This window comes from Polyangium jinanense (genome assembly GCF_028435265.1).
Lineage (GTDB): Bacteria > Myxococcota_A > Polyangia > Polyangiales > Polyangiaceae > Polyangium > Polyangium jinanense.
Genome location: NZ_JAGTJK010000048.1, coordinates 1 through 56,544 on the forward strand (window position 1 = coordinate 1; position 56,544 = coordinate 56,544).

42 protein-coding genes and 28 tRNA genes (1 of these 70 only partly in view) are annotated in these 56,544 nt (G+C 68.4%); 14 read left to right on the forward strand and 56 right to left on the reverse strand.

The window, feature by feature from the left end; all coding sequences use genetic code 11:
* Positions 1-136 precede the first annotated feature (136 nt).
* From KEG38_RS43705 to KEG38_RS43725, 5 genes are read right to left on the reverse strand one after another with little or no spacing between them, the layout of a single operon-like run.
* Positions 137-1,690, reverse strand: coding sequence for a vWA domain-containing protein (locus KEG38_RS43705; protein WP_272426706.1), 1,554 nt, complete (start codon positions 1,688-1,690; stop codon positions 137-139).
* Positions 1,691-1,748: 58 nt separating this feature from the next.
* Positions 1,749-4,004 carry an NAD(P)-binding domain-containing protein gene (locus tag KEG38_RS43710; protein WP_272426707.1) on the reverse strand — a complete coding sequence of 752 codons (2,256 nt, stop codon included), beginning with the start codon at positions 4,002-4,004 and terminating at the stop codon, positions 1,749-1,751.
* Positions 4,005-4,021: 17 nt separating this feature from the next.
* Positions 4,022-6,328 carry a cyclic nucleotide-binding domain-containing protein gene (locus KEG38_RS43715; protein WP_272426708.1) on the reverse strand — a complete coding sequence of 769 codons (2,307 nt, stop codon included), beginning with the start codon at positions 6,326-6,328 and terminating at the stop codon, positions 4,022-4,024.
* A complete protein-coding gene (locus KEG38_RS43720; protein ID WP_272426709.1) occupies positions 6,325-9,399 on the reverse strand; it encodes a serine/threonine-protein kinase in 3,075 nt (1,024 codons plus the stop codon). Before KEG38_RS43720 ends, KEG38_RS43715 begins: the two co-directional genes overlap by 4 nt.
* Positions 9,396-10,643 carry a serine/threonine protein kinase gene (locus KEG38_RS43725; protein WP_272426710.1) on the reverse strand — a complete coding sequence of 416 codons (1,248 nt, stop codon included), beginning with the start codon at positions 10,641-10,643 and terminating at the stop codon, positions 9,396-9,398. Before KEG38_RS43725 ends, KEG38_RS43720 begins: the two co-directional genes overlap by 4 nt.
* Before the next feature lie 117 nt (positions 10,644-10,760).
* Between KEG38_RS43725 and KEG38_RS43730 the strand changes: the two genes are divergently transcribed.
* Positions 10,761-11,342 (forward strand): hypothetical protein, encoded by a 582-nt coding sequence (locus KEG38_RS43730; protein WP_272426711.1) that lies wholly within the window; start codon positions 10,761-10,763, stop codon positions 11,340-11,342.
* A 1-nt stretch (position 11,343) separates the two neighbouring features.
* Here KEG38_RS43730 and KEG38_RS43735 read toward each other — a convergent pair whose 3' ends face one another.
* From KEG38_RS43735 to KEG38_RS43745, 3 genes are read right to left on the reverse strand one after another with little or no spacing between them, the layout of a single operon-like run.
* Positions 11,344-12,546 carry a hypothetical protein gene (locus KEG38_RS43735; protein WP_272426712.1) on the reverse strand — a complete coding sequence of 401 codons (1,203 nt, stop codon included), beginning with the start codon at positions 12,544-12,546 and terminating at the stop codon, positions 11,344-11,346.
* Between the two features lie 43 nt (positions 12,547-12,589).
* Positions 12,590-12,919 carry a hypothetical protein gene (locus KEG38_RS43740; protein WP_272426713.1) on the reverse strand — a complete coding sequence of 110 codons (330 nt, stop codon included), beginning with the start codon at positions 12,917-12,919 and terminating at the stop codon, positions 12,590-12,592.
* Between the two features lie 7 nt (positions 12,920-12,926).
* Positions 12,927-14,120, reverse strand: coding sequence for an acyl-CoA dehydrogenase family protein (locus tag KEG38_RS43745; RefSeq protein ID WP_272426714.1), 1,194 nt, complete (start codon positions 14,118-14,120; stop codon positions 12,927-12,929).
* A gap of 74 nt (positions 14,121-14,194) precedes the next feature.
* Here KEG38_RS43745 and KEG38_RS43750 point away from each other — a divergent pair, with 74 nt between their 5' ends.
* Complete coding sequence (locus KEG38_RS43750; RefSeq protein ID WP_272426715.1) at positions 14,195-14,959, forward strand: crotonase/enoyl-CoA hydratase family protein; 765 nt, start codon at positions 14,195-14,197, stop codon at positions 14,957-14,959.
* 6 nt (positions 14,960-14,965) lie between these two features.
* Here KEG38_RS43750 and tssD read toward each other — a convergent pair whose 3' ends face one another.
* The 6 genes from tssD to KEG38_RS43780 all read right to left on the reverse strand — a co-directional run bounded on the left by tssD (position 14,966) and on the right by KEG38_RS43780 (position 19,861).
* Positions 14,966-15,451, reverse strand: coding sequence for a type VI secretion system tube protein TssD (gene tssD / locus KEG38_RS43755; protein WP_272426716.1), 486 nt, complete (start codon positions 15,449-15,451; stop codon positions 14,966-14,968).
* A 123-nt stretch (positions 15,452-15,574) separates the two neighbouring features.
* A complete protein-coding gene (locus KEG38_RS43760; RefSeq protein WP_272426717.1) occupies positions 15,575-16,078 on the reverse strand; it encodes an Hcp family type VI secretion system effector in 504 nt (167 codons plus the stop codon).
* Positions 16,079-16,513: 435 nt separating this feature from the next.
* A complete protein-coding gene (locus KEG38_RS43765; RefSeq protein ID WP_272426718.1) occupies positions 16,514-17,428 on the reverse strand; it encodes an isoaspartyl peptidase/L-asparaginase family protein in 915 nt (304 codons plus the stop codon).
* A complete protein-coding gene (locus KEG38_RS43770) occupies positions 17,425-18,147 on the reverse strand; it encodes a hypothetical protein (protein ID WP_272426719.1) in 723 nt (240 codons plus the stop codon). Before KEG38_RS43770 ends, KEG38_RS43765 begins: the two co-directional genes overlap by 4 nt.
* Complete coding sequence (locus tag KEG38_RS43775; RefSeq protein WP_272426720.1) at positions 18,147-18,692, reverse strand: hypothetical protein; 546 nt, start codon at positions 18,690-18,692, stop codon at positions 18,147-18,149. The genes KEG38_RS43770 and KEG38_RS43775 overlap by 1 nt, the downstream gene beginning before the upstream one ends.
* Positions 18,693-19,285: 593 nt before the next feature.
* Positions 19,286-19,861 carry a hypothetical protein gene (locus tag KEG38_RS43780; RefSeq protein WP_272426721.1) on the reverse strand — a complete coding sequence of 192 codons (576 nt, stop codon included), beginning with the start codon at positions 19,859-19,861 and terminating at the stop codon, positions 19,286-19,288.
* A gap of 353 nt (positions 19,862-20,214) precedes the next feature.
* Between KEG38_RS43780 and KEG38_RS43785 the strand changes: the two genes are divergently transcribed.
* Entirely contained in the window at positions 20,215-22,155 is a 1,941-nt protein-coding gene (locus tag KEG38_RS43785; protein ID WP_272426722.1) for a hypothetical protein, read from the forward strand.
* Positions 22,156-22,168: 13 nt separating this feature from the next.
* Complete coding sequence (locus KEG38_RS43790) at positions 22,169-23,533, forward strand: pyridoxal phosphate-dependent aminotransferase (protein WP_276074466.1); 1,365 nt, start codon at positions 22,169-22,171, stop codon at positions 23,531-23,533.
* Here KEG38_RS43790 and KEG38_RS43795 read toward each other — a convergent pair.
* On the reverse strand, positions 23,517-24,782 hold the full coding sequence (locus KEG38_RS43795; RefSeq protein WP_272426723.1) for a hypothetical protein: 1,266 nt from the start codon (positions 24,780-24,782) through the stop codon (positions 23,517-23,519). The genes KEG38_RS43790 and KEG38_RS43795 overlap by 17 nt on opposite strands.
* A gap of 14 nt (positions 24,783-24,796) precedes the next feature.
* Positions 24,797-25,861, reverse strand: coding sequence for an alpha/beta hydrolase family protein (locus KEG38_RS43800; RefSeq protein WP_272426724.1), 1,065 nt, complete (start codon positions 25,859-25,861; stop codon positions 24,797-24,799).
* A gap of 95 nt (positions 25,862-25,956) precedes the next feature.
* On the opposite strand from KEG38_RS43800, the gene KEG38_RS43805 reads away from it, so the two are divergent.
* Complete coding sequence (locus KEG38_RS43805) at positions 25,957-26,886, forward strand: hypothetical protein (RefSeq protein WP_272426725.1); 930 nt, start codon at positions 25,957-25,959, stop codon at positions 26,884-26,886.
* An 82-nt stretch (positions 26,887-26,968) separates the two neighbouring features.
* Here KEG38_RS43805 and KEG38_RS43810 read toward each other — a convergent pair.
* From KEG38_RS43810 to KEG38_RS43970, 33 genes are all read right to left on the reverse strand, one after another.
* Positions 26,969-27,051 (reverse strand) — tRNA-Ser (locus tag KEG38_RS43810).
* Positions 27,052-27,145: 94 nt separating this feature from the next.
* A tRNA-Ser gene (locus tag KEG38_RS43815) sits at positions 27,146-27,230 on the reverse strand.
* Between the two features lie 432 nt (positions 27,231-27,662).
* On the reverse strand, positions 27,663-28,178 hold the full coding sequence (locus KEG38_RS43820) for an HNH endonuclease (protein WP_272426726.1): 516 nt from the start codon (positions 28,176-28,178) through the stop codon (positions 27,663-27,665).
* Between the two features lie 59 nt (positions 28,179-28,237).
* Positions 28,238-28,310 (reverse strand) — tRNA-Leu (locus tag KEG38_RS43825).
* Between the two features lie 10 nt (positions 28,311-28,320).
* Positions 28,321-28,405 (reverse strand) — tRNA-Leu (locus KEG38_RS43830).
* A gap of 5 nt (positions 28,406-28,410) precedes the next feature.
* A tRNA-Leu gene (locus KEG38_RS43835) sits at positions 28,411-28,492 on the reverse strand.
* Positions 28,493-28,494: 2 nt separating this feature from the next.
* A tRNA-Pro gene (locus tag KEG38_RS43840) sits at positions 28,495-28,572 on the reverse strand.
* A 16-nt stretch (positions 28,573-28,588) separates the two neighbouring features.
* Positions 28,589-28,662: transfer RNA gene (locus tag KEG38_RS43845), tRNA-Pro, on the reverse strand.
* Positions 28,663-28,679: 17 nt separating this feature from the next.
* Positions 28,680-28,761: transfer RNA gene (locus tag KEG38_RS43850), tRNA-Leu, on the reverse strand.
* 5 nt (positions 28,762-28,766) lie between these two features.
* Positions 28,767-28,840 (reverse strand) — tRNA-Leu (locus KEG38_RS43855).
* A gap of 1 nt (position 28,841) precedes the next feature.
* Positions 28,842-28,918: transfer RNA gene (locus KEG38_RS43860), tRNA-Pro, on the reverse strand.
* A gap of 87 nt (positions 28,919-29,005) precedes the next feature.
* Positions 29,006-29,077: transfer RNA gene (locus KEG38_RS43865), tRNA-Arg, on the reverse strand.
* Between the two features lie 45 nt (positions 29,078-29,122).
* Positions 29,123-29,196: transfer RNA gene (locus KEG38_RS43870), tRNA-Glu, on the reverse strand.
* Positions 29,197-29,201: 5 nt separating this feature from the next.
* A tRNA-Gly gene (locus KEG38_RS43875) sits at positions 29,202-29,272 on the reverse strand.
* A gap of 6 nt (positions 29,273-29,278) precedes the next feature.
* Positions 29,279-29,352, reverse strand: a tRNA-Ala gene (locus KEG38_RS43880).
* Between the two features lie 9 nt (positions 29,353-29,361).
* A tRNA-Asp gene (locus KEG38_RS43885) sits at positions 29,362-29,433 on the reverse strand.
* A gap of 10 nt (positions 29,434-29,443) precedes the next feature.
* Positions 29,444-29,516 (reverse strand) — tRNA-Ala (locus KEG38_RS43890).
* A 77-nt stretch (positions 29,517-29,593) separates the two neighbouring features.
* Positions 29,594-29,664, reverse strand: a tRNA-Ala gene (locus KEG38_RS43895).
* A 15-nt stretch (positions 29,665-29,679) separates the two neighbouring features.
* Positions 29,680-29,804: transfer RNA gene (locus KEG38_RS43900), tRNA-OTHER, on the reverse strand.
* A gap of 90 nt (positions 29,805-29,894) precedes the next feature.
* A tRNA-Asp gene (locus KEG38_RS43905) sits at positions 29,895-29,968 on the reverse strand.
* 59 nt (positions 29,969-30,027) lie between these two features.
* The gene (locus KEG38_RS43910; protein ID WP_272426727.1) at positions 30,028-31,686 is read right to left on the reverse strand and encodes a TROVE domain-containing protein; all 1,659 of its coding nucleotides are present in this window, start codon (positions 31,684-31,686) and stop codon (positions 30,028-30,030) included.
* Between the two features lie 138 nt (positions 31,687-31,824).
* Positions 31,825-31,897, reverse strand: a tRNA-His gene (locus KEG38_RS43915).
* 8 nt (positions 31,898-31,905) lie between these two features.
* Positions 31,906-31,978, reverse strand: a tRNA-Glu gene (locus KEG38_RS43920).
* An 82-nt stretch (positions 31,979-32,060) separates the two neighbouring features.
* A tRNA-Thr gene (locus tag KEG38_RS43925) sits at positions 32,061-32,133 on the reverse strand.
* Between the two features lie 9 nt (positions 32,134-32,142).
* A tRNA-Asn gene (locus KEG38_RS43930) sits at positions 32,143-32,215 on the reverse strand.
* A gap of 95 nt (positions 32,216-32,310) precedes the next feature.
* Positions 32,311-32,381: transfer RNA gene (locus KEG38_RS43935), tRNA-Lys, on the reverse strand.
* 58 nt (positions 32,382-32,439) lie between these two features.
* Positions 32,440-32,518 (reverse strand) — tRNA-Tyr (locus tag KEG38_RS43940).
* A gap of 118 nt (positions 32,519-32,636) precedes the next feature.
* On the reverse strand, positions 32,637-32,795 hold the full coding sequence (locus tag KEG38_RS43945; RefSeq protein ID WP_272426728.1) for a hypothetical protein: 159 nt from the start codon (positions 32,793-32,795) through the stop codon (positions 32,637-32,639).
* Positions 32,796-32,908: 113 nt separating this feature from the next.
* A tRNA-Gln gene (locus tag KEG38_RS43950) sits at positions 32,909-32,984 on the reverse strand.
* A 107-nt stretch (positions 32,985-33,091) separates the two neighbouring features.
* On the reverse strand, positions 33,092-33,262 hold the full coding sequence (locus KEG38_RS43955; protein WP_272426729.1) for a hypothetical protein: 171 nt from the start codon (positions 33,260-33,262) through the stop codon (positions 33,092-33,094).
* A gap of 117 nt (positions 33,263-33,379) precedes the next feature.
* A tRNA-Gln gene (locus KEG38_RS43960) sits at positions 33,380-33,452 on the reverse strand.
* 319 nt (positions 33,453-33,771) lie between these two features.
* A tRNA-Lys gene (locus KEG38_RS43965) sits at positions 33,772-33,845 on the reverse strand.
* A gap of 410 nt (positions 33,846-34,255) precedes the next feature.
* Positions 34,256-34,447, reverse strand: a complete 192-nt coding sequence (locus KEG38_RS43970) for a hypothetical protein (protein WP_272426730.1) — start codon at positions 34,445-34,447, stop codon at positions 34,256-34,258.
* 316 nt (positions 34,448-34,763) lie between these two features.
* On the opposite strand from KEG38_RS43970, the gene KEG38_RS43975 reads away from it, so the two are divergent.
* From KEG38_RS43975 to KEG38_RS43990, 4 genes are all read left to right on the forward strand, one after another.
* A complete protein-coding gene (locus tag KEG38_RS43975) occupies positions 34,764-35,264 on the forward strand; it encodes a DUF2505 domain-containing protein (RefSeq protein ID WP_272426731.1) in 501 nt (166 codons plus the stop codon).
* 76 nt (positions 35,265-35,340) lie between these two features.
* The gene (locus KEG38_RS43980; RefSeq protein ID WP_272426732.1) at positions 35,341-36,759 is read left to right on the forward strand and encodes an NAD(P)/FAD-dependent oxidoreductase; all 1,419 of its coding nucleotides are present in this window, start codon (positions 35,341-35,343) and stop codon (positions 36,757-36,759) included.
* 168 nt (positions 36,760-36,927) lie between these two features.
* Positions 36,928-37,758, forward strand: coding sequence for a hypothetical protein (locus KEG38_RS43985; protein WP_272426733.1), 831 nt, complete (start codon positions 36,928-36,930; stop codon positions 37,756-37,758).
* A 252-nt stretch (positions 37,759-38,010) separates the two neighbouring features.
* On the forward strand, positions 38,011-38,490 hold the full coding sequence (locus KEG38_RS43990) for a hypothetical protein (protein WP_272426734.1): 480 nt from the start codon (positions 38,011-38,013) through the stop codon (positions 38,488-38,490).
* 81 nt (positions 38,491-38,571) lie between these two features.
* Here the strand turns inward: KEG38_RS43990 and KEG38_RS43995 are convergent, their stop codons facing one another.
* The 3 genes from KEG38_RS43995 to KEG38_RS44005 form a co-directional block, all read right to left on the reverse strand.
* Positions 38,572-40,095, reverse strand: coding sequence for a tetratricopeptide repeat protein (locus tag KEG38_RS43995; protein ID WP_272426735.1), 1,524 nt, complete (start codon positions 40,093-40,095; stop codon positions 38,572-38,574).
* A gap of 64 nt (positions 40,096-40,159) precedes the next feature.
* A complete protein-coding gene (locus tag KEG38_RS44000) occupies positions 40,160-42,466 on the reverse strand; it encodes a serine/threonine-protein kinase (protein ID WP_272426736.1) in 2,307 nt (768 codons plus the stop codon).
* A gap of 15 nt (positions 42,467-42,481) precedes the next feature.
* Positions 42,482-43,141 carry a hypothetical protein gene (locus tag KEG38_RS44005; RefSeq protein WP_272426737.1) on the reverse strand — a complete coding sequence of 220 codons (660 nt, stop codon included), beginning with the start codon at positions 43,139-43,141 and terminating at the stop codon, positions 42,482-42,484.
* Positions 43,142-43,272: 131 nt separating this feature from the next.
* Here KEG38_RS44005 and KEG38_RS44010 point away from each other — a divergent pair, with 131 nt between their 5' ends.
* Positions 43,273-44,403: an LNS2 domain-containing protein gene (locus KEG38_RS44010; protein WP_272426738.1), complete on the forward strand. Its 1,131-nt coding sequence runs from the start codon at positions 43,273-43,275 to the stop codon at positions 44,401-44,403.
* Between the two features lie 110 nt (positions 44,404-44,513).
* The gene (locus KEG38_RS55840; RefSeq protein WP_272426739.1) at positions 44,514-49,406 is read left to right on the forward strand and encodes a translocation/assembly module TamB domain-containing protein; all 4,893 of its coding nucleotides are present in this window, start codon (positions 44,514-44,516) and stop codon (positions 49,404-49,406) included.
* On the opposite strand, the gene KEG38_RS44020 is transcribed toward KEG38_RS55840, so the two are convergent.
* Positions 49,400-49,900, reverse strand: a complete 501-nt coding sequence (locus KEG38_RS44020) for a hypothetical protein (protein WP_272426740.1) — start codon at positions 49,898-49,900, stop codon at positions 49,400-49,402. The genes KEG38_RS55840 and KEG38_RS44020 overlap by 7 nt on opposite strands.
* 127 nt (positions 49,901-50,027) lie before the next feature.
* Here KEG38_RS44020 and KEG38_RS44025 point away from each other — a divergent pair, with 127 nt between their 5' ends.
* Positions 50,028-50,789: a class I SAM-dependent methyltransferase gene (locus KEG38_RS44025; RefSeq protein ID WP_272426741.1), complete on the forward strand. Its 762-nt coding sequence runs from the start codon at positions 50,028-50,030 to the stop codon at positions 50,787-50,789.
* A 195-nt stretch (positions 50,790-50,984) separates the two neighbouring features.
* Positions 50,985-51,617, forward strand: coding sequence for a hypothetical protein (locus KEG38_RS44030; RefSeq protein ID WP_272426742.1), 633 nt, complete (start codon positions 50,985-50,987; stop codon positions 51,615-51,617).
* 136 nt (positions 51,618-51,753) lie between these two features.
* On the opposite strand, the gene KEG38_RS44035 is transcribed toward KEG38_RS44030, so the two are convergent.
* From KEG38_RS44035 to pyk, 3 genes are all read right to left on the reverse strand, one after another.
* Entirely contained in the window at positions 51,754-52,800 is a 1,047-nt protein-coding gene (locus KEG38_RS44035) for a hypothetical protein (RefSeq protein ID WP_272426743.1), read from the reverse strand.
* 86 nt (positions 52,801-52,886) lie between these two features.
* Positions 52,887-54,839: a serine/threonine-protein kinase gene (locus KEG38_RS44040; RefSeq protein ID WP_272426744.1), complete on the reverse strand. Its 1,953-nt coding sequence runs from the start codon at positions 54,837-54,839 to the stop codon at positions 52,887-52,889.
* Positions 54,836-56,257, reverse strand: coding sequence for a pyruvate kinase (pyk, locus tag KEG38_RS44045; protein WP_272426745.1), 1,422 nt, complete (start codon positions 56,255-56,257; stop codon positions 54,836-54,838). Before pyk ends, KEG38_RS44040 begins: the two co-directional genes overlap by 4 nt.
* 172 nt (positions 56,258-56,429) lie before the next feature.
* Here pyk and lysA point away from each other — a divergent pair, with 172 nt between their 5' ends.
* Positions 56,430-56,544 carry the beginning of a diaminopimelate decarboxylase gene (lysA, locus tag KEG38_RS44050; protein ID WP_272426746.1) on the forward strand. 1,190 nt of this gene lie beyond the right edge of the window, so 115 of the gene's 1,305 nt are visible here — the first part of the coding sequence; it begins with the start codon at positions 56,430-56,432; its stop codon lies beyond the right edge, outside the window.

The following is a 56,544-nucleotide window of genomic DNA, read 5'->3' on the forward strand; positions in this document are numbered from 1 at the left end:
CCTCGGCCTGTTCGATGAACTGCGCGATGCGCAGTTCATCGACCCCGGGTCCAGCGCTTGCGCTGGTCCGGGTCCAGGGGTGGACAACCCCTGGTCGGGGTCCGGGGTGGAAACCCCGGCGCTACGCTGACGTTCGTCAGAAGCCCATGTTCGTCGCCGCTTCCTGGTTCGAGCGGACGGCCTTGCGGCCCTGGCGCGACTCCGTGGGAGCGATCGGCGCTGCCGCGGGCGGAGGCGTGGCGAATGGGCCGGCGGCGGGCTCCGGGGCCGCGGCGGCGACGGGGGCTTCGGCGAAGCCGGATTGTGCTTGCTGCACGACGGCGAGCTGCCGATCGAAGTCCTGGGCGACGTCGGCGGCGCGGGCTGCGGGGGCGGCGGTCTTCGCTTTCGCGGCCGAGTCGCGCAGGGCTTGCTCGCGGCTCTCGATGCGGCGGCGGGCCTCGGCGACCTTGCCTTGCTCGAACAGGCGGTTTGCCTCTTCGAGTACGGAGGCGGTCTCACTGCGGTTCACGCGGCCGGCGACGACCGCGTCGAGATCACTCGCGTTTGCGTCGACGACCTCGACGCCGAGTTTGCCGCTGCAGCGGCCGTCCTCGTTCTTGACGAGATCCTTGTAACGCATGTCGACGGTCGCGACGGGCAGCTCGCCATTCGACCCTGCGGGCACACGCAGCTTCACGAGCACGGTCTTCACGTCGCCGCCGCTGAACGTGCCGAGCGGGACGGTGATGCGATTGCCGCTGCGGCGGAAGGAGCGATCGAAGACGCGATCGAGCTCCACGCCGGGGGCGAGATCGATGTCGACCTCGGCGCCGCTCGCGACGGCCTGCGTGAGGGCTTCGGCCTCGCCCTCGAAGACGCGGGCGAGTGCGGCGTCGTTCTCCACGAAGTAATGCCGGCCGTTCGATTCGACGGCGATTGCGGAGAGGATTTTTTCGTTGTAATCGACGTCGACGCCCACCGTGGAAATGCCGATGGCGCGGTCGCGGGCGCGCTGCGCGAGGCTGCGGAAGCCGGGGACGTCCTTCAGGCCGTGGTTCGCGTCGCCGTCGCTGAGGACGATCATGCGGCTGATGCGGCCGTCGCTGGAGCGGCCCATCTCGGCCATGCCGGTCTCGATGCCGCAGGAGATGCAGGTGTCGCCGCCGAGCGTGATACCGGAGATCGAAGAGACGACCGAGCTGCGGGTCGAGGGACCGATGACAACGGCGGGGACGACGACCTGGGTGCGCGTGTCGAATGTGACGACCGAGACCATGTCGCCGTCGTGGAGGCGCTCGACGGCGCCGATCGCCGCGTTGATCGCGTTCCGGAGGCGGGTGCCCTTCATCGAGCCGGAGCGGTCGATGACGATGGAGAGGTTCACCTGGGGCGCGGTTTGGGCGCGATCGCCGCCATTCGCGCGGGCTTCGAGCATGAGGAACGTCTCGCCGCGCGGGTTTTTGAGGACCTTCGGGTGACCCATGCGCCCGTCGATCATCACGGTCGAGCCCGCGGTGAAGTGGGCGAGCTCGATTTGGTTCGTCGCGTCGGTCGTCTTTTCGGTCGTGGAATCTTCTTCGATCGCCTCGGCGCCGATGGTGGGCTCGGGCGAGGACGGCAGGCCGCCGGGAGGGGTGAACGAGTAGACGGAAAGGCTCGTGAGCAGCATGCCTGCGAAGGCGAGGACGGCGACGCGAGACGATTTCATGGCTCTCTCCGGGTATCGAGCATCGGCGCCTGCAACAACGGTGCTCGCGAGCACGAGCTTACGGTGCGCCGGTGGGTCCTTGGACGAAGATCGAGGGGGAACGATCTGGTCCCATGTGCGCTTCTGCGGCCACGCGGACCCCGCAGGCCTTCAAGGTGTCCCAGGGAGGGATGGATCCGATGAGGACGAAGACGGCGTCGTAAGCGACGCGCTCGTCTCGGCCGCGGGCGCGGACGGTCGCGACGTCCGGGTCGAGGGCTCGGATTTCGGTCTCGAAGCGCAGGCTCAGGCGGCCGGCGGCGTGCATGCGCTTGACCTCGTCGATGTTGCGCGACTTGCCGCGCGTGAAGGTCGCGCCGCGGTGGACGACGGTGACCGTGGTGCCGGGCTGCCGGGCGAGGGCGACGGCGATCTCCATGGCGACGTCGCCGAGCCCGACCACGATGACTCGTTTGCCCTCAAAGCTCCGGGCGTCGGCCAGGTGGTAATGCACGCGGGCCTCGACGTCGGGCGAGAGCTCGATGGGGAGACGGCGAGGCGTTCCGCGCTGGCCGATCGCGAGCAGCACGCGGCGGGCGAGGACATCCCGCGGCGGACCACCTTCGCGGGGCTCGGTCGTGACGCGGAAGAGCTTGCCGTCGGCCTCGCGGGAGACGGCCGTCATGCGCGTGTCTTGCCGGACGGGGAGCTCTTCCTTGCGGATGATGCGCATCCAGTGCGAGAGGAGCTCTTCTTTCGTGGATTCTTTCAGCCAGAGCTTGCCCGTGAGGGGCAGGTCGAGGGGCTGATCGAAGACGAGCTTGCCGCGGGGAAAGCTGCGGATGCTCTGGGCGACCGAGCCTTGCTCGATGACCTCGAACGAGAGGCCGAGCTCCTTCGCGCGGAGCGCCGCGCTGATGCCCGCGGGGCCCGCGCCCACGATGACGAGGTCCTTCGGACGCTCGCCCGAGCCTGCAAATGGCCCTTCCGCTTCGAGGCTCGCGGCGATCTTCTCGACGGCGTGCGCGCCCTGGAGGATCGCGTTTTTGATGAGCGGCAGGCCTGTGACGTCGCCGGCGAGGAAGAGGCCCGGGGTGTCCTGGCTCTGGAGGGCGTCGTCAATGCGTGGCCTGTCGCCGATGGTGTCGCCGTCCGTGATGCGTAGCGAGCCGTTCGGGCAACGTTGCTCGCAGAGCGTGAGGCCGCAGCAAGCCTCGGGGCGCACGACGACCGCGACGTACTTCTGGACTTCGAGCACGTCGTAGGGGCAAGCGTCGACGCAGGCGTAGCAGCCGAGGCAGGTCTGGGTGTCGATCTGCGGGAGGCGCACGCGCGTTTGAGGCTTGAGCAGCGCCTCGGTCGTCTGGGGTTTGTCCTGAACCTTGCGGCGGCGCGCGCGGAGGGCGCCCGTGCCGCGGACGAGGCCGAGCGTGAGCGCGAACGCGAGCGTGCCCGTGCCGAGCCAGAGCCACGTGAGCGCGCTCGTCGCCGGGCGATCGAGCTTGGGGACGGCGAGGGCGACGTCGCGCGCGGCATCCCAGGCGACGGGACGATCGTCGCCGTGCTGCGCGGCGCAGACGCGGGCGCGGGGCTGGGCGCTGGGACGTTCGGGCCTGTCCGGAGGCAAGGCCGTTTGATGCTCGTCGAAGCAGAGGGACGGTTTGTCGGGGCCGAGTTTTTCGGTGCCAGGGGCGAAACAGCGCGAGATGGGATCCCGCGGCGAGCGCGGGTCGTGGCATCCCTTGCAGCTCGCAGCCGTGACGATGGGGACCGTGGCTTCGAGGTGCGCGGGCGGCGCGTCGTCGAGGGCGCGCTCGACGCCGGGGGCGAAGCGGATCGGCGGCTCGCCGGGGACGAAGGCGACGCCCTGATCAGCTTGATGGATGGGATGGCAGGTCGAGCAGCGGAGGGCGCCGGATTTGAAGAGGCGCTCGTGCGGGCGGCGGCGTGGCGCGTGCGGGCCGTGGCACGAGGCGCAGGCTTCGTCGGGGCGTTTTTCGGCCCCGGCGGTGCCGTGGCAGCTCGCGCAGGTGACGCTCGGGGCGCGCGCGTGTGGGCGCGAGAGGGGGCCGGGCGAGGCGTGGCCGCCGGCGGGCGGAACGAGGAAGGCAGAGAGGCCCGCGGCGGCGGCGGCGACGACCGTGGCCGTGAGGACGCCGCGGAAGCGGGTGACGTCGGAGGTCTTTTCGGCTCGCTTGGCCGCGCGGCCACGAGGAAGCTCGCGCGGGACGGCGGCACGATCACGGGCGTCGCCGAGGGGCGATGCGTAGAGCGTGGGCAACGCGGCCGGAGGTTTGCCCGCGGATGGTTCGTCCCGACGATCGCGATCTGCCATGGAACGATCGCCTCCCCTCACCGCTTCATCACCGCCGCCACGTGCACCACGAGCAGCGCCATCGCCATGCCGAACGTCAGGATGTGGAGCGGGAGCCCCACGCGGAGCAGCCGCAGGAGGAGCCTCTGCGCGGGCAGCGCGCGAAGCTCCACGACGATCCGCACGAGCCCGTCGAGCCCCGCCAAACGCTCCTTGCCGCGCCCTTCGAGGACCCGCTCGATGCGCGCTCGCAACACCTCTTCCTCCTGCCGCAAGGTCCGGCCGCTCGCGAGCAAGGCGAGCGGGCCGAACGTCGACATCGCGAAGGGCACGAGGATCTTCTCGAAGATCTTCTTCACGAGATCACTCTTGCCGCTCACCTCGCGATAGAGCCTGTCGACGAGGTCCCTTCGCGCGGCAGCGAAGTCTTCGGGCAGCGCGGCCGAGCGCTCGATGCGGGCCATGCGACGCGGAATCCAGGCATACGCGAGCGCCGAGAGGCCTCCCACGAGCGCGCTCACGAGGAAGACGAGTCGAAGCGCGCCGCCGGCCGTGGACGGGGCGATCGGGTGCATCGGGGCGTGCGCGAAGACGAGGCCCGTCGTGATGAGGCCGAGCGCGAGGTGAATCGCGAGCTGCGGGCGAACGCGGGATGCGATGGGTGTGCGCGGCTCGGCATTCTCGTCGCCCGCGCGCTTCCGCATCCACAGGCGCACGAGGCGCTTCGGCACGGCGTACAGGACGAGCAAGACGAACCCCACGGCCGCGAGGATGCCCGCCGCGCCGCCGAGGCCCGCGTCCGCGTGCCAGAGTCCGCGCGCGTGCATGATCGCGCCCACGACGCCGATCGCCGCGCCTGCGATCGCTCCGCCCGCGACGAGGCCGGCTGCGCTCGCGCCTTGTTTCTGCACCTCGGCGCGGGCCGTGGATCCGCCGAGGACGAGGTCACGCACGTCGGCGAGCTCCTCGCTCGGGTTCATGCGAAAGATCGATCCGGTGGGACAAACCTGCACGCAGGCGGGGCCCTCGTAGCCGCGGCAGAGGTCGCATTTGACGGCGACGTCGGGGTAGGCGCCGCCCGCGGGGCGCGGAGAGTCGGCCGGGCGGGTCGCCATCTGGATGTTGTCCCAGGGGCAGGCCTTGGCGCACGCCCCGCAGCCCGTGCAAAGCGCCTCGCGGATGAAGACCTCGCCGTCCGGTTCGCGGCCGATCGCGCCCGTGGGGCAATCGATCATGCAGCTCGGGTTCGCGCAGTGCTGGCACGAGTTCGGGAGGAGCAGGCTGCGCGGCGCCTCGGATCGTGCCTCCACCCGCGCGACCATCTTGTCGCCGCGCCGCACGATCCGCGCCTCGCCATGAAGCTCCGCGCAGCCCCACGCGCAATGGCCGCAACGCACGCAGGTTTCGAGGTCGATGACGAGCAGCGACCGCGCGACCTTGAGCCGGTACAGATCACGAAACGCATGCTGCGTGGCGTTCTCCGCGGCGCGGCCGATCACCGAGCGCTGCGACGCCTGCTGATCGAGCGCGATGCGGCGGAGCGCGCCGAACAGCTCCGGATGGCGCGCCGTGATGCCTCGCAACGTGCGCGCGTCGATAACGATGAGCAGCGACGGGCCGCTCGCGACGGCGCTCACGAGGCGCGGCGTTCCGACCTCGATCTCCGCGTCGCCGAAGAAATCGCCGCGACCGAGGTAGGCGCGGACGCGCAGGCGCTCGCCGTCGTCGGTCTGGATCTGGATCATCCCGTCCGCGACGAGAAACAGATCCGTCGAGGGATCGCCCTCGCGGTAGACGGGCTGACCGCGCTCGAAGCGCTGGTAGCGGGCCGCGTCGAGCAGGACGTCGACGTCCTCGGGATCGAGGGCACGGGCGAAGGCCATCGTGTGGAGCAGGTCGCGCGTGGCCGCGCGGCGAAGGATGCGTTCGAGCCGCTCGGCGACCTCGGCCTTGCCGCTGCGCGCCGCCGCGCGCTGAAAGACATGCGCCGGCACCTCGCAGAGCCGCGACGCCGCGCGCGCCGTGGCCGTCGCGCTGCGCGCCCCGAACGCCGTCGCCTCCTCGCCGAACGACGCGCCCTTGCCCGCGACACGCAGCTCGCTCTCCCGATCCTCGCCGCGACGCACGGCCGAGAGCGCGACGATCCCCTCGGCGACCACGAAAAACGCGCCCGCCGCCTCCCCCGCGCGGTACACGACCTCGCCCTCGACCACCGAGAGCATGCGCCCCGCGTCCTCGATCTCGCGGCGCGCGCGCGCGTCGAGGCCACGAAACACCGGCGTCTCCCACACCGCGGGAGGCCACGCCGCGCGCTCTCCGGAAGCCGCGGGCGAACCCGAGGTCACGGCACCTCCACGTCGGCGCGCGCGAGCTCGACGATCTCCAGCCGGCGCAGCATGTCCTCGGTCACGTTCGGTCCGTTCGGGCGCAGGCCGCGCCGCGCCTGCTCACGCTCGTACGCGGCGAAGGCCCGGATCAAGAACGGCGGGAAGGCGCGGAAGAGCAAGCGCGCCTCGACACGGAAGGGCCCGCGGCGCGCGCCGGCGTCGAGGTCGTATGTGAAGCGAATGGGCACGTTCGGCGGGAGCGACCGCGTGTCGACGATCGCGTCGGGCCCGCGTACCTGGCCCCGCGACGCGTCGAGCGCGCCGACAGGGAAATACGTCTCGAAAAGCGCGTGATCGAGCGAGAGGTTCGAGCGGCACTCGCCCGTGTCGATGTCGTAATCGCCGTCGTCGAAGCGATCGGCCCGGAAAAACCCTTGCCCGGGGCCAGGCTCGCAGCGCCCGTCGGGGCCGATCACGCCGATGCAGCGGACGCAGCGGAGAAAGCCGTTCTGGAAGTTGACGAGGCCCTTGCCGCGGAACGAGGTGCCGCCGCGCTCGGGCGGAGGCGACCAGCGCGGCACGTCGGGGCCGTCGCTCACGTCGGCGCCGAAGAGGCCGATCGGACGGCCGCGCTCGTCGAGCGACGAGGGGTTCGTGTTCACGCGGACGAACGTTTTGTCGTGGAGATCCTCGTCGGGACGGCCCACGCGGCCGACCTCGTAGACGACGCGGCCATCACGATCCCGCACGACGAGGTGCACCCAGAATTCGCGCTCCTGGCTGAATCCGGCGGGGACGCGGTGCCCGGCGCCCACGTTCTCCACGACGATCGGGATCTCGAGCCCCGTGCCGCCGCGGCGAGCGCCGTCGATCTCGAAGCGGAAGGTGTGACGCAGGAGCAGGTCGCGGCGGCGGCGTGCGCCGAGCGGGATGCCGTGCACGTCGATCGTGGTCTCGTCGACGAGCGAATTGGGGAACTCGTCGGAGAGCGGGAGATCGACGCCGGAGAAGTAATGCGTGCTGACGTTCGTCGCCTTGGGCGAATTGTCGGCGGAGCGCCCCGTGGGGAACACGCCCGGCGCGCGCGCGACGAAATGGGAGCCGGGCGGGCATTCGGGTTCGACCTCGCCGCTCGCGGAAGGACCCGGCTCGCACACGCCGGGATACGTGCTCATGTGGCAGTCCTGGCAGGTCGCGGGGGTTTTTCCGCGCCGCTCCTCGTCGCGGGCCCAGGCGGCCCACTCGGAGTAGGCGTTGCGCAGGCGCTTGAAATGCTCGCCCTTCTGCACGCCGAGGACGTCCGAGCCGAAGAGGCGGACGTCATGGCAACTCCCGCAGAACTCGCTCGTGCGGAGATAGGCGTTCGCACGCTCGCTCGGGCGGCGGTGGACGAGGGGTTCGACGCTGTCGGGCGTTCCGGCCGACGCCGAAGCAACAGTGCGCGGCTGGCGCGCGCCGTCGAAGAAGAGCTCTTCGTTTTGCAGCTCGTAGCCGCTGTTCGCGATGCCGAACAATCCGCGGTTGTCCTCGGGTCTGGCCGGAAAAACGGCGCCCGTGACGAACGAGGTCCACGTGGGGTTGCCCTCGTAGGTGCTGCGACTGCCGCCGCGACCCCCGACGGGGCCGTGCACGGTGTGGCAAAAGACGCAGGAAATGCCCTCGATGCCCTGTGCGCCGAGCAAGTCACGCACGGGTTTGCGGGTCGTGGGATCGCCGCCGGCGCGGCCATCCCAGGCCGGCAAGGGGCGCTCGATCTTCTCGGCGGGACTGTGGCAATTGACGCACCAGTGCTCGCCGCCCGAGCCGGTCACGGGCAAACCACTCTGGCGATTGCGGCACGCAGTCGAGGCATTGACGCGTCGGAGGATGCCGGCGCCGTTCGGGCAATCCTCGTCGCGGCCGACTTGCTCCTCGATGAGGCTCTCGAGGCCATTGAAGAGCGGGCTCTTCACCGAATGCGCCATCACCGAGCGGCGCCACTCCGCGGCCTGTCGCGGATGGCACGAGGCGCAGGCCTCACTCGTGGTGCCGACGGAGCTCATCGTGATGAGGGGCGCGATCTCCTGCTTGGGCGTCTCTGGCGGGGCGGGCGCGAGGCGCGAGAAAGCGAGCCCTGCGACGAGCAGGCCCGCGCCGATGGGCAGGCCCGCGGAGATCCAGGCGCTCTTCGCGGGGCTCGGTTTTCCCGCGGCGACACGTTGCGCCGGCGCAGGTCGTTCGGTGGGTTCGTCCGCTTTCGGCGTGCGAGTTTCGACAGGCTTTCGCTCACGGGCGGGCCGCGGGGCCGCCGCGGAGGCGCTCTCACCGCGCAGAAACCGCCCGAGCTCTTGCGTGATCGCCACGGCGCGATCCGGCCGCCGCGCCGGCTCGGGATCGAGCAGCCGCAAGGAAAGGCTCTGCAAGCCCGTGGGAAGCGCACGCGCCACCGCGTCCACGAACGGCGGCGCCTCGCGCTGCGCAGCCTCGTCGAGCGCATGCCGCAGGCCCGCGCCCGCGAACGGGTGCTCTCCCGCGAGCAGTCGGTACAGCAAAAGTCCGAGCACATACCGATTCGCGGCGCTGTCCCACACCGCCCCCGCGGCCTGCTCGGGCGGCGTCCAGCGCGGCGAGATCTCCGCCGATCCGCCGCGAGATCCACCCTCCGGCGCGCCCAGGATCGCGCCCACGAGCCGCGCCGCCGCGACCACCACGGCGCCTTCCTCGTCGACGTACACGCCTTCGAGCGAGAGCGGCCCCGGAAAGAGGCTCGCCTTCTCACACGCAGCGAGGCCCTCAGCGACCGCGAGCGTGATGCCGAGCGCCTCGCGCCACGGCCACGGCCCCTTCCGTTCGCGCATGAGCTCCGCGAGGTTCGTCCCGAACTTCCGGCGCACGATCCACACGCCCTCGTCGTCCACGCCGCCGAGCGTGAACCCGCCGATCGAGGCCTCGCCAAACCCGAGCAGCCGCCGCGCCGCGGCCTCGTCCGATGCAGGGAGACGAAACAGCTCGCGCCCGCCTTCGCAGGCGAAACGCGTCGCGCGCCCGAGCGGCGGCAAAGGCGCGCCGGCCTCGATCCCGCTCGCTTCGGGGCGCGCGCGTTTCATCATCGCCCCCGCACCTTGCCCGTCGCTGTGCTCTTTGTCGTCGCCGTCGCCGTCGCCGTCGGCGCGCCCGTGGAGGGCGTACCCTCCGTGGATTGCGTCGATCGCACGAGGTACGCGCCGAGCCCCGCGAGCAGCGAAAGCCCCACGATGATCCCGACCGCGACCTTCGTCGGCACCTCGCGCCCTTGATCCACCTGATCGACGAGCGCGATCGTGTCCTTGCGCGCGCCCGCGCCCGCGGTCTCGCGCCGCGTGGCCTTCGCCTCGTCGCCGGACCGATCCGATCGTGGATCACTCGAACGCGTCGCGGGTTTGCCCTCGTCGTTCGAATCGGGCGCCTCGGGGATCGTGCGGGGCGTGGGGGATTTCTGGTGTGGCGTGGTCGCGCCGTGGGAGCTCACGCGGCCGGGGCTCGTGCGCGCGGGCGCCGGCGCCGCGACCTGGAACGGTTCGAGCCTCTCGACCACGTCTTGCGCGAAGTAAGGCCGATCCTCCGGCGCTTTTTCGAGGAGCTGGAAGAGGAGCTGCTCGACGCCCTTCGGCAAACCGGCCCGCACCTCCGCTTCGAGCGGCGGCGGCTCGGCCGTGCACTGGAGGTTCAGGAGCTGCCGCGGCGAGGCCGACGAAAACGGCGGTTTGCCCGCGAGCAGCTCGTAGAACACGAGCCCGAGCGCGTAGAGATCGGCGCGATGATCGATGGTGCGCGCGTCGATCTGCTCGGGGCTCATGTACTGCAGCGTGCCCACGCTCTGCGTGTTCGTCTGGTTCATCGCCTGCAGCATCTTGGCGATGCCGAAGTCCATGACCTTCACCGTGCCGTCGGTCAGCATCATGATGTTCTCCGGCTTGAGATCGCGGTGGATGATCGGCGGCTCCTGCCCGTGCGCCGCCGAGAGCGCCGAGGCCACGGCCGCGATGATGCGGATCGCCTCGGCCCAGGGCAGCCGCCCTTCCTCGCCGAGCACCGTGCGCAGCGTGCGGCCGTCGAGGTACTCGAGCACCATCGCGAGCTGGCCGTTCGCCTCGATGCTGGCCAGGCTCCGCACCACGTTCGGGTGCTCGAGGTGCGCGAGGATCTGCATCTCATTCACGAACAACTTGCGGCCCGTCTCACTCCTCGCGAGCTCGGGATGCAGGACCTTGAGGGCCACGCGCCGCTTCGACAGGCGCTCCTCGCCCTCGTAGACCTTGCCCATCCCCCCCTCGCCGACCAGGCGCCGGACGAGGTAATCACCGAGCTGCTCCATCACGCGTCTCCGATCCGCCGGACTACCTACGGATGACCCCCCCGGAGGACTTACAGGACGTGCGCATCTCCCCGGGATGGTGTAGCCATGGGCCAGGCGCCCCCTTCGACGTCTATCATGGTTTCCCGGTACGCTACCCTCCTCGTCCTCTCGCTCGCCGCCTGCTCCAAGAGCCCCGCGGAGCCCGACCCGCCCTCGTCCGCAGGTCCCACGACGACCACCATCGCCCCACTCGCGTGGACGGCGCCCGCGGCGTGGACAGCGCAGGATCCGCCCAGGAGCGGGCCGAAGAAGGCCGCTTACAAGACGACCAAGGCCGGCGACGACAAGGAGGAGGCCGACATCGAGGTCTTCTTCTACGGCACGGGCGCCGCGGGCGATCCGGAGAAGCGGTTCAAGGAGTGGTTCGACCAGTTCGACGGGAACGTCGGGGCCCAGGCGAAACGCGAGAGCTTCGACGTGGGCGCGCTCAAGGTCGAGACGGTCGAGGTCGCGGGGACCTACAAGATCGCGCTCGGCCCGCCCGTGGGCCCGAAGAAACGCGCGCCGATGCAGATGGTGAAGGAGAACTTCCGGCTCGTCGGCGCGGCCGTGAAGACGCCCGATCGAGGCACCTGGTTCTTCAAGATGTCCGGCCCGAGCGACACCGTGCAGGCCGCGCGCGACGCGTTCCGGACGATGCTGCAATCGGCGAAATGACTCAGGGCGGAGGCGGGCCGCCCGGTTTGTCGTGGTCCCACGGGAACGCGTAGGTCACGCAGGGGGCCGAAAACAGCCGGAGATCGCCGTCGGTGCCGACCTCCTGCGCCGACGAGATCACGGCCTCGAAGCCCACGCTCGATTCGGCGAACCCGAGCAGCTCGCACATTTCCTCGTCCCCAAAGCCCCAGACCACGGTCTCGTCGCGCGGATTGTCGTACTCGCAGCCGAAGCGGTAGCCCTCGGCGCCCGTCATGTCGATGGGCTTCTCGTAGACCCGGCCGTGCGCCTCGCCGTTGTAGGCCGAAAGCTCCAGGATGGTCTCGCCGTCGCGCGGGCCGCCCATGATCTCCAGGAAAAACCGCTTCGCCATCGTGTGGGTGTGCGGCAGGATGTAATAGACCTTCTGGTCGAACGTATTGCCCGAGGCCGCGAACGGGCCTTCCATCGCGCATTCGCCGTAGAAGCGTGATTTCGCGTGCGGCGGGATCGCAAGGCCGTGGTAGTCGAGGTGGAACGGGGTGAGCTTGTGCTTCACCTCCTCTTTCGGGATGCCATACAGCGTGAGCGTGAGCGTGCCCGTGACGGGCGCGAGCGACGTGTTGAGCAGGTGGACATCGCCGATGATGCGTGAATACGGCGGGATGCGGACCGCCACGCCGTCCGGGAATTTCTGCACCTCGCGCTCGGTCTGCGTCGATTGCGCGTAGATGACACCGCCCGCGAGCGCGGCCGAGACCTGATCGTAATCGCGCTCCGAGCATTTCCAGATGCCGTCGGGCCCGTCGAACTTGTCCGCCGGGACGAACGTCCAGTTGGAATGGTGCGAGGACTCGTTCTGCTGAAGCTCGACAGCATTGACCCAGATCTCGGTCGCGTTGTTCAGCGTGACGCTCTGGCAGAGCCCCTTGATCTCCTGGCCTGCCTCCACCGTGAACTCGGCGAAGGTATGCGCGCGCGGCGTACCGGACAGTTTTTCGCATGTCCCCGAGGACGCGGCATACGCGCCGCTCGGGCACCCCTCGCAACGCGCGCCGGCCGCGTCCTCGACGCAAACCTTTTGATCGGCCCCGCAACCGAGCGCGACACAAGCGGCGCTCGGCCCGCCGCTCGGGGTCCCCGGACCGGCTTCCCCTCCCCCGCACGCAGCAAGGACGAACGGCGCGAGGCCAAGCAAGAGTGATTTGAATGTTCGGCTTTTCATCGGCCCACCTCCAAGCCGTGGAGTGTAGGCCAGGCCGAGCAGCTCAATTGGGCAAACCCGCGCCGAGGCGGAAGTAGATCGACCGCCGCGCGCCACACGCCGGGCAGACGACACGCGCGATGCGGAGCCGCGATGTCCCGACCGTTTCCGCGAGATGCTCGTCGACGCGCACCTCGCCACCGCAACGCGCGCAAGGCTTCCCCCGCGCCGCGACTTCGACCTCGGAGGCGCTCGTAATCTCGATCGGCCGCTCGGGCGAGCCACCGGGCTCGAACGAGGCGAGGCGCTCGCGATCCCGCGCGAGCTTGACCGCGGCGCGTTCGGCTTCCCGGCGCGCCGCCCGTGGCGAAAGAGGCTTTTTCTTGCCGGTCATGCCTGCCCTACACGAGAAGCTCGAGCCCCCGCGTGAAGAAATCGCGGGCGATCACGACCTCGTGCACCTCGTCCGGCCCGTCCGCGATGCGCGCGCTCCGCGCATACCGGTACCAGGTCGAGAACGGGACGTCTTCGCTGTACCCGAGCCCGCCGTGCATCTGGATCGCGTCGTCGAGCACGTCGCAGAGCAGCCGCGCCACATGGAGCTTCGCCATCGACGAGTACGGGCGCGACTCCTTGTCGAGCCCCTTCTCCAGCATCGACGCGCAATGGTACGTCATCAGGTTGCCCGCGTGGATCCCGAGCGCGTGGTGCGCGATCTTCTGCTGGATGATCTGGTGCTGCGCGAGCTTCTTGCCGAAGCTCTCGCGCATCACGAGGTACTCCTTGCACATCGAGAGCGTGCGATCGGCGAGGCCGAGCCAGCGCATGCAATGGGTGAGGCGCGCCGGCACGAGCCTCTGTTGCGCGAGCCGGAAGCCGTCGCCCACGCCTTTGAGCACCGCGTCGTCGCTCACGCGCACGGCGTGGAACGCGATTTCGCCCTCGCGGTGATCGAGCAGCGGTTCGGACATCGTCGGGATGTCGCGCACGTACTCGACGCCCGGGGCATTCCGATCGACGAGGAACATCGTCGCCCCACCCTTCGGATCGTCGCTCGTCCGCGCCATCACGATGAGGAACGACGCGTCCCGACCGCCCGTCGAATACCACTTGCGCCCCGTGATCACCCAGCCGCTTCCGTCGCGCTCGGCGCGGGTGCGCAGATTCGAGGGATCCGCGCCGGCGCCGGGCGCGGGTTCGGTCATGCAAAACGCGCTCGTGATCACGCCGTCCGCGAGGGGGCGCAGGTAACGCTCCTTCATCGCCTCGGTGCCCACGCCGAGCAGGAGATCCATGTTCCCCTGGTTCGGCGCGTCGCAGTTGAACACCTTCGCGCCCACGGGCGAGCGGCCCATCTCGCGAAAAAGCGCGCACATGCCCATGATGCCGAGCCCGCGTCCACCGTACGCCGGCGGCAAATGCGGCACCCAGAGGCCCTCCGCCTTCGCCTCGGCTTGCAGCCGCGACAAGGTCTCGCGCTGGCCCGCGCGATCTTCGGCCACGATCTTCGCCTCGTTCGGGACGACGCGCGCCTCGACGAACGCCCGCACCGTCTGCCGAAGCTCGGCGATTTCCGGCTCCAAATCGAAATTCATGCTCGCCTTCTCCGTTCGTCTCGGGTCTCGCCCGCGGCCTTGCGGCGCGCGCCGCACGCTTCATACCATGCCCCATGAGCGTACGCGTCGAACGATCGGGCCCCGTGACCACCGTCATCCTCGACCGGCCGGAGAGCCGCAACGCCGTCGACCGCGCCACCGCCGAGGCGCTCGCCGACGCCTTTCGCGCCTTCGAGAGCGATCCGCACGCGTCCGTCGGCGTGCTGCACGGTGATCACGGCACGTTCTGCGCCGGCGCGGATCTCAAGGCGATCGCCGCGGGCGCACCAAACCGCATCGACGCGGAGGGCGACGGACCGATGGGCCCCACGCGAATGCTCCTGCAAAAGCCGGTGATCGCCTCCGTCGCGGGTTATGCCGTCGCGGGCGGGCTCGAGCTCGCGCTCTGGTGTGACTTGCGAATCGTCGAAGAGGACGCGGTCCTCGGCGTGTTCTGCCGTCGCTTCGGCGTCCCGCTCATCGACGGCGGCACGGTCCGCTTGCCGCGCCTCATCGGGCTCGGCCGCGCGCTCGATCTGATCCTCACCGGCCGGCCGATCGACGCCGAGGAGGCATTGCGCATGGGCCTCGCGAACCGCGTCGTCCCCAAAGGCCACTCACGCGAGGCCGCCGAGAAGCTCGCGCACGAACTCGCCGCATTCCCGCAGCTCTGCATGCGCGGCGACCGCCTGAGCGCCTACGAGCAGTTCGATCTCCCCCTCGGCGAGGCATTACGCAACGAGCTCCGCCACGGCCTCAATGCATTGAGCGGAGAATCCATCACAGGCGCCACCCGCTTCACGCAGGGCGCGGGCCGTCATGGCGGCACGGTCGGCTAATCGCCTTTATCTCGGCGTTTCCCAATCATCGTCCGCCGAGATCCCACCTTCATTCCACGTCCAGATGATCTTCTGGTACGTGAACGCGACCTCTTCGCGCTCGGGGAGCTGCGACGTGACCTTGCCGCGCGTGTTCGGCATTCGGAAGATGATCGAGCTGATGTTCGCGTTTTCGAGGCGCACCGTGTAGTGCTGCTTCTCGATGCCGGTTTTGTCCGGCGTGTAGAACTGGAGCTCGAAGCTTTTGATGTTCTCGTTGTGGGCGAGGACGCTGTAGAGCAGCGGCGAGGACCGATCGAGGACCTTGGTCACGACAAACGGCTTGTGCACGCGTTTGCCCGTCGGACGACCGCTCGCGGGGTCGCGTGGGCTCACGATCTCGTGCATGGCCGCGATGACCTGAATCGATCCTTCGCGTCCTTTTTGCGTGACCGAGCCCAGGATAGCGCCCTGTTTTTCCGCGACGATTCTTAAGTGCGCGTTCAGGGCCATGGGGGTTCCATCGAGCCTCGGCACCAATCTTGGAAGAGCTTACTCTGCCCCCGTCCTACGGACAAACGAAAACCGGGCGGCACGTTGGCCGCCCGGCTGATTTCGCTGGGCGTTAGCCCAACATCACATGAGGGGGGTCTCCCAGTCGTCCTCGGCCGTGATGCCGCCCTCGGTCCACGTCCAGATGATCTTCTGGTACGTGAACGAGATCTCCTCGTACTCGGCGTACTTCATGAGATCGGGGTTCCGGTTGTTCGGCATGCGGAAGTTGATCGACGCGATGTTCGCGTTGATCAGGCGCACCGTGTAGTGGTTCACCTCGGTGCCCACGCCCTGCTGCGCCTTCACCTGCGGCGTGTAGTGCTTGAGCTCCCACTCCGAGATGTTCTCGTTGTTCACGAGCGCGCTGTAGAGCAGCGGCGACGCCTTATCGAGCTCCTTCGTCACGATGAAGGGCTTGTGCATGCGCTTGCCGGTCGGCAGGCCGCTCGCCGGATCGCGGGGGCTCACGATCTCGTGCGAGACCGCGATGACCATGATGCTGTTCTCGCGACCCTTCTGGGTCACGGAGCCCTTGATCTCGCCCTGCTTCTGCCCCTTCAGACGGAGATACGCATTGAGAGCCATGTTGACCTGACCTGTTCCTTCGTCGGCAATCTACCTGGACTCAGTCTACGCCCCATTGCGCGCTGGCAGATATCTCACCCCTCGGGAACGATGGTTCACGGATTGAGCCGTTGCCGAATCCGCGACCTCACGGCGCCGAGAAGGTCACCGTGTGGTGGGTCCGTATGTTCGGGTTTTCTACGCGGCCGTCAAGCATTTCTTCCATCGCCCCCTCTCCTCTTTTTGCTCGGCTCTCCCCCCTCCGGCGCGCGTGCACGATAGGCGTAATATTCCCAAGACGACAAAACGAAAGCCGGCCACGTCCCCACGCCGATCTCCCCGGATTCACAAAGGATCCAGGATAAGCGCAGAGTCGGGCCAGCTTTCGTCGCAAAAGAATTGACGAGCCCGGGCCGGTTGTGCATCGAGGCCGATCGCCTCGCCGAACCGCAGGATCTAGAAGCCCGAGGCTTCCCCTTCGGCCCACGTCGCGGCCCACGACATCGACGCCGTCGAGCGCGAAAGGCCGTAGTTGCCACGCGGATCGATCGCGATCGCGCCGCCCGTCGATCCAATCCGCGCCCGCAAATGCTCGATCGAGCGGCGGACCGCCTCCTCCGCAGCGACGCCGCCACGCATGTGCTCGACGGCCGTGCGCGCGATGCAGAGGCGGATCATGCCCTCGCCGTGGCCCGTCGTGGACACCGCACCGGCCTCGTCATCGGCGTACGTGCCCGCGCCGATGATCGGTGAGTCGCCGACGCGCCCCACACGCTTGTTCACCATGCCGCCCGTGCTCGTCGCCGCCGCGAGCAAGCCATGGCCGTCGAGCGCCACCGCGCCGATCGTATTGCCCGCCCAGCCCATCGGCGCCGCCCCCTCTCGCGCCGTCGCGAGCGCCTCGCGCGCCGCCTCCGTGACGAGCGCCTCGTCCCCGACCGGGACGAACCCACGCGCGCGGGCGAACCGCGCGGCGCCCTCGGACGCGTAAAGCACGTGGCGACCATCGTCGAGCGCGGCACGCGCGATCGAGATCGGGTTCGCGAAGCCGCGCAGATCGCACACCGCGCCGGCCGCGAGGCCTCGCCCCTCCATGATCGAAGCGTCGTGCGCGACGCGGCCCTCCTCGTCGAGGCACGCGCCCGTGCCCGCGTTGAAGAGCGTGTCGTCCTCGAGCACGCGCGCTGCGCGCTCCACGGCATCGAGCGCGCAGCCGCCCTGCCGCAGCACCTCGAGGCCCGCGCGCGCGGCACGAAGGCACCCTTCGGCGTGCTTCGCGCGACGCTCGGGTTTGACGTTGCCGGCGCCGCCGTGCACGACGACGCCGAACCGGCCCAAGAATCCGCCCTGCGATACGATCGGTTCGCTCATCGGGGAGGGGCGCCACGGTAGCGCGAGACGAGCGCATGCGCGAGCAGGACGAGCGGCGGGACGCACACGACGAACGCGCTCGCGCGGCCCGCGGCGACGAGCTGAAACGCGGCGATCATGGCGACGACGAGGAGCACGGCGAATGCGACGCGGCCGGACGAACCACCTTCCCGCGTGGCGACGAGCGGCGCGGCAACCGCGAGGATCACGAGCGCAATGCCGACGGCCGCGCGGCGCTCTCCGATCGGCGCCCCCGCGAAGGCCTCCGCAGATCGCAAAGCGACCTCGAGCACGCCGCCCGGACCGAGCCTCGTGCCGCGGATCGTGTCGCGCATGCCTCCGTCCGGCTCGACGATCCATGCGCTCGGCGCCGCGGGCCTCGGGAAGAGCGGTTCGAGATCGGCGACCTCTGCGAGCACGAGCGCGGGCCCGATCGCCGCGACGATCGCCCCGCCGAGGACGGCCCCGCGCATCACGCGAAAAGGATCCGCGCCGAGCGCTTCGAGCGCGCGTGACTCCCCGCGCGCGCGGGCGATCCTCGCCGCCGCGAGCGCGCCGATCCCCCCCGCCGCCGGGGCGAGCGCCGCACAGAGCGCCGCCCGCTTCGCAAAACCGCCGCCCTCGTCCGTCGCCGTGACGACGAGCAGCACGATGCACCCGACGAGCGCGGCGATCCCGAGCGCGCGGCGCGCGAGGCTCCTGTCGTAGGCCGAGAGCATCAGGGCGGCGCTGCGGTTCGCTCGGCCGCGAGCACGTACGTCATCGTGCACGGCAGCGCGGTGAAGGTCGGCGCCGGGCCCACCACGAGATCCCCGCAGTCCGAGCCTTGCGACGGCGTGAACGTATACGCGAGCTCGCCCGAAAAACCGCCCGCGTCCTCGTCGAGCAGCCCTTCGGCGCGATCGCCGCGCACGATCGTGCAGGGTGGCAAGTTGCTCGGCGTCTCGCCCGCGCGCATGTCGACGACGAGGCTCGTATCGAAGGAGAAACGTCGATCGTCGGTACCGAGCGTTCCGGGAGTGACCTCGGCGCCGCTGTCCCAGTAGAGAACGCCGTCGCCGCGCGAGAGGCGCACCTCGAACTCCCACGTCGCAGGCGAGCCGAGCGCGCCTTCGCCGCACGTCGTCGTCTCGCGCGTGGCGGAGACCTCGTACGTGCCGAGCAGCTCGCCGGGGTGATGGGGATCGACCTTGCCGTCGCCGCAGCCGGCAAGAAGCGCCCCCGCGAGGCCGACGAGAAGGGTTTTTCCGATGGGGAGAAACATCGCGGTGAGCGTGGCGCGCCGCGCGCGTGGCGAACAAAAAAAGAGCGGGCCAGAGGACGTATCCTCAGGCCCGCTCAGGCCCCACATCCCTGGCCTGGAAATCCGCGTCGACTCCCGTCGATGTCGAGATCCAGGCGGAGGCCAACTCTGACCCGGCCCGCCGGTGAAGAGGCGCAACCTATGGCGCCTCCATGCCGGAGGACCTGATGCCCCGCGACGCGAACGCCGCTACGAGCACCTCGTGATGGTCAGTAGCCCGAAGCCTCCGGGTTAGAGCCACGGGTATTCTGCATGGTGACCATCCCTCCTCCGGCTTGCCGGCACCCCGTTGCCGAGCCTGCGCTTGCGCGCTCGGCAGGCGTGGGTGTTCGTTCGATGCATCGACGAGCTCGAGGCGCGACGATGTGGTTTCGTACCGACGCCAGGGTGCTCCCCAGCAGGACCAATCCCGGATGTGAATCCCTCCGGTACTGCTTCGACCCTACCATCTCAGCGTCCACGGTGCAAACCGCGAATCGCGAGAAAACCAGGCGATCGAGCGCTGGTTTGATGCTCTGGAGCGCCGAGCACGAGAGACGCGCTGGTTTGATGCTCTACGCGCCGGGCGACGGGTCGGTCGGCTCGAAGCTCGCGACGCCCGCGCTGCCCTGACCTTGCCGCACGCGCGACAGCACCGCGTCGAGGAACGACTTCGGATGCACGCCGCTGCGCACGATGCGACGACGCTGCGGGAGCGTGACCGACTCGACCGCGAGCGACGTCGCCGTGCCACGCCCGTACGAAGCGAGCGTGACGACCGCCGTCACCTTCGTGGCGTCGTGCGTGCGGCAGATCGTCACGGTGCGCCGCACCTGCACGTCGTCCTCGGACCAGCGCGCGAGCCAGTCGTCGGTCATCGCGTCGGGCTCGACGATCACGAGCCGCGCGGGCATCGCCACCGCCGGATCTTCCGCCGCCGAGAGCGCCTCGCGAAAGCCGAGCACGAGCCTGCAGGGCAGCGGCGCCTCGGCGTCGCCCGACAGCAGCACGAAGCCCATCTCCCCTTCCTCGCGCTCGCCGCGCCCCGATCGCTCGACCCGCGACGGCGGGCTCTGCTCACCGCGCGTCGACGGCTTGCCGCTACTCCCAGGCTCTACCGCGAAGAATGGCGAAATCACTTTCGTGACCACGGCCCGACGATACACGAGCCGCAGGCCGGAGCGCGCTTGATTTCGTGCGTGTTCCGCGCCTCTGTCACCTCCGCCCGAGGCGGGAAGATGAGCCCTTCCTGTATCTCCTCGGGAGCCTCTGGCGAGCGCTCCGGTCCTGTCCGCTCCTCCCCTCGGGCGCCTCCCGACGAGGCTGCGAAACGCCGTTTGCGGCGGGCGAACGTGGGGGACTGACGCGCTGCGTGAAGCGACGTGGCTCATCGCACTAGGCAATCGGCCAAGGTCCGCCTAAGGTGTCGCCGAACGTCCGGCCCGCTCTTGTCGTCTGCCGTCCGTGGCAGCGTGCGCGGACCTCCTTTCGCACGAAGCGTCGAATGAAGCAGCTCAGCATCCCGCAGATATTTCTGCTCGTCCTCGTCAGTGCCCTCTACTTCTTCCTTCTGTGGTTCGTGGACCGGTCCATCGACGAGCGTGTGCGCGTCTGGTTCCGGTACCTGGCGGTGATCGGCACGACCGCGCTCGCCGCGTTCGGGATCACGAAGCTCACCGACGACCACGCCCGCACCGTCGACATCATGAAGGCGGCGCTCGCCATCACGGCGGCGGGCTGCGTCTTCTACGAGCAACACCGCGCGGCGATGAAGCGCCCGGTCTCCGAGCGCTGGAAGAAGTACATCGGCGTGACGCTCGCCGTCGCCTCCATCGTGGCTTACTTCAACGGGTTCCGCTTCGGATACCCGCAGTATTACCACCGATGGGACCAATTCCACTATTACATGGGGGCCAAGTACTTCAAGGAAATGGGGTACGACGGCCTTTACAAGTGCTCGCTCATCGCGCAGGACGAGCTCGGGGTCGTCAATTACAAGCACGAGGACGGCCGGGTCGAGCGCATCGACATGACGAAGGAGGTGCGCCACCCGGACAAGAAGATCCGGAACCTCGGCGGCGACAACCTCCTCCTGCCCGCCGCGCAGTTCCTCGAGAACCCCGGCGAGACGTGCAAGAACCACTTCCCCCCGGAGCGCTGGGAGAAGTTCAAGGAAGACGTGAAGTTCTTCCGGGCCGTCTCGGGCAAGGGCTACTGGGAGGACATGCAGAAGGACCACGGGTACAACCCGCCGCCCGTGTGGACCATCATGGGCCGGTTCTTCGCGGAATTGCAGCCGGCCAGCGTGTGGTACTGCCAATTCCTTTCGGCCCTCGACATCGTGTACACGCTGGCCATGTTCGTCGCCCTATGGTGGGCGTTCGGATGGCGCGTCTTCGCGGTCGGGGCGATCTTCTGGGGCTGCCAGTCGTCGGCGCCGTTCTACTGGACCGGCGGCGCGTTCCTGCGGCAGGACTGGCTTTTCTTCCTCGTCCTCTCGGTCTGCCTGCTCCGGAAGAAATACCCGAAGCTCGCGGGCGCCTCGCTCGTGTATGCCGGCCTCTTGCGTATCTTCCCGGGCCTCTGCGTGGTCGGCCTGCTCGTGACGGTCGGCTGGTCTGTCGTGCGCAAGCGCAAGATGACGGGCGAGCAGGTGCAGATGCTCCTCGGCGGCACGGCCGCGGCGGCGGTGCTCATTCCGCTCAGCATCGCGGTCTCGGGCCCGCGCTCGTACCACGATTTCTACAAGCACACGCTCGAGGTCCACGACCAGACCCCGCTCACGAACCACATGGGCCTGCGCGTCCTCGTCGCGCACGACATGAAGGCGCAGGCGATCTCGCAGATCGGCGAAGCGCTCACGCCCATTTCGGAGCGGCTCAAAGCCCGGGGCATCATGAGCCCGGACACGGTCCAGAAGATCAGCGACGTGTTCCATTACAAGGAGGCCGCGAGCAAGGCCTCCGGGCGCATGAAGTTCACGAAGGACGTCAAGCTCATCGACCCCTTCGAGACCTGGAAGAACATGCGCAACGAGCGGTACAAGAAGTACAAGATCGTCGCGTACCTGATCATCGGCCTCACGCTCGCGCTGAGCATTTACGTGCAGCGCCGGCTCAAGAACCTCTGGGTCGCGCAATGCCTGGGGCAGATCTGGATGATCCTCCTGTCCCAGCTCACCTGCTATTACTACTCGTTCATGATCCTCACGGCGCCGCTCACGAAGGTGCGGAGGGATTTCGAGGCCCCGCTCTTCGGCCTCGCGGCGCTGAGCCAGTTCGTGTGGATCAGCTCGTACTGGAACGACGACAAATACACGGCGCTCACCCTGATCTCGCTCGCCTTCTGCCTCGGCCTCTTCCTCGCGCTGATGCCGAAGACGCTGGAGCCGAAGATCGTCCCGCTGAAGGACGCGCCCGACGCGACGCCCCCTGCCAAGGCCTGACGGATTCATCGCCATGAGCACGAACGACACGATCGACACGCCCCCGCCCGCCGAAACCGAGGTCGCTCCGGCGCCGAAGCTCCGCAGCGAGCCCGTCCTGCGGGGGCCGAACGAAGAAAAATCCCTCGGCGCATTCCGCAAGGTGCCGCGCACGGGCGTGATTTACGTCATGGGCGAGGCCACGAAGCACGGCTATCGCCCGGGCGTGGACGCAGGCGAGGACGCCTGGTGCAACCTCGGCCAGGGCCAGCCGGAGACCGGCCCGCTGCCGGGCGCGCCGCCGCGCTGCGACGCCGTGACGATCGCCGGCGACGATCAGGAATACGCGCCCGTCGCCGGCCTGTGGGAGCTGCGGGAGGCGATCGCCGATTTCTACAATCGCGCCTACCGGCGGGGCATGCCTTCGCGCTACAGCGCCGAGAACGTGAGCGTCTCCGGCGGCGGGCGCGCCTCGCTCACGCGCGCGGCCGCGGCCCTCGGGCAGATCAACCTCGGCCATTTCCTCCCCGATTACACGGCGTACGAGGAGCTGCTCGACGTCTTCCGCCTCTTCTCGCCCATTCCGATCCTCCTCGAGAGCGAGCGCGGGTATGCCTTCTCGGTCGGCGATCTCCGGCGGGAGATCCAGGGCCGCGGCCTCGGCGCGATTCTCACGTCGAACCCGTGTAATCCGACGGGCAAACACGTCCGGGGCGAGGAGCTCGCGGCGTGGGTCGGCACCGCGCGCGACCTCGATTGCACGATGCTCTTCGACGAGTTCTACTCGCATTACGTCTACGGCCTCGGGGGGCCGGCGCCGATGGAGAGCGCGGCGCGGTACGTGGAGGACGTCGATCAGGACCCGGTCGTCATCTTCGACGGATTGACCAAGAACTGGCGATACCCGGGCTGGCGCGTGACCTGGACCGTGGGCCCGCGCGAGGTGATCGACGCGGTGGCGAGCGCGGGCAGCTTCCTCGATGGCGGCGGCTCGAAGCCGATGCAGCGCGCGGCCGTGCCCCTGCTCGACATGGAGCACGTGCGGGCCGAAACGGCGGCCATCCAGCGGACGTTCTCGAAGAAACGCGACCTCATGCTGGAGGGCCTGCGGAAGCTCGGAATCCAGGTCGACGTGGCGCCCGAGGGGACGTTTTATTGCTTCGGCTCGGTCGCGGATCTGCCGCCCGGCTTGAGCGACGGGCATTCGTTTTTCCGGGCCGCCCTCGAGCACCGCGTGATCGTGGTGCCGGGCGAGTTCTTCGACGTGAACCCGGGCAAACGACGGGCGCATCGGGCCTCGCGGTTCCGGCACCACGTGCGATTCTCGTTCGGCCCCGGCGAGGAGTCGCTGACGCGCGCGCTCGGCCGGCTCGAAAAGATGATCAAGAGCCACGCGTGACGCGGAGCGCCCGTTCGAGCGTGGCGTCGTCGAGCTCCTCCTCGGCGGCACGCTCGAGCGCGGCGCGGAGCTCGTCGTCGGCGCTCGCCTCGGCGGCGATCCGAATCCGCGGCGCCGCCTCGGGCGCGGCCACACGCAGGAGCATCGCGGCCCCGATCCTGCGGCCCCGATCCTCCGCGGAATCTTGGAGTACGGCGAGCAGCGCCTCCTCCGTGATGGACGCATTCCGATAATCGCCGCCCTGGAGCAGCTCGGTCAGGGCTGTTCGCCATTCGGCGAGGCTCCTGCCTTTGCGATCGAGCAGCTCGCGGACGCGCGCGTGCGCGGCGCTGGCCCCTCCCGCCGCGCGCGCCTCTTCGATCCGGCTTGCCGCCGCGAGGACGAGCTCGGGCTCCCCTTTCACCTGGACCACCGCGTCGTCCGGGTTTTTCGGGAACAACCGCAATCGATCTCCGTCCATCTCCAGGTGATCGACGGACGAATACGGGATATACGTCTTCGAAAACGGACGTCGCACGAGCACGCCGTCCGTGCCCACGACGATCTCGGGGGGCTTCCACGCGCGCACGATGAGCAAGGTCAACGTGGCCGTGCCCATCGCGAGCCCAAAGCCGAGCAAGAGGCCCTTGAGGTTGGCGATCTTGAGCGCGACCATGAACATGGCCACCAACAAAAAGCTAACGGCCAATCCCACGCATCCAGCCGTCACCATTCGTTGAGGCGAGGCCAGCCGGATCGTCACGCGGTGCTCGTCCGCGGCGAACCCGAGCGCATTCACCGCGGCGCGCGCTTGCGCCTCGTCCGGCAGGTGGATCGCGAGGACATTGCCTCCCACGAGGTGCACCTCGATGCCCTCGCTCGGGGCGCATTGGACCATGGCATCCGTGATCTCGCTGCGCTCGATGCGACGCTCGTGTCCCTTTTTGCGGAACGAGATCCCGCTCGCGTCAAGTCGTGCCCAGGTGAGCTCGCGCCAGCCGGACATCGTGGGTCGCGCGAACATGCCGCTGACGAGGGCCAGGACGGGGCAGAGGAGAAGAAAGTAGATCCACGAGAAGGCGAGGACGCGCGCGACCTCCAGGAACCACACAAGGGGAAGGACGTCGAACAACGTCTGGAGCGTCAGGGAGACGATGGGCGGCGCGAACGCCGATACGAAGCCCGTCCAGCCGAGCCACCGCGCGATCCGCAGCCTGCGCTCGTGCACGGTGACGTGCTCGAAGACCACGGGCGGGCGCGGCTCGTTCATCGTCGATCGCCCTTCTACCGCCGCGAAAAGAGCCCCAGACGCCCGAGCATGCGACCCACCGCGCGGAAGGCGTCTGCCCGGCCAAACTGGAGCAAGTGGCCGCCGTGGAACGTCTCGAGCGGTGCGTTGAAATGCGCGGCGAGGCGGCGCGCGTGGTCCACGGGGGTGATCTTGTCCTCGCTCGCCGCGAGGACGAGCACCTGATCCGCAGGGACCCGCGAGGGCCGCGTGAATGGGCTCACGACGCGGTGCACGGCGTCGAGCTCCTCGTACTGGCGACGCTGCTCCTCGGGGCTGCCCACGAACCGGCCTGCGGCGCGCGCGATGTCGGCAATCGAAGCGAGCGGGATGATCGGGACCGCGAAGGCGACGCGATCGTCGACCGTCGAGAGCAAGCTCGTCGAGTATCCGCCGAGGCTCATGCCCATGACGCCGACGGCCTCGGAGCCACGATTGCGCAGGAACGAGACGAGCGCGCGCAGATCGAGCACGGTCTGGCGGAAGCCTTCATTCGTGACGCGCGGATCCCCCCCGGGAAAACGCGGCGACGATTCGTGCGAGCGCACGGCGTGGAAAGGCAATACGAACAGCGCGACGTCGAGGCCGCGCTCGTAGAGCCATTGCACGGGCCAGATCCGCTCTTCCAGGCGATACTGGCCGCAGCGGTATCCGTGAATCAAAATCGCCGCCGGCCGCGCCGGCCCCGCATGCAAGAAGAGCCGCGCTGCCGCCGTTGCATTCGCCTCGTGCGAGAGGTACCGTTCGCGGACGTCCGCGGCGAGCGGCTCGAACCGGCTCGGCCACGTCAGATCCAGCACCGTCCCCGGCTCGGGCCCGCCCATCGGACGCACACGCGTGACGGAAGGCGTGATCGGCGCGGGTGTCGGGAAAAACCCAATCTCGTCATGCTCGGGCCGATCGTAGATGCGCCGGAGCTCAGCGAGCGCTTCCATGCGCGCTGCGTGGCCGAGCGCCTCGGGATCCGCCTGCCCCTTGGGCCGGCTGCGCCGGAGGAGCAAGGCCCCGCCCACGGTGGTATCGAAGCGCGAGGCCGCCGTGCTGAGAAGGCTGCGTATCACGAGCCGTTCTTACCATGGAAAGCGCCCCCGACGGAAGCCTCGGGCCGACGCAGGCCATTGACGCACGACGTCGCATGGCGCAAACAGGCCGCTTCATGCGCGACGAACCCGCCACCGTGACCGTGTCGATGGACCTGCCCTCCTCGCTGATCTTCCAGCGCCTCCGCGCGCTCGGCCGCCTGATCGGGCTGCGCATCACGCTCGGCGGCCGCGCGCTCGGCCTCTCCCTCGAAACCGGGGCTTCCGAGCGCACGCCCTCCTGGTCCGCCGGCGACGTCGAGCGTCCGGAGATGCGGAACTTCCGCACGAAGAAGCTCGAGGTCGGCGGGCTCCTGTGCCCGAAGCTCTTCGGGGATCCGCCCGATCTCCGCCGATACGCGCATGTCGCGATGGTCGATCCCGTGGTCCCCTGGCCCACGCGGCTGCTGCTCGCGCCGCTCCTCGCGATGACCGAGGAGGAGCTTTTCGAGCTTTGCTACAAGGACCCTGCCACGCTGCTCGCGCGTGTCGGCGAGGCCGAGGCCGCGGGGCGGCGGGTGAATGGTTGGTCCCCGAAGGAGCTCGTCTGGTGGTCGGTCCCCGTGATCGCGGCCCCCTTGCGCGCGGCGAGCGTGGAGGAATCAAAGTCCTTCATCGGCGAGGCATGCTTCAGCCGCACGCTACACGACGCATATCGGCGCATCGTGAACCGGAGAAATCGTCTCCGTCGATTGAAGGAGCTCGACGCGCCGGCCGTCATCGTCGAAAACGAGCGCCGGATGGCGATCGAGGCGGTCGACCAGCTCCTCGTAAACCGGGATCTCGAAAACCCCTACGTGTACGAGGACGAGGACGAGGGCACGCGAACGCCGATGATGGACGCGACCACGCTGTTCCTCGCGGCCCTCACGCCGCTCGTGGAGATCGCTCAGACAAACCAGGGCGGCGGCGGATGGATCACGAAGGCAGCGAGCCTCCGCGACGCGCGGAGCGGCACGGGGCCACGCGTCTCCGCATTGTGGAGCCTCGCGGCGGAAGCGGGGTGAGTCGAGCACCATGCCAATGGCACGCACCGAGTAGCAAACGGGCTCGGCCCCACGGCCGATTCTCGCTTCCAGATACAGTCGGCGGAAGACGGAGGACTCGAACCCCACACCCGTAGGTGCCCACTGTTTTCGAAACAGGTCTGATCCCTGATCAGTTCGTCTTCCAGAATGGCAGAGAGCAGAGGAGTCGAACCCCGCAGCGAGGCTGCCCTCCGTGTTCAAAACGGCGCCGGGTCCACACCCGGAATGCTCTCCACGGCGGAAGAAGGAGGACTCGAACCTCACACCCCGGAGGGTGCGCACTGTTTTCCAAACAGGCCTGATCCCTGATCAGATCTTCTTCCAAATCCCCCTCTCGGCGCCGCAGCGCCGCGTGGGGGTGAGGTTAGAGGGTCACGTTGGATGGTCATGCTCAGAACCGGCGCCCAGGGCGTCCTCGATCTGCAAGCAACTGCGCCGAGTCGGGCGCGCTGGAAGGCGACGCCGCGCTCATCGAGCGCGCGCCTGCCCGCGATGAAGCCCCGTTCGCCTCGACGATCCGCGAGGCGATTGCGAGCAACAGGACACCAACGAGCACGATTGCAGCGACGGCTGCAGACTCCATGGGCAAACGAATCCGAACGCCCACGATTTGATTCGTTTCGAGCGTCACAAATGCCTCCTAAGTGAGGGATTGATCAAAAAAGGTCCCGCGGGCGCGCTTCGCCCCGGGGCAGCGCCCCGGGGAAGCGGCTCCAGATGAGACCCATGCTCAGCCGCGAAGCGCGAGGGGAACCTCAGCTCGCGGCGCAGTAATGCACCCAGATGTCGGGAATCCTGCGAGCGCCGAGCCGGATGACGGGGGCCGCAGGCAACCACCGGGGCTTCTCGGGCTTCTTCAAGAGCTTCATGCCCGCCTGCTCCGGAGTGCGACCGCGCTTCTTCGCATTGCAGCTCTGGCAAGACGCGACGATGTTCTCCCAGACCGTCCGGCCACCCTGCACGCGCGGCAGGACGTGGTCGTACGTGAGCTCGCCCGCGTCCTTCTGGACGCCGCAGTACTGGCAGCGAAAGTCGTCACGCACGAACACGTTCGTGCGGGAAAACTTGACGCCGCGCTTGTGCGAATTCCCATGACGCTTGAGCCGGACGACCGCCGGCGCGCGAATGGTCATCGTGGGCGAACGAATTTCGTCGTCGTACGTCTCGAGCACCTCCACCTTACCCAGAAAGCTCAGGGTCACGGCGGTCTGCCAGGAGATGACCTGATGTGGCACCATCCAAGGCGTGAGCAGCAACGTTTGCGCGGTCATGATGCACCTCTCCGTCTACCTCTTCTTCTTCATGGCTTTCTCCAACTGCAGATGTCCGGTGCTCGGAGGGGGATTCGAACCCCCAATCGACCAGGTTTGAGCTGGCCACGTTTGCCATTTCGTCACCCGAGCAGCGGGATGCTGGTGTCGTCGGTGGGACTCGAACCCACATACCCTTTCGGGCACAGGACCTCAGCCTGTCACGTATGCCATTCCGTCACGACGACATGAGTGTCCACGGAGGGAATCGAACCCTCAATGCCTCTCGGCACGGTATCTGAGACCGCTGCGTTTGCCAGTTTCGCCACGTGGACATTGGTCTGGGTGGAGGGATTCGAACCCCCAATCCCCGGCTCCCGACGCCGGTGCTCTAGCCAGATTGAGCCACACCCAGATGATTCGCGCGCCAGTCTGGGTGGAGGGATTCGAACCCCCAATCTCCGGCTCCCAAAGCCGGCGCTCTACCAGATTGAGCCACACCCAGATAAACTGCCAATTCGGTGTCATCGGTGGGAGTCGAACCCACACGCCCTTTCGGGCACAGGATCTCAGCCTGCTACGTATGCCATTCCGCCACGATGACATGTATATCCACGGAGGGATTCGAACCCCCAAGAAACGGTTTCTAAGACCGCCGCGTTTGCCCGTTACGCCACGTGGACATGGTCTGGGTGGGGGGATTCGAACCCCCAGTCTCCGGCACCCCGAGCCGGCGCTCTACCAGGTTGAGCCACACCCAGATGATTCGGACATACCCTCGCCAGGAGTCGAACCTGGAACGTCGAGCTTCGGAGGCTCGCGCCTGCATTGCCGGCAGGACGAGGGCATGGTCTCCCTGCGAGGAGTCGAACCTCGCCAGTCGGCTTCGTAGACCGACGCCTGGCCGCCAGGACAGGGAGAAGAAAGAGGAGGCGAGTCAGCAGCTCACCCCCTCGGCGGATTTGCGCACCCGGCGGGAATCGAACCCGCGTCACCAGATTGAGAATCTGGCTGCCTGACCCACTAGCAATACGGGTGCATGAGCGCGGTGAGGGAGAGTCGAACTCCCATCCCGAGTATGGCACACTCGGATTCTACCGTTGAAGTACCACCGCAATTCGTGGAATGACGGGGATTCGAACCCCGATCTCTGCCGTGCGAGGGCAGTGTTCTACCCAGATTGAACCATCACCCCATTCGAAGGCGCCCCCGAGGAGGATCGAACTCCCCTCGCCCGATCGACAATCGGGCTGCCTCACCAGATGCATACGAGGGCAAAACGAGAGTGGAGAAGGCCGGATTCGAACCGGCGACCCCCTGACTGCCAGCCAGGTGCTCTACCCACTGAGCTACGACCCCAGAGGGGAGCCGCCCAGAAACACCGCCTGGCCTCCCGCTCATGGCCCTGGTGCTTCCGAACGACTCCTGCGAACGAGTGGAATGACGGGGACTCGAACCCCGATCCCTGCCGTGCAAGGGCAGTGTTCTTCCGTTGAACCATCACCCCGAACCACGAAATCTGCGCCGTCGACGGGGCTCGAACCCGTGTCCGCCTCATGACAAATGATAACCTTCCCCTGCCGGCCCGACTCGGACGAGTTGTCGGAAAAGGTATTTTAGGTGCTCTACCCACTGAGCTACGACGGCAAAAACGTGGGACAATTGCGATAACCATCATCGTTCGGCCCGGCCCCCGGGCGAGGGTGTGATGACGGGTGTACACGACGATTGTCCCAGCGCCCCCGGGGGGATTCGAACCCGCCCTCACCTGATCGACAATCAGGCTGCCTCACCAGAATGCATACGGGAGCAAACCGGGCGAGGAGGCGCGTGTGGAGGCACGCGCTCCCTCGTCCTTTCGACTGCAACTTCAGGCCCTCGAGAAATCGGCCATTACCTGCGGTGCGGCCGCGTCGAAGCCCACGACGTCCAGCATGCCAGGGTCCTGCGGATCGGCAATCGTGAAGCCCGTGGAGGTCATGCCAACCACGACGAGCTTTGCGGGACGGCCCATCGCCTGACGGTAATCGCGAAGCGCCTGGAAAGGATGAATCTCACCCGCCCAGGTCTCGCTGTCCGTGTAGACGACGAACGTGTCGACCTCGACCTTGTTCTTCTGAGCCCAAATCATCGGCAGCGCGCAGTCCGTGCCGCCGAAGGGCAAACCGGAGACCATGCCAACCACGTCGTCGAGGCGTTGCTTCGGCGACAGAGGCAAGGACATGACACCCGAGCCGCGAGGGCCAAATGCGCCGCCCGCGGAGGCGAAGGCCAGGGTGCTGAACGACGGCTCGATGCGCGCCGTCGCCATGGCCATGGCCGCGCTCGCGACCCGAGGCGTGAGGCCCGGGATCCCCGCAATCGTGCCCGAATCCATCGAGCCCGATACGTCGAGGGCGAGCAGGTGCTTCTTTCCCGTCGGCTCGATGGACCGGAATGCGAGGTAAAACGCCTCGTCCAAGGCGTCCACGATCTCGCACACCGGCTCCCAGGTGAGCGCGTTTTCGCGCTTCTGGGCACGCTCGCCCCGCCCTTGCGCATACACGCGCAGCGCGGAGAGAACGCTCACCGGGTGAATCCGGGCCCGCCGGAGACGCTCGACGTCCGTGAGACGCTTGGCCACGAGCCTCGCGGCCGCGCTCATGGGCGCGAGGAGTCCGACGGCGGTCATCTTGCCGAGGTTCCGGAGCAGCGCCGTCTGCGGCATGTGGGGGAGCAGCGCTTCCCACACGGCAGGGTCGTTCTTCCACTCCGTGGGCACCATTTCGTGCGTGAGCCGCTGCTCGCGCACGAGCGTGACGAGCCGCTCGCGCGGCGCGTCCTTGGCCTCCTCGAAAGCCCGCACGAGGGCCGGCAGCTTCTCGGGGTCGAGAGCGCCGCCCTTGGCCGCCTCGTTCTTCAGGGCGGCCATACCGCCGACGATCCAGCGGTACATTGCGCCATGCTCGGCCGTGACGGGCGTCGGGTGCGAGAGCCGCAAGAGGTCCTTGTGGCTCCAGCCGTCCCGCTGCCGATATTTCACGGCCTGGTATGCCAATTCATCCGGGCTCTTGCCCTGGTACCACGCGCCGATCGCGCTCCGGAGGCCGCGGCCCCAGCGCCGGAACCCCTCCACCGCTCGCGCGAAGTGGAAGAGATCCGTTCCAGTGCGGCAAACCTCGGGCAAGGCCGCGAGCGCGGACTTGCGGACCTCGGGGCGGGCGTGCCCCGCGGCCATCGCCAGGGCGAAAATCGCGGGCTCGTTCTTGGGCGCGCGGCCCGAGCGGCTGATCTCAACGATCCGCCGCACCGTCCGCTCGCCGTCCGCATCGAGGCAACGGCCAAGGGCGCGCGCGTTGTCTTGCGTCAAGGCGCGCTCGGTCGCGTAGTAGGTGCCGCCCTCGCTGCCGAGAACGAGCCACCGGTCGAGGCGGGCCCAGTCGTCGAGCTCGAAGACGAAGCCGCCTGCGTCGTTTTCGACCTGATCGGGCCGCGCCTTGTCCGTTTGTCGCGTGAACAGCGCGGCGAAATGCTGGATGTAGTTGGCCATGGGAACCTCCGGCCCGCGCTGCGGGCGAGCGAAAGAAAAGGAAAAGCTAGTGATGGAGCGACGGATGAGCGTTTGGATCTCGGTGCTATTGCACCAATTTGCTGTTGGATAACCGAGATCGTCCGACCCGTCCCTCGGTTGGGCGTACGGGAATCGAACCCGCCTACACAGGGTCACAACCTGCCCTCTTCAGCCAGATGAGTAACGCCCACGCAAGGGTGCCCCGTGGGGGAGTCGAACCCACCACCCTCGGATTGAAAGTCCGAGTTCCTGACCGCTAGACGAACGGGGCTTGATGCATATCGGGGGGGTTGGTGGTGGGGTCGCCGGGCCCGTTTCAAGGAGCACGGCGACCCCACCACCGCCAGAAGCGGAGCCCTCGCCCGGAATCGAACCGGGCAGACCCTGGATACGAGGCAGGGCGCTCGACCATCGAGCGACGAGGGCAAAATGCGGCTCCAACGGAGGGCTTCGAACCCCCATCTCCTCGCTTAACAGGCGAGTGCTCTACCGGTTGAGCTACGTTGAAACGCGCAGGGGCGACGTGCCCCTGCGGCATTGCGTTGTGTATCGGAATCGATTGTCATAGAACGAGTCCCGCCTCCGGAGAGGTGGGATGCGTCGTGGATCCGGAGGGGATCGAACCCTCGCCTGCCGCTTAAGAGGCGGCTGCTCTACCCTTGAGCTACGAATCCGAAGCAGACGGCGCTCCTCGGGCGCACGTCTCCTCACGCGCGTGGTTTCACGCGCCGGTGTGGACGGGAGGACTCGAACCTCCAAGCAAACGCGGATGGTTTACAGCCACCTGGGCTCACCCATGCCCAGCGTCCACAAACTTCTCTTTTTCGTTTCCCCGGCGCCCCCCACCGCCGCGCTCGAGGCACGAAAACGAAGAAGGCCGCCAGGGTTTTCCCGGGCGGCCTCCTTGAACACGTCACGTCGTGACGATCCTAGGCTCCACCCGTATCGAGAGGCTTGAGACCACGCACCAAGCTCGATTCCTTGGCCGCATGATACCGCGAAGGGCTTTGCAGGAGGTCGCTCGGGTCCGCGCCCGGCAGCTCGCCGGCGTTCCCCATCGCGTCCTCGTTGTACAGATGCTTGCCCATCGCCATTCCCTCGCCCCGTTTATCTTTACTTCGTTTCGACGTTCGGGTCAACCATTTTATTCGCCGTCCCGTCGATTTTATTTTCATCGTCTGCCGTATTCGCATTCGGCAGATGGAGGATCCGGGAGGCCTCGAACCTCCACGCTTCCGCTTCAGAAGCGGATGCTCTGCCCATTGAGCTACGGATCCAAAACCGCGTCCCCACGCCCCCGTCGCCGCGCTCGAGGCGCAAAAACGACGAAGGCCGCCAGGGTTTTCCCGGGCGGCCTCCTCGGACACGTCACGTCGTGACGATCCTAGGATCCACCCGTATCGAGAGGCTCGAGACCACGATTCGCCGTCGAGCACGATTCGCTCGCCGCCTGATCGCGCGAAGGGCTCTGCCGCCCCGAGATCCCGAAGAAGCCCGCGACCGGCAGCTCGCCGGCGTCGCCCTTCGTGTTCTCGAGATACAGATGCTTGCCCATCGCCATTCCCTCGCCCGTCTCTCTACATTCATTTCGACGTTCGGTCAACCATTTTATTCGTCGACCCGTCGATTTCATTTTCTCCACTTCGTCGACTGCGTTTTCACGCAGCCGCAGAGGATCCGGGAGGCCTCGAACCTCCACGCTTCCGCTTCAAGGGCGGACGCTCTGCCGATTGAGCTACGGATCCGCAGCAGGCTGTCGATCAACTTGCTGCGCGCCCCGGATCGTCGGTCGTCGTCCGCGGAATACGGAAGTATTCCTGCGTCCTCCTCCCTAGCTCCGGGGCTCTCGCGGCGTTTCTCGACAGCCTGCGAGAGAGCCCATCCCGCGCGCTCACGCGCAGGCGCTCTCCCCTGCCCCTTCCCCGTCCCCTCGCGTTTGTTGTACATCCATTTCGACGTTCGAGGCAAGGAAATGTTTTGATGGCTCGTCGATTTTATTTTCGTATCTTTCCAACCCCGTTCGCTTCGAAATGGAGCCCCAAGCTTTCTCTCTATATAAGGAGGTGGATCCGGGAGGGCTCGAACCTCCACACTTCCGCTTAAAAGGCGGCTGCTCTACCCATTGAGACTACGGATCCGCGTGCTGCGAATACACCTCGGGCTTCATCGCATCCACGTCGATGCAATCCCTCACCGAGGACACACCACGACCCCGACACGCGCGCGCAATCGACGCTAATGCAATCGATACACGCCTGCCCCGAGCGCGTCACGCGCCCTCACGATCGGTCTTCAACACGAAGCCCAAGAAGGCCCCCGCGCCCCGCTACGCAAGGCGCACAGGACCAAGAAAGCCCCGCTCGATACACGTCTCCCCGCCAAGGATCTCAATACGAGACCCTCATTCGAGGACGAAACACTCCCCTTCCACCACCCCCACGACGCCCCAAAGAGGAAAACGCCGTGGAAGAGGCCTAAAACGCCGAAGGCCGCCTGGGATCTCCCGAGGCGGCCTTCGCAGTCGTCAGAATGACGCTTGCTCTACCGCCTACGTGCCCTCCGCCGGGTTGCCGAGCTGCCGCGAATCACCAAGGGTATACCCGCGAAACGACTCGGTTTTGCCGGACTTGGGCGCAAGTTGTCCCGCACGCTGCAGCCGATCGATGCCCACGCACACGACGCCCGCTGCCGTCAGCTTGGCTCGTTCGTGGTTTCGGTCGGTCGCAGGGCGGATCAACATGTGGAAAGTCTCGGGCGAGGAATACTCGTTTGGGATCGACTTTGCAACAAAAAAGTTCCTGCTTATCTCATTTTCTTTCGGCCCCCGCCCCGGACACGCACCGAGCACGAGATGCGCACCAAGCCGAGGCCCCATGACGCTCTGCATCGCGGATGCCATGGGCGGAGACCGCCCCGGGCGGCGCAGCAAAGTGCCGTCACCAGGAGGCTATGGATCGACGGCCCTCGCTGGTAGAGTCGCCGCCCTTCCCAGCCCCGAAGGCCCACGAAGCCCCGCGAGGCGCGAGATCGGCCCCGGGCAGACACCAGGAGACGTCATGGGCAAGTTCACCATCACGAACGAGATCAACTGCAACGAGGAAACGTTCTGGAAGATCTTCTTCGACAAGGAATTCAACGAGAAGCTCTACCGGGGCCACCTGGGCTTCCCCGACTTCCGCATCCTCGAGCAGCGCGACAGCGACACCGAAACCATCCGTAAGGTCGCCGGTACGCCCAAGATGAGCGTGCCCGGCCCGGTGGCCAAGGTGCTCGGCTCGAACTTCAGCTACACGGAAGAAGGCCGGTTCGACAAGAAGAGCAAGGTCTGGTCGTGGAAGATGACCCCCGGCACCATGGCCGACAAGCTGCGTAACGAAGGCGTGATGCGTATCGAGCGCATCGGCGACAGCAAGGTCCGCCGCATCGCCGAGATCGTCATCGAGGCGAAGGTCTTCGGCATCGGGGGTCTCATCGAGAGCTCGGCCGAAAAGCAGCTCCGCGAAGGCTGGGACGGAAGCGCCGTCTACATGAACGACTGGGTCAAGACGCATTCCTGAGGCCTGCCCCGGCCCCGGACGCCCGTCCGCGCCGCCCGACCACCTCGCCTGGACCAACGATTGCATCGCCCCGGGCATGAAAGGTCCGACAGGGCGAGCGAAGGGGCCGAAGCAGACGCCGCGCAGCGCGCGAATCGCACAGCGCCGCTCGGACGAACGCGGGAGCCCCATCACGTTCGGAGAGCCGGGCCGTACCCCGAAATCACGCAAGGAGCCGCTGCACCTGCCCCATGTGGTCATCGTGGGCGGCGGCTTCGGCGGGCTCTATGCCGCCAAAGCGCTGCGCCACGCGCCCGTGCGCATCACCCTGCTCGACCGCAAGAACCACCACCTCTTCCAGCCGCTTCTTTATCAGGTCGCGACCGCAGGGCTGAACCCGGCCGAGATCGCCGCGCCGATCCGACGCGTCCTGCGCGATCAACGAAACGTGCGGGTGCTCCTCGGCGAGGTCACGGGCATCGATCCGAAAGAACGAACGGTGACCTCGTCGGCCGGGACGTTCGTATACGATTACCTGATCCTCGCGACGGGCGCGAGTCACTCGTATTTCGGGCACGAGGAATGGGCACCCCTCGCCCCGGGACTGAAGAGCCTCGAGGACGCGCTGGAGATCCGGCGCCGCGTGCTCCTCGCATTCGAGAAGGCCGAGTGCTGCGCGCCTTCCCAGGAAGATCGCTCCGCGTGGCTGACGTTCGTGATCGTGGGCGGAGGGCCGACGGGCGTGGAGCTCGCCGGGACGCTGGCCGAGGTCGCTCACCATACCGTGGCAAACGACTTCCGGGTGATCGATCCGACGGCCGCGCGAATCGTGCTGGTCGAGGGGATCGATCGCGTGCTGCCCACGTATTCGGCACTGCTGTCGGCGCGCGCGGAGCGGCAGCTCCAGCGGCTCGGGGTGGAGGTACGCACGAACGCGAGGGTGACGGGAATCGACGCGGAAGGGGTGCAGATCGGCGAGGAGCGTATCGCCGCGAAGACCGTGCTCTGGGCCGCAGGCGTGAAAGCCTCGCCGCTCGGCGAGGCCGTCGGCGCGCCGCTCGATCGCGCGGGGCGGGTGAAGGTCGCGCCGGATCTGTCGGTGCCCGGACACCCGGAGATCTTCGTGATCGGCGATCTCGCCGCGCTGGAGCAGGACGGATCCCCCGTACCGGGCCTCGCGCCCGCGGCGATCCAGGAGGCGCGCCATACCGCGAGGAACATCGTGCGGTCGATCCAAGGCGAGCCGCGGCAGCCGTTTCGGTACCTCGACAAGGGCACGCTGGCCACGATCGGACGGAACGCGGCGGTGGCGAACTTCGGGCGCCTGGAGCTCTCGGGCTTCGTCGCGTGGCTCGCGTGGCTCCTGATTCACGTATTTTTCCTGATCGGGTTCCGGAATCGGTTCCTCGTGCTCTTCGATTGGGCATTTTCCTACCTGACGTACGAGCGCGGCGCGCGGCTCATCACGGAATCCAGCCCGAAGGCGGCCCTGACCGAACCGGCGTCGAGGCGCTGAAGGGCGCCCAATTCTCCGAGCGAACGCGGAGGGCCCCTGCCGCCCTGGACGCGCGGCGAGGGCCGTGATAACCTTCACAAAGGTACGCGAAGGCCGCACCTTTCTTTCGTGGCGCCGGCGCGCGGCGCCCTCAACCCATTCGCCGGAGCACCAATGACCCACGAGCGCATGGCCAAAGGCTTGATCCTGCTTTTTTTCGCGGCGGCGACGCTGTTCGCCGCCTGCGGCGGGGAAGACCCCGAGACAGCCGAGGACAAATACTGCAATCAGCGCTGCGATTGCAACAAGTGCACGGAAGACGAGCTGGCGTCGTGCCGCGACGACAAGATCAACCAGAAGGACGAGGCCGGGGACGCCGATTGCAAGGATGAATACTCGACCTACCTCACCTGCCTGACGAACGACGCCGCCTGCTCCGACGGCGATTACGATGAGTCGGTGTGTTTCGCCGAGGAGAGCGATCTCGATTCGTGCCTGAACCCGGCGCCGACCTGCAACCTCGCGAACAACGGCGTCTGCAATGAGCCCGCGCCGAAGGGCGACGGCCTCTGCGCGGCGGGATCGGACACGAAGGATTGCGCGATCCCGACGTGTCCCTCGGCCGGCGACGGGTACTGCGACGAACCCGAAGGCTCCGGCCTCTGCGCGGAGGGATCCGATCCGATCGATTGCGGGGTCCCGACGTGTCCCTCGGCCGGCGACGGGTACTGCGACGAACCCGAGGGCACCGGGCTCTGCGCGGAGGGCTCCGACCCGATCGATTGCTCCGCCCAGACCTGCCAGGCTTGCTACAATTACGTGCTCGATCCGTCCGCGGGCTCGCTCTGCGAGACGTCGACCTCGACGTACATCACCTTCCTCGACTGCGCGTGCGTGTCGTGCGCGGACGCTTGCGCCACGGGCGTGGACGTCTGCGATGCGTACCCCATCAGCTCGACGTGCCTGAGCTGCGCGCAGGAGCTGTGCTCCTCCACATTGAACACCTGCATCTCCGATTGAGCGAGGCGCGCCCGTTCTGCTCACGTGCGTTCCCCACGCACGGACAATCCTCGTAACATCCCAGCGATTCCCGCTTCCTCTCCCATTTCCTTCGTCATCGTCCGCTCTTCCCGATTGAATTCGGGAATGGCCTTCCCGCGGCCGGACGAGGCCGCCTGGCATTCCGTTTGCCCGAGGATGCTCGGGGACGCCCGTTCGGCCGCCTCTCGGCTCACCCGATCCGCGCCCCCGAACGGGAAAAGGAGGGAGGACATGAAGGTCGGGAGAGCATTCTTCGCAGGAATCGTCGGCGGCGCCGCGACGACGCTGATAATGACGGCCGCGCACACGGCCGGCGCGTCGGCGGACGTCATGCAGCTACTCGGCACGTTGCCCGGCAATGCGCCGAGCAGCATGTCGTGGCTCGTTGGATTCCTCGTAATCACCGTGACGTCGGGTCTCATCGGCATCGCCTACGGCGCCGCGTTCGAGACCATCACGCGGAGCGCAGGCGTCGCGACGGGCCTCAAGGTCTCGCTCGTGCACACCGCGCTCGCGGGCATCTTCGTGGGCCTGCTCGGCATGATGCACCCGCTCGTGCCGGAGACCATGCGCGCGCCGGGCTTCTTCATGTCGAAGTACGGCGGGCTCGGGATCCTCGCGTTCGTGGTCGGGCACCTCGTGTTCGGCGCCATCGTGGGGGGGCTCTACGGAGCGGTGACGACCGAAGACGAGACGACGCCGTTCAAGTGATTCGCGTCGAGGGGAAACAAAAAGGAAAAGGCGCGGGCCCTTTTCGCGGGGCTCGCGCCTTTTTCGTATTCGCGCCGAAAATCAGGTCGCCGCGGGCGGCGTCTCCGGATTGGACATCACGCCGCCGAGGGTCAGACCCTCGTCGATCGATTTCACCGCGCGCTTGGCGCGCTTGCGGATGTCGACGTGCAGCGACTCGTCGAAATTGATGGCCGAGAATGCGCCACGCGCCTCGATCTTCTTTTCGAGGCCGAGGTAGGCCTCCGCCTCGTTCCAGCGAAGCTTCCAATCGCGCTTCGCCAGGTTCTCGAGCTTGCCCGCGTCCTCGACGATCTCCTGGTAGCGCTTCTCGTTGCCGAGCTGCGTCCAGAGCTCGGCGCGGAGGTCGTCGTCCTCCGGGCGAAGCGCGACGGCCTTCTTGAGGAGGTCGATGCCCTCGTCCTTCGCGCCCGTGGCGATCTTCGCCCGCGCGAGCGAGCGCCACGCGCCCACCGCATTCGGGTGCGCCTCGGCGAACGCCGTGAGCGCCGGGATCGCGTTCGAGACGCCCTGGATGTTCGTGGCCGCGTCCGCGGGCCAGAAGCGATACTGAAGCGCGAGGAGATCGCCCGGATCCGCCTCGAGCGCCTTGTCGAGCGCCGCGCGCGCCTCGTCCGCGTTGCCCGCGGCCGCGAGCGAGCGCCCGAGCTCGACGTACGCACCCGCCGACTGCGCCTTCTCGACGTACGCCTTCGCCGCCGCGAGGGCCTCGTCCCGCCGGCCGAGGTCACGCAGGGCCGCGATCTTCGCGAGCTCGCCGCGCTCGGCGGAAGCTGCGTCGCCGAGCTTGATGATGCGCTCGGCGATGGCGAGCACCACGATCGGGCGGGCCTCGCGCTCGTGATACGCGAGCTGCTCCAGGTAATAGGCGGCGTCGCGCGCCTCGGCGTCCCACACGGAGGCGAGGTACTCGTCGACCTTGTCGCTGCGCACGTAGGTGAGCGAGGTGGCGTCGCGCGGGTTCTCGTAGACGGGCACGAGGACGCCGAGCTTGGCGAGCGCGTCGAGCGCGGGCTGGCAGTCGGGCTGCGCCTCGAGCGCCAGGACGAACTCGTCGATCGCCGCGTCCTTGTTGCTCATGGTCGCGTGGACCTGGCCGAGGCCGACGTGATAATCCGCGTCGCCCTCGAACGTCTTGCGGATCGACTGATAGGTCTTCAGCGCGGCCGGGTAATCACGCAAGGCCGTCTGCGCCGCGGCGAGGTTCAGGCGCGCGGCGTGATCGTCGGGATCCATCGACGCGATGCGCTTGAGCGCCGAGAGCGCCTTTTCGAAGTCGTTCTCGGCGAAGCCCTTCTGGGCGCGATCGAGCAAGGGCGCCTTGTCGAGGAAGACCTCCAGCGCCGAGACGAGCTGGCTGTTCTTCTTGCGCCAGTTGCCATCCTTGCCCGCGGGCGAGTCGTTGAGGAACGACTTGATCCACTTGCGGGCGTTTTCGATGGACAGGCCCTTGTCGGCCAGACCCTCGAACTCGCTCTTGGGAATGGGGAGCTGCGGCGGCATCCCCTGGCGGCGAGACATCTTCGGGTCCAGGGCAATCATGACCCATTCTTCGTCTTTGCTCATCGCGGATCACGGTAGCGAAAGGCCGCTTCCGAGATCAAGCGCCGAAGGCTCGCGCCACGGCGCGTCAGGAGATGCTGATCAGGATCACGACGACCAAGATGACGACCACACCAACACCGATGGCGATGAGCGCCGGGGTCTGCAAACCAAGCACACGCGGCCGGAGGCGCGTGGTGAACGCATCGGCGTCGAGCTCGGGCGCAGGCAAAGCGTGTCGATCCGGCAGGCGCGTCGCGCCCGGCGGCACCGAACGACCCGGCACGGGCGGCGCGGGCGGAATCGGCGGCGGCGCCGGAATGGAAGGGCCCCCGATCGGTGGCGCCGACGGGGACGGCATCGGCGCGGCGAGCGCCGGGATCTGCGGCGCAGGCGGAATCGGAGGCGGCGCCATGGCCGCGAAGCCCGGAGGCGGCGCGCTCACGGTCTGCGCAGCTGCGCCCTCGGTCGCGCGGGCCGATCGCTCCATCGCGAGCGCAACTTCGAGCCGGCGCAGGCCGTCCGTGATGCTCTGCGCTTTTCCGATGCGCAGCGCCTCCGCGGCGAGCGCGGCCGCGTCGCTCGTGGCCTTCGCGAGCGCGGCCTTCCGCTCGGCACGCGCGTACGCGGCTTTCGCCTCGTCCGCGAGGCGCATGGCCTCGATCGAGAGCCGCTCGGCCTCGCTACGCAGTCGATCCTCGCCGCTCGGCTCGGCGACGGGCGGGGGCGGAGGCGCCGACCCTCCGCTGCGGCTCGTGATGGGCGGCAAGGGCACGGAGGGATCGGCGGGGACGATCTGACCGGGCGGCGCCGGAGGCATGGCGCGCGCGGCCGTCGCGGCGCGCACCTTGCGCAGCATGTCGCCGATGGGCGCGGTGGGATCGTCGAGATCCTCGCTGTCGGGGGGATCCTCGCGGCGAGCTGGTCCGGCGGGGAGTTTGCCCTCGATGACGGTCGCGAAGCTCGGCAGCACGACGCGTTTGTCTTCGGGGGCCTCGGGCAGGGGCGCGGGGCGCGCGGCGGCGACGTCGGGGGCGACGAGCTTCGGATCGAAGGGTTTGCCCCCCTTGAACTGCTGCCGCAGCATGGCGAGCTGCTCGGGCGTACCTTTGACGAGGGTCGGGACCTCCTCGCCCCAGTCGACCTCGCCCTCGCCCGTACCGCGCCCCTCGACGATGCGCGGCGCGTTCCGCAGCGTCCCGAGCCGCCGCGGCGTCACCTTGGCCTCGGCGGTCGTGTCCTCGGTGAGCTCGTTCGCGTCGGTGCTCAGCGGGCCTTGGGCCTCGGCCGATCGTTTCGTGCCCGGGCGCTCGGTGGGCGGGGGCGAATCGCTTCGCTTCGGCGGGTCTCTCGGGAGCGGGGCCACGACCGAGCCGCCGGTGAACGTGGGCGGGCGGGGTTTCGCCTTTTTGACCTCGGGCGTCTGGCTCGCGATCACGCGCTCGAACCAGGCCATCTGGCGCATCGCGTTCCGGCGGACGAAGCGGCCGAGGGCCTCCTCGTTGTCCTCCATGTACCCGTGCGCGCTGAGCCACTCGTCGAGCCGCGCGAGGATCTCGGCGACGGACTGGAAGCGCGCCTTCGGATCCTTCTCGAGACACTTGCTCACGATGCTGACGAGCTCGCGATCGATCTTCGGCCGGAGCTTGAAGAGATCGGCCGGCGGCGCGGTCATGATCTGGCGCGCGAGCTCCATGTCGTTCGGCGCGACCCAGGGCCTGCGCGCCGCGAAGAGCTCGAAGAGCATGACGCCGAGCGAGAAGATGTCGGCGCGCGCGTCGATGTTGTTGCCCGTGGCCTGCTCGGGGGAGATGTACTCGAGCTGGCCCTTCACCATGCCCGTTAGCGTGCGCGTGAGCCTCTGCTTGGCCTTGGCGAGGCCGAAGTCGGTGATCTTCACGTCGCCCTGGAACGAGCAGAGCACGTTGCCGGGCGTGAGATCGCGGTGGACCAGGTTCATGTGCTCGCCGCTCGGCGCGCGCAGGGCGTGCGCGGTGCCGAGGCCGCGGCAGATCTGCCGCGCGAGGAAGACGACCATCCGCTCGGTGAAGGCCTCGCCCGTGTCGAAGATCGTCTTCATGAGCCGCGCGAGCGAGACGCCCTGCACGAGCTCGACGGCGAGGTAAAGGCCCTGATCGTCGCTGCCCCAGCCCACGACCTCGACCACGTTCGGATGCCGGAGCGCACCAGTCATCCACATCTCGTCGCGAAACTGGGCGACGAAGGCGGGATCACTGGCGAGGTGCGGGTGGAGGCGCTTGACGGCGACGAGGCGACCCTCGGCGGGGCCGTGGGTCACGCGGCAGAGATCGACCTTCGCCGACTCCCCCGCCGCGATCTCCGCGAGCATCAGGAAGGAGAGCGCGGACGGGTCTTGCCCAGGAGGCGGCGGCATTCGTTCGTCAGTGTATCAAACCGTTTGCCGCGCCGCAGCGATCGCTTGCGGGAGACCTCCGATGTTTGCCTTGAGGTGCACGTCAAGGTGATCGTCCTTGGTACGGATCGCACGGACCGACGCGACGGGCAGGGCGATCGAGAGATAACGACGAACCTTGGGGTTTTCCGCGATCTTGGGCACCTTCATGAGGTCGAGCGTGAGGCGATCGTCCTTGGCTTCGACCAGCATGGGCGGACGCTTGGGCATGAAGGCGACGAGGTTGCCGGGCTTCGAGAGATCGAGCGCGCCGGACTTCAAGAGGCCGGCGAGCGGCGAGCTCGAGTCGCCGAGCACGGTGAGGGTGAGGCCCTCGATGCGGACCCCGATGCGCATCTCCGTCAGGGAGATGTCGATCTCCTCGATGTGAACGATGAGCGAGGCGCGCAGCGGCGTGCCCATGGCGTCGACGGTCGCGGCGACGCGGATGCCGGGCGGCGCGGCCTCGATGACGATGTCCTTCGGGGCTTTCTTGTTGTCCGGAACGAACTCGCGCGCGAGGTAACGCAGGGCATCCATGGGGATGGAAGCGCGCAGGCCGAGGGCGCTGCGCAAGGCGCGGACGATCTCCTCGGGGTGCTCTTTCAGATAGTTGCCAGCGGTGCGTGCGAGGACGCGGGGATCAGGCTTGGGCATACGGGGGGCTAGAACCTTCGCAGAGGTGCGCTCGTCCGCGCAAGGGGCGCGAACGCCAGGGTTGTGGGGGCGAAGGACGCAACGCGTCGACGCGCTTTTTCTGCGGATCGATCGGGGTCACAATGGCGGGCATGCGTGGAACGTTCGCTTTCTTCTTGGCGGGGATCGTGGGCATGGCCGCATGTGGAACCGGCGGCGGCTTCGATGTCGTGACGAGCGGCGCCACGACGGGCGCGGGTGCCTCCGGGGGCTCGGGCGGCGCAGGCGGCGCGGGAGGCGCAGGCGGCGATGCGACGGGCGGCGGTGGATCGGGCAGCGTGCCGGGCGCGTGGTGCGCGCCGATCCCGGCCTGTGATGCGCCTCCCCCGCCACCGGGCGTGGCCATCGACTGGAACTCGATCCTCCCGCCGATCGGAGACCCGAACCACCGCGGGCGAGATCTCTTCCTGAACCCCGGCGATCCGCAGTGGATCCTGGCGAAGTTCTCGTACGGCACCTTCGACGACGACATCAAAGGCGAGTACGTCGACGTGTACGTGCAGCGCGACTGCGCTGGCACGTGGGAGCACCTCGGGACCGCGACGACGACCGAGGATGGCGAACACCAGGCGGTCGAGGGCGTGGAGGACACGGGAGGTCGCGTCTACTTCCAGATCCCAGAGGAGAAGGCCCTCGGGCTCGGCAGACACAGGGTTCATCTCGTTGTCAAGGGTGACCTCTCGACGACGGACCTCTTCCTCGAGGTCGTGCCGAAAGGGACGCCGGTCTTCGTGAGTGACATCGACGGGACGCTGACGACCTACGAGACGGAGGAGTTCGTCGCGCTCGCGCAAGGGGAGCTGCCCGAGGTGCGAAAGGACGCGGCGAAGCTCTTCGACGTGCTCGTTTCGAAGGGCTATCACCCGTTTTACATGACCGCCCGGCCCGAATGGCTCGGCGCGCGGACGCGGGCGTTCCTCGACCAAAACGGTTTTCCGCACGGGATCGTGCACACGACGCTGACGAAGTCGGGCGCGCTCGGGAGTGAGGCTTCGAGCTACAAGACCGGCGAGCTCGCGATGCTCGCCCAAAAAGGGATGGTCCCCACCTACGCCTTCGGCAATACGGACACCGACGCCGCGGCCTATTTCAACGCGATGGTGCAGCCCGACGAGCGGCGCGTGTTCATCGAGTTCGACGATACGGTGCACGGCGGGCGCCGGATCGAGAGTTACACCGAGCTCCTCGCCGAGGCCGAAGCGCTGCCGAGCCTCTGCCCATGATCGCCGCGGGCGGATCGTGATTCTCCGCGGACTTCCGCCCGTCCGCGAAAGCATGAAACTGCGGGGCGCGGAGGCCGTGAAACCCGGCGGTAATTCGTTATGCTACGGCCGTGGCCTCGAGCGCGCCGGCCGATCGTGATTCCCCATCGAAAGCCGCGCCGCGGCGGCCGGGACGGGTGCGCCGCGCGCTCGCCACCGGCGCCGCCACGCTCGGGCTTTGTGTGGTGTTCACCGGGTCCGCCGCCCTTGCCGTGGGACTGCACCTCGACGTCGGCCCGTTCCGCCGCCTCGCGCGTGATGTCGCGAATCAGGCGCTTGGATCGCTCTTCGAAGGGAAGATCGTCATCTCGGAGATCGATCACCTCGCGCTCGACGAGGTGTCGGTCCGATCGGCGGTCACACTCGATCCGCACGGCACGGAAATCATCCGGGCGAACCACATCCACGGGAGCTTCGACCTTCTCGCATTTGCCCGCGCGTCGCTCTTCGGTACGGGTGAACGCAAGCTCGCCTTCCCCCACATCCGCATCGAGGAGGCCGAGGTGGTGCTCGATCGCGGTCCCGATCAGCGGCTCGGGATCGAGACGGCGTTCAAGCCACGGCCGACGCCGAAGAAGCCCAAGAAACCCAAGAAGCCCGGGGAAGTCGACCGAGCGTCCGAGCAGCCGACGACGGTGGCGCTCGAACGGATCGAGATCGGGCATGCGCACGTGCGTGGGCAGGTGGCGCCGCCGCGCGCGCTCGACGCGGACGTGACGCGCCTGCTCGCTTCGGTGCACGTGACGCCACGCGGGGTCGCCGTGGACGTGGAGCAGACGGGCATTCGCGAGCGCACGCTCGCGCACGTGCCACTCGCGGGCACGGTCGATTACCACCTGCACATCGACACGCCGCCCGAGGCGACGACGACGAACGCGACGCCCGATCCGACGAGCCCGGCGGCGGTGATGCGGATGTGGAGCAGTTTCGCCGGGCACGCGGGGCCGGTCGAGGTGCTGGCGCGCGCGTCGCTCGAAGGCGCGCACGTCTCCGCGGCGGTCGAGCTGCCGCGCGCCGAGCCCGCGGATCTGCGGCAGCTCGTGCCGGATTTGCCCCTGCGCGATCGGGTCTCGGCAAAGGTCACGCTCGAAGGAGACGCGCCCTCGTTCGAGGTCGAGGGGCGGCTCGATGTGACGCCGGCGGAGCGATCGCCAGGCTCGGTCGCGCTCCGGGGCAAGCTCGACGTCACGCGCGGGGCGCGGCTTGCGCTCGACGTGACCGCGGACGACGTCGATCCGCGCATGTTCGTCGATGGTTTGCCCGAGGCGAACGTGGACATGAACGCGCGGCTCGTGCTCGATACGAACCCCGCGCTGCGGCTCGTGGCCGAGGCGAGGACCGAGCCGATGGTGGTGCAAGAGCAGCCGGTGCCGGCGGCCGACGTGCACCTCGTCTACGACCACGGCGAGCTCGAAGGCCGCGTGACCTTGCACGAGCAGGGCGCGCCGACATCCGGATCGTTTGTCGTGCGCCCGGGCGGCGCCGTGCGGTTCGAGGCGGAGACGTTCGTTGCGTCGCTCGAATCGGCGCCGCGGCTCGCAGGTCCCGCGACGGGCAGCGCACGCGTGCACGTGGAGGGCGCGATCCAGGCGGGGAAGATCGACGCGCGTGCCACCGGCTCGGTGCACGAGCTCCACGCGAAGGGCGGCGTGTCGCTCGAACGAGGCCGCGTGGAAGGACGCATCCGCGGGCCGTTCGAAAAACTCGACGTCGAGGCCACGCTCGAAGGCGAAGGGTTTTTCGCGGGCGGGCGCGGCGCGGACAAGGTGACGGCGCACGTGCGTGGTCCGGTCACGGCGCCGAAGGTGGAAGCGCGGCTCGAAGGTGGCGACGTGGGCGAGCTCGAAGCGTCGGCGCGGATCGAGACGAAGGAGAAGAGCGCGCGCGAGGTGGCGCTGCGTCTGTCGCGCGAGGGCGAGCAGATCGAGGGCAAAGCAAAGCGCGTCGCGCTCGAGGGCGGAGCGCTCGCGATCGAGGGGCTCACGGCCGAGGGGCCGGGCGTGGGCTCGCTCGGAGGGACACTCGCGGTGGACGGGCGCGAGCTCACGGGCAAACTCAAGGGCGAGGGCGTGGACCTCGGTCGGCTCGGTCGATTGCTCGATCTCGATCGGAACCTGCGGGGCCTCGCGGACGTGGACGTCGCGCTCACGCGCACGAGGGACGGGCGCAAAGGGCACGTGCACCTGCAGGTCGAGGACGCGACGTTCTCGGCCGGGGGATTGCCGATCACGGGGGCGAGCGGCTCGCTCGTGGCGACGTTCGACGGCTCGCGTGGGGCGATGGATGGCACGTTCCGCCTCGTCGATCGCGACAAGTCCGGCGCGGAGGACGCGTGCAACGGATCGATCGCGGAGGTGCGGATCTCCGGCGCCGAAGGGAATTTGCGCGGGCCGCTCCTGGATCCGGGAACGTGGGCGCGGCTCACGGGCTCGGCGCGCGTGGACGCGCCGGACTGGGATCTGCGGTGCATCGCGCGGCGCCTGCCGGTCGCGCTCGTCCTCAGCGAGGTCTCGGGTCGCCTCGGGACGAGCTTCGCGATCGAGCGGCCCGCCGGGCAGCGGTTCGTGTCGGTGCGTGATCTCGACGTGCGCACGCGTGGCCTCGTGGTCGCGGGGCCGGTGGGGTTCGGCGAGGACAAACCCGCGTGGGAGTCGCGCTCGATGGACGTCGCGGCCTCGGGCTCGCTGAACGGCGCGACGGGCGCGACGGACGTGACGCTGTCGCTCCTCGACACGTCGACGATGGTGGAGCTCGCGACCCACGTGGATCTCGATCTGCCGACGCTGGTGGATGATCCGAAGAAGCGGCGCGCCTCGCTTCTCGCATCGCGCGGGACGGCCGAGCTCACGATCCCGCGGCGAACGGTGCGCTCGTTCCAGACGTTGCCCTCGGTCCTGCGGGATGCGCTCCCGCCGATCCGGGGCGCGATCGCGCTCTCGGCCTCGGCGAGCGGGACGCTCGAAAAGCCGGCGATCCGCGTGAACGCGCGCGGGTTCGGACTCGCGCACGACGCGCGGACGCTCGGCCCGAGCCCGTGGGCGTTCCCCGTCGACATCGATGCAACCGCGACCTACGACGCGAGCAAGGCGACGTTGCGCGCGGCCGTGCGCAAGGACGCACGCGAGCTCGCCCTGGTCGAGGCAAACGCCGACGTCGACCTCGCCGCGCTGCGCGCGGGCCGCGCCATCAAGCCCCGCGGCAGCGCGCGCGCCACGCTGCGTGATCTGCCGCTGGAGCTAATCCCGTTCTTCGCGGATCGCGACGTCGCGGGCCGCGTGAGCGGCGTCCTCCGCTTCGATCAGCGCGGCGACGAGCCCGAAGCCGCGGGGCGCCTCGAGGTGTCGGGCCTGGAGCTCGGCAGCCAGTCGTCCTTCGATCGCGCCACGCTCGAGCTCTCGATCGGAAACCCTGGCGGCGCGGGCAAGCCTGCGCGTGGCGTGGCGCAGCTCGAGCTCGTCGGCCGCGGCGGCGGGCGCATCGACGCCACGGGCTACGCGGGCGTCGACTGGCAAGGCATCGCCCCGCAGATCGACGCGACGCGGCCCGCGGACCTGCTCCTCAAGGCGAACCGCTTCCGCCTCGCGAGCCTCACGCCGCTCGTCTCCGGGACGCTCTCGCGACTCGACGGTACGCTCGACGGCGATCTGCGCGTCGGCCTGCATCGCTTCGGCGAGGACGACGGGCGCATCGAGGCGAACATGGAGGTGCGCAACGGCGTCTTCCACGTCCCGCAGATCGGCCAGGAGTTCAAGAACACGCGCGTCTCGATCCGCACGACGGACAAGGGCGAGCTGCGCTTCGACGACCTCCGCGCCGAGGGCATCAGCGGCGCCGTCGAGGGTTCTGCGATCGTGCACATGAAGGGCCTCGCCTTTCAGGAGGCGCACGGCGAGCTGCGCATCGGTCGGGACGAGGAGCTGCCCGTGACGTTCGAGGGCGTGCCGCTCGGGCACGCGCACGGGAGGATCGTGCTCGCGGCGGAGAGGGAGGGGCGCGAGGTGTCGCTCACGGTGAGCGTGCCCCAGCTTCATCTCGCACTGCCCGCGTCGAGCACGCGTGGCGTGCAGTCGCTCGATGCGAACCCCGACGTCGCGGTCTCGCACGCGCTCGGCCCGCCGAAGGAGGAGCGCCCGAAGGACGCGCTCGCGTACCTGATCACGTTCGAGCTCGGCGACATCCGAATCGAAGGCATGGGCGCGGATCTCGAGCTCACGGGCGGCAGTGCGCCGCCGCGCGTCGCGCTCACGGACGAGACGCGGCTCTCGGGCGACGTGGAGATCGGCCGCGGCTCGTTCGAGATCGTCGGCAAGAAGTTCGAGATCGAGCGGGGTCTCGTGCGCCTGCGTCCGGAAGAAGCGGGCAACCCCTACGTGAACGTGACGGCGCGCTGGGATGCTCCCGACGGCACGCGCGTGTTCGTGGACTACGTCGGTGATCTGAAGCCGATCACCGAGCAGAAGCTCAGGTTCCGATCGAGCCCGCCGATGTCGCAGCAGGCGATCCTGTCGATGATCCTCATCGGCGAGTCGCCCGAGTCCAAGTCCGACACGCAGTCCCAGGCGACGGCGCAGTCGTCGCCGCGCGCGGCGGACGTTGCGGCCGGCGTGGTGGGAGGCGAGATCGCCTCGGCGCAGATCAACGCGATCCTGTCGCAGATCGCCCCGCTCCGTGGTCTGTCCACGCGCGTCGGGACGACCGAGGCCGGCCGGCTTCGCACGACCGTGATCTACGAACTCGGCGACACCGTGACCGCGCAGGCGAGCTACGAAGGTTCGCCCGCGTCGAGCCGCCTCGAAGGCATCCAGAGTCCCACGGGCACGACGCAGGGCACGGAGAACCGCACGGAGTTGAACCTCGACTGGCGCTTCAAGCGCAACTGGGCGCTGCGCGGATCGTTCGGCTTCGGAGGAATCAACCAGCAGCCGAGCTCGGGCCTCGATCTCTTCTGGCAGTACCGCTACTGAGCGGCGCGCGTTTCGAGCTCCGCCGACACGTCGCCCACACGCACGATCGGAGGCTCCGCCGAGACGAGCAGCGGCGCGAGGCCGGCCTGCGCGTGCCGCGAAAAACGCGCATCCTCCGCGCCCGCCTTCACCCGCGCGAAGACCACGCCCTCGCTCGACACCGAGAGCACGCGCGGATCGAGCGACTCCTCCGTGCCATCCGAGAGCACGAGCAGCGCCCTCTGCCCCTCGTCCTCGACGCGAACAGCGCGCACGACGAACGGCGTCTCCTCGGCGCGGAAGTAACACCAGTCGTAGCCGTTCGTGAGGATGAGCCGCCCATCGTCCGGGTGCCGCGCAATCCAGCGATGGAGCGCCTCTTCCAGCGCGGGGTGATCCACGCGCGCGCCGTCGTGCCAGAAGCGGCCCTCGCGATCGAGCACGATCGTGCTCTCGCGCGACGTGCCCGGCGGGGGCGCGAGTTTGTAGAAGTCAGGGTGATCGCCGGGCTTCATGGTCGCCTCCTGTCCGGCCGCCCGTTCAGGCAGCAAACGATCCATAGGGCCGGCAGCGACCGGCGTCACGCCCCGACACGCGCGGCGGTGCTGCGATCGCGCCCGCCTTGGGCTACAACCGGCCCCGATGAACGAAGCGCCGCGAGAATCACTCCCGCACGACGACCACCTCCAGGCGACACGCGCGTACTACGACGAGTTCGCCGAGCGCTACGAGGACCGCCGCGACGGACGTGACACCTCCGGCTACCACGATCTCGTCGACGACCTCGAGATCGACTTCCTCCGCCGCTTCGGCGAGGGCCGCGACGTGCTCGAGGTCGGCTGCGGCACGGGCCTGTTACTGCGGCGCATCGCGGACTTCGCGCGCACGGCCCGGGGCGTGGATCTCTCGCCCGGCATGCTCGAAAAAGCCCGCGCACGGGGCCTCGACGTCACCGTCGGCAGCGCGACCGATCTCCCCTTCCCCGACGCAAGCTTCGACGTCGCCTGCGCCTTCAAGGTGCTCCCGCACATCCGCGAGCTCGAGCGCGCGATCGCCGAGATGGCGCGCGTGGTTCGTCCGGGCGGAACCATCCTCGCCGAGCTCTACAACCCCGTGAGCCTGCGCGGCCTCGTGAAGCGCTTCCTGCCAGCCGGCGCCATCAGCGCGCGCACCAAGGAGGACGCCGTCTACACCCGCTTCGTGAGCCCGTGGGGCGCCGCCCGTCTTTTTCCGCCTGGTGTGCGTGTCCGCGCCTCGCGCGGCGTGCGTATCGTCACGCCCGCGGCCGCCGTCATGCGCGTGCCTCTCGTCCGCAGCGCCTTGGTTCGCGCCGAGCACGCGCTCTGCGACTCCCCGCTCCGGCACCTGGGCGGTTTCTGGATCGTCGCACTTGAGAAGCTTTGAGGGGGCGGCCCTCGTCCCTGTTGTTCCGGTCGGAAATCACTGATATTTTTGCTTCTCGTGGCCTTCGAGGTTCCGCTCGCCCCCATCGCGGAAGCCCGCCCCCCCGGCGGCGATGTTGGCCCCGCCGCGAAGCAGAGCGATACTGCACGTTGCAGGGCCCCCTCCGAGCGCCCGTCGTCGCTGAAAGGACCCGCGATGCCTCCTACGTCCACGAGCTCGATCCCGACTCTCCTCACCGGCGCGGACAACGATCGCGGCGCACTCATCGGAGCGCTCGCGTTTGTCGAGGGTGTGGGCATCGGGGCCATGGGCGCGCGGGAGCTCAAGACATGGATCGAGGAGTACCTCGTGCGCGCCGGTCGCATGCAGCGCCCCATTCAGGTCGCCGAGCCCATGGCAGGGACGCTGCTGCTCGACACACTGAACACCGTGGGCGCGCCGCCCTCGGCAACAAAGGCGCTGCTCGATCGCATCCTCGGCCGCGCGCGATCGCGAGTGGTCTTCACGCTGCGCGGGCTCATCACGGATCCAGCCGAGGACGGCTTCCTCGAGCTCGCCACGAAGTCGAGCCGCGTGCAGCCACTCGGCATCGGCTCGAAGGTGTCGTGGATCGCGCGTCCGCAGAAAGAAGACTCGCTGAGCGACATCGTGCTCAGCCTGTTCGCCGCGGACATCCTTTCGAACCGCAACCTGTACGACCAGAACCTCTGCGTCTGCGACACGTGCGGCCGCGTCTCGTTCCGCGCAAAGATGATGTCGCGCACCGGCTGCCGCGAGCACAACGACGGCCCGCCAGGCGTGAAGCCCACGAGCAGCCGCAGCACCTGAGGGGTGTTCGATAGCGTAGCGCCGGGGTTTCACCCCGGGCCCGAGCAGGGGCTATCCGCCCCTGCACCCGGACCAGGGCAAGCCCTGGACCTTTGGTGCATCGACCGCGATGCGGTCGATGCAAAGGTTCGCGCGATCAGAAAGCGCCGACGACGCCCACGCCAAACCCGTCCGGCATCACCGCGACCGTCGGCACCACGCGCAGCGCAGGGCGCGGCGGTACGGGGCGTTTCTCGATCGTCACCTTCTGCGGCACGTACGCGATCTGCGCCTGCACGATGCCCGCCACGGTGAGCCCAGCCCAGAGGCCGAACGCGACCTGGTTGATGACCAGCGTGATCTGCTGGCGACGCACGAGCTCCTCGCGCTCGGCCCCCGTCGCGATCGTCTGATCGAAGCTCGCGTAGTAGTTGAAGACCTGCGACGCGACGATCGACGTCGCCCCCGTGAACGCCTGCGTGATGGCGAAGGTCCAGCCGAGCCTGTTGCTGCCGTTCTGGAACTGGCCGATGCCGAACGGCATCGCCGCGACGAGGCGCGAGTTCGGCACGACGATCTGTCGCTCGGAGGCCGCCTTCACGAGCGCCTCGATCCAGCGTTTTTCCTCTTCCTTCGCCTTCTGCAGGGCGATGCGCCGGTCTCGCTCCTCCGCAGCGCGCTTCTGCTCCGCCGCGTCGAGCTCCTGGCGCAGGCGTCCGCGCACGACGGTGAAACGATCGACGACCTCCTGCGGGAACACCGCAGGGTCAGGCGAATAACTCGGGTTCTGCCGAAGGATCGTGGCGATCTCCGCCTCGGCCTCGTCGTAGCGCTTGAGCGCGATGAGCGACGCCGCGCGGAGCGTGCGCGCGCGCTGGATGAGGTCCGGGTCCGTGAGTCGACACGGCGCGGTGCCGCTCGTCGGGACAGACTCGCAGGGCTTCTGCGCAGGATCGAGCATCGCCGTGAAGCGCGAAGCCGCCTCGTCGTACTCGGCCGCGTCGAAGCGCGTCTTGCCGAGCTCGAACTGCTGCAAATCGTCCGCACGCGCGGTTTGGGACACGAGGGCGAGCGCGAGGCCCGTCGCGGCCGCGAGCGCCGCGGGCCCGAACGAAGCGCGCCGTTTGGCCCTGGGGCCTCGGCGGTCCCGCCCGAACCGAAGCCCGCCGGGCAGAGCCCGCTGCAGACGAGGTCGCGCCGTCATTCCCCGTAACCGAGTAACCGAGGGACCCTTCTACCGGAATTTGGGCATCGTGGGGACCGCTATCCGCGACCCCGAAGCCCCCCGCCTCACCGCGCGGGCCAGGGCACCACGTTGTGCTCACCGGCGCGCAAACTCACGTTGCTCCGGAAGGGCTCCTCCCCCGGCGCCGTGAACTGGCACTTGTTGTCGTACGTGATCTCCTCGAGCTGCACCTTCTTGGTGGCACCTGGAAAAAGCGTCACTTTGATGTCCGAGCACACCACCTGCGCGTTCGCGGGCGCCGGGCCGAGCGAGACCGTGGACGGGAGCGGCGTGAGCCGGACGCGGTAACGCTGCACGTCGTCGGGATCGTTCTCGGGCGGGGGCTCGACGACGAGGGTTCCGTCGAACGTGCCGCAGCACTTCGAGTCCTTCACGCGGGCCGACACGGCGTGAGCGCCGGGCTTCAGCGTGAACACGCGCGAAAAATGCTTTTCTTCCTTGCCGTCGAGGACGAGGGTCGCGCCCTGCGGGCTGACGAGGAAAACGACCTTGCGCAGATCCGCGGACGGAGGTGGAGGCGCAGCGGCGGAGGTCGTCGGGGCGCTGATCGGGAGCTTGATGCGGATGCTGCGCGGCGTTTCGGCCAGGTTGATCGACGGCGGGGCGGTGCTCGGCGTCCGAGGGTCCGCGGATGCGTCGGGCGCGGAAGGGTTCTTGGGGTGCTCCGTGGAGGCCGTCGTGGCGTCCGTCTTCGGGCCTGCGTCGGCCTCGATCACGGCCGCGGGCTTGCGCAGGCGCGCGACGACGAAGGCACCGACACCGAGCACGAGCGCGCCCGCAACGAGGCCCGCCATCCTGCGCACGAGCTTCTGTCGCTCGGCGCTCACGGAGAGGCTCGTCACGCGCTTCAGGATCGCGAGGTCGTTCGGCGCGAGCGCGTGCGCGCGGTTGAAGTCGGCCGCGGCACCGGTGCGATCGCTCGCCTTGCGCGCGGCCTCGCCGCGGGCGACGAGACACGACACGAGCCGCGTCGTGAGGGCGTCCGCATAACCGACCGGGTCCTCGAAATAAGCCTCGATCTCGCGCCGCGGGTCGGTGATGCCGAGGGCCTCGAGCTCGGCGCGGATGAGCTCGCCGAGCTTGCCGGGGCCCGCGATGCGATCGGCCGCGGCGTGCGCGAGAGCGCCGTCGATGATGCGCGCGAACCGACCGCCCACCGTGGGCCGCTCGTGATCCGCGGGCGGATAGTCGCCTTCGAGCACACGCCGCAGGACCTGCGCCGGGTTTTTCCCTTCGAACGGCAGGTGCCCCACGAGGCACTCGTACATGAGCACGCCAAGCGCGAAGACGTCCGTGCGCCCGTCGACCTCGCCCGCCTCGATCTGCTCGGGCGCCATGTGCGCCGGCGATCCGAGCACCTGCCCGGTCGACGTCACGCCTTGCGCGTCGAGGAGCTTCGCGATGCCGAAGTCCGTGAGCTTGATGAGCACACCGAGATTACCGGCACGGCTCGGCACAGGCCGTGGTGTCGATCGCGGAGCGTCGGGGACGGGCGTCTCGTCGACCTTGTCGGCGCGCGTGCGCGACTCGCTCGTGCGATCGGCGGGCAGCTCGACGAGCACGTTCTCCGGCTTCACGTCGCGGTGCACGATGCCGCACGCGTGCGCGTGCTCGAGCGCCTCGCAGAGCACGAGGACGATCGACGCACCGATCTCGGCGGGCATGTCGCGGTGGCGCTGGAGGATCTTTCGTAGCGTGGTGCCGCGGCAGAGCTCGACGACGAGGTAACGCTCGCCGTCCTCCTCGCTGGAGACGTCGTACACCTCGACGATCCCCGGGTGCCGGAGCTTCGCGGCCGCGCGTGCCTCGGCGACGAACCGCGCGGCGACCTCGGTGTTCTCACGCAGGTGCTTGTGGATGAGCTTGATGGCGACTTCACGCCCGAGACGAACGTCCCTGGCGCGATAGACCGTCGCCATCCCACCGTGCCCGATCTCCTCGATGAGCTCGTACTTTGCGAGCCTGGGGAGCCCCGGCAGGGCGGAGGGTTCCGTCATTCCACGACCTTCACGCGGATCGAGTTCGTCGATCCACGCACGCCGATCGGCGCGCCGAAGATCGCGACGAACTTGTCCCCCGGCGAGACGAAGCCGTTCGCGAGCAGGATCATGCTCGCGCGATCGACCATCTCGTCCGCACTCGTGACCTTGTCGAGCGGCCAGGGCACGACGCCCCAGAGGAGCGCGAGCCTGCGGCGCGTCGCCGCGTTCGGCGAGAACGCGACGATCGGCACGACGGGCCTGTGCTTCGAGGCGTAAAGCGCCGTGGAGCCGCTCTCCGTGAAGGCCACGATGACCCGCGCGCCGATGTCGCGCGCGATGTCGCAGCCGTTGCGCGCCACGGCCTCGGGCACGTTCGCGCGCGCGCCGGGCATCTCGCTCGAGAGAGGCCGGAAGAACTTGCTCTGCTCGGCCTCCATGACGATGCGGCTCATCACGCGCGCGACGAGCGGCGGGTGCGCGCCCGTCGCCGTCTCCTGCGAGAGCATCACCGCGTCCGTCCCCTCGAAGACCGCCGTCGCCACGTCGCTCGCCTCGGCGCGCGTCGGACGCGAGTTCGTGACCATCGACTGGAGCATCTCGGTCGCGACGATGACCGGCTTCTGATGCACGCGCGCAAGTCCGAGGATCTCGCGCTGGATGACGGGCACGCGCTCGGGGTTGAACTCCACGCCGAGGTCACCACGCGCGACCATGACGGCGTCGGTCACCTGGATGATCGACTCGAGGTTCTCGACGGCCGCGGGCGTCTCGATCTTCGCGACGATGGGCGTCGGCCGGCCCCACGCTTCGCAGATGTCGCGCACGAGCCGGATGTCGTCCGAGTTGCGCACGAAGGAGAGCGCGACGTAGTCGATGCCGAGCGAGAGTCCGAACGAGAGATCGGCCTTGTCCTTCTCGGTGAGCGCCGCGAGACGCACGCGCCGCGCCGGCAGGCTCACGCCGACGCGATCGCGAAGCTGTCCGCCCTGCGTGGCCACGGCATGCACGCGCCGGCCATCGACCTTGGTCACTGTGAGGACCATGCGTCCGTCGTCGACGAGCACGATGTCGCCCGGCTGCAGATCCTCGGCGAGGCCCTCGTACAGGATCGGCATCTCGCCGGGCCCGCCGAACTGCTGCTCCTTCGTGGCCTCGATGAGGACGACCTGTCCGTCCGTGGGCACATCCATCGTGCCGCCCTCGAACTTGCCCGCGCGGATCTTGGGACCACAAAGGTCCTGCAGGATCGCCACGGGTTTGTCGCAGGCCTCGGCAGCGGCACGGACGGCCTGGAAACGGCGCGCGTGCTCGTCATGGGTGCCGTGGGAAAAGTTCAGCCGCGCCACATCCATGCCGGCGCGGATGAGTTGCTCGAGCTGGGGCTCGGATGCAGGGCCTATCGTGCAGACGATCTTCGCGCGACGTACGACCACGGGCGCAGCATGGCATGACGTCCGCGCCGCTAACAGGGCCTTACGCTAGGAAGCTCCGTGAGCCGTCCGACGTGGAACGGGGGGTCCTCCCGGGTCGCGGGGACGAGCCCGCTCGACGCTCCGCGCCATGCCGCGCTTTACCCGCTGCCCGCGCCGCGCTACCCGAGGGCGCATGCTGAAACGCGACGCGCGCGGGGCCGCCACGATGGGCGGCGTCCGCCTCGAGGACCTCCTCGACCTCGGGACGGAGCCCGGAGAAGGCACGGAACGACCGCGCACCCCCGCCT

Bases quoted from the DNA above. Each gene is read 5' to 3' on its own strand.
- KEG38_RS43705 (WP_272426706.1), bottom strand. From the start codon at position 1,690: ATGAAATCGTCTCGCGTCGCCGTCCTCGCCTTCGCAGGCATGCTGCTC.
- KEG38_RS43710 (WP_272426707.1), bottom strand. From the start codon at position 4,004: ATGGCAGATCGCGATCGTCGGGACGAACCATCCGCGGGCAAACCTCCG.
- KEG38_RS43720 (WP_272426709.1), bottom strand. From the start codon at position 9,399: ATGATGAAACGCGCGCGCCCCGAAGCGAGCGGGATCGAGGCCGGCGCG.
- KEG38_RS43725 (WP_272426710.1), bottom strand. From the start codon at position 10,643: ATGGAGCAGCTCGGTGATTACCTCGTCCGGCGCCTGGTCGGCGAGGGG.
- KEG38_RS43730 (WP_272426711.1), top strand. From the start codon at position 10,761: ATGGTTTCCCGGTACGCTACCCTCCTCGTCCTCTCGCTCGCCGCCTGC.
- KEG38_RS43735 (WP_272426712.1), bottom strand. From the start codon at position 12,546: ATGAAAAGCCGAACATTCAAATCACTCTTGCTTGGCCTCGCGCCGTTC.
- KEG38_RS43740 (WP_272426713.1), bottom strand. From the start codon at position 12,919: ATGACCGGCAAGAAAAAGCCTCTTTCGCCACGGGCGGCGCGCCGGGAA.
- KEG38_RS43745 (WP_272426714.1), bottom strand. From the start codon at position 14,120: ATGAATTTCGATTTGGAGCCGGAAATCGCCGAGCTTCGGCAGACGGTG.
- KEG38_RS43750 (WP_272426715.1), top strand. From the start codon at position 14,195: ATGAGCGTACGCGTCGAACGATCGGGCCCCGTGACCACCGTCATCCTC.
- tssD (WP_272426716.1), bottom strand. From the start codon at position 15,451: ATGGCCCTGAACGCGCACTTAAGAATCGTCGCGGAAAAACAGGGCGCT.
- KEG38_RS43760 (WP_272426717.1), bottom strand. From the start codon at position 16,078: ATGGCTCTCAATGCGTATCTCCGTCTGAAGGGGCAGAAGCAGGGCGAG.
- KEG38_RS43765 (WP_272426718.1), bottom strand. From the start codon at position 17,428: ATGAGCGAACCGATCGTATCGCAGGGCGGATTCTTGGGCCGGTTCGGC.
- KEG38_RS43770 (WP_272426719.1), bottom strand. From the start codon at position 18,147: ATGCTCTCGGCCTACGACAGGAGCCTCGCGCGCCGCGCGCTCGGGATC.
- KEG38_RS43775 (WP_272426720.1), bottom strand. From the start codon at position 18,692: ATGTTTCTCCCCATCGGAAAAACCCTTCTCGTCGGCCTCGCGGGGGCG.
- KEG38_RS43785 (WP_272426722.1), top strand. From the start codon at position 20,215: ATGAAGCAGCTCAGCATCCCGCAGATATTTCTGCTCGTCCTCGTCAGT.
- KEG38_RS43790 (WP_276074466.1), top strand. From the start codon at position 22,169: ATGAGCACGAACGACACGATCGACACGCCCCCGCCCGCCGAAACCGAG.
- KEG38_RS43795 (WP_272426723.1), bottom strand. From the start codon at position 24,782: ATGAACGAGCCGCGCCCGCCCGTGGTCTTCGAGCACGTCACCGTGCAC.
- KEG38_RS43805 (WP_272426725.1), top strand. From the start codon at position 25,957: ATGCGCGACGAACCCGCCACCGTGACCGTGTCGATGGACCTGCCCTCC.
- KEG38_RS43820 (WP_272426726.1), bottom strand. From the start codon at position 28,178: ATGACCGCGCAAACGTTGCTGCTCACGCCTTGGATGGTGCCACATCAG.
- KEG38_RS43910 (WP_272426727.1), bottom strand. From the start codon at position 31,686: ATGGCCAACTACATCCAGCATTTCGCCGCGCTGTTCACGCGACAAACG.
- KEG38_RS43945 (WP_272426728.1), bottom strand. From the start codon at position 32,795: ATGGGCAAGCATCTGTACAACGAGGACGCGATGGGGAACGCCGGCGAG.
- KEG38_RS43955 (WP_272426729.1), bottom strand. From the start codon at position 33,262: ATGGGCAAGCATCTGTATCTCGAGAACACGAAGGGCGACGCCGGCGAG.
- KEG38_RS43970 (WP_272426730.1), bottom strand. From the start codon at position 34,447: ATGTTGATCCGCCCTGCGACCGACCGAAACCACGAACGAGCCAAGCTG.
- KEG38_RS43975 (WP_272426731.1), top strand. From the start codon at position 34,764: ATGGGCAAGTTCACCATCACGAACGAGATCAACTGCAACGAGGAAACG.
- KEG38_RS43980 (WP_272426732.1), top strand. From the start codon at position 35,341: ATGAAAGGTCCGACAGGGCGAGCGAAGGGGCCGAAGCAGACGCCGCGC.
- KEG38_RS43985 (WP_272426733.1), top strand. From the start codon at position 36,928: ATGGCCAAAGGCTTGATCCTGCTTTTTTTCGCGGCGGCGACGCTGTTC.
- KEG38_RS43990 (WP_272426734.1), top strand. From the start codon at position 38,011: ATGAAGGTCGGGAGAGCATTCTTCGCAGGAATCGTCGGCGGCGCCGCG.
- KEG38_RS43995 (WP_272426735.1), bottom strand. From the start codon at position 40,095: ATGAGCAAAGACGAAGAATGGGTCATGATTGCCCTGGACCCGAAGATG.
- KEG38_RS44000 (WP_272426736.1), bottom strand. From the start codon at position 42,466: ATGCCGCCGCCTCCTGGGCAAGACCCGTCCGCGCTCTCCTTCCTGATG.
- KEG38_RS44005 (WP_272426737.1), bottom strand. From the start codon at position 43,141: ATGCCCAAGCCTGATCCCCGCGTCCTCGCACGCACCGCTGGCAACTAT.
- KEG38_RS44010 (WP_272426738.1), top strand. From the start codon at position 43,273: ATGCGTGGAACGTTCGCTTTCTTCTTGGCGGGGATCGTGGGCATGGCC.
- KEG38_RS44020 (WP_272426740.1), bottom strand. From the start codon at position 49,900: ATGAAGCCCGGCGATCACCCTGACTTCTACAAACTCGCGCCCCCGCCG.
- KEG38_RS44025 (WP_272426741.1), top strand. From the start codon at position 50,028: ATGAACGAAGCGCCGCGAGAATCACTCCCGCACGACGACCACCTCCAG.
- KEG38_RS44030 (WP_272426742.1), top strand. From the start codon at position 50,985: ATGCCTCCTACGTCCACGAGCTCGATCCCGACTCTCCTCACCGGCGCG.
- KEG38_RS44035 (WP_272426743.1), bottom strand. From the start codon at position 52,800: ATGACGGCGCGACCTCGTCTGCAGCGGGCTCTGCCCGGCGGGCTTCGG.
- KEG38_RS44040 (WP_272426744.1), bottom strand. From the start codon at position 54,839: ATGACGGAACCCTCCGCCCTGCCGGGGCTCCCCAGGCTCGCAAAGTAC.